We start from the raw sequence: 53,650 nt of genomic DNA on the forward strand, positions 1-53,650 counted from the left end.
AGGTCGACCACCACCATGTGCGGCTTCAGCAGGCGGTCACGTTCGAGCAGCTCCTCGAGCTTGTAGGCGGCGCGCGAGCGCATGCCCTCGGCCTGCGCCTTCTTCACGAAGGGGTCGGAGAAGTGTTCCTTGAGCCAGCGCTGGCTGCTTTTGCTGCGGGTAGCCATTGAAAATAGGGGCTGATGGGGTCCTCATGATACCCTGATCGTCCCATTCAACCGTGTTTTCCTGCATGTCCATCGCCCTGACCGCCTCCCAGACCCGTTTCCTGCGCGGCCAAGCCCACGACCTGAAGGCCCTGCTGCAGACCGGCGGCAAGGGTGTGACCCCAGCCTTCATCGCGGAGCTGAACGAAGTGCTGGAGCGCCACGAACTGGTCAAGGTGAAGGTCGCCGCAGAGGATCGCGACGCCCGTGATGTGATGATCGGCGAGATCGTCGAAGCCACCGAAAGCGCGCTGGTGCAGCGCATCGGCCACGTCGCCGTGCTGTACCGCCCGAGCAAGGAACAGCGCCAGATCGTGCTGCCGCGCGGCTGATCGCCCTACCGTCATGCAGCTGAACCACGAACCGCCGGATTACGCCTACAGCCTGCGTGCCGCAGATGGCCGCTCGGCCAAGGTGAATGACCAGGTGCTGGGCGGCAGTTTCTTCCTCACCCCGGACCAACTGGTCACGCACTGGCCGGTGGCAAGTGCCGCCGCGCTGCAGTTGGCGGACCTGGAGCCGATCCTGGCGCTGAATCCGGCGCTGATCGTGCTCGGCACGGGAGACCGTCAGGTATTCCCGCCCGCGGTGGTGATGGCCGCCTGTCTGTCGCGTGGCATCGGCCTGGAAGTGATGAACAATCCGGCCGCCGCGCGCACCTTCAACATTCTGGCCGGCGAAGGCCGCAAGGTCGCGGCCGCCTTCATCCTGGAAGGCTGAGTTCGAGCCGCCGGGTGCGCCCGGGCACTAGCTGCCCGAAGGTGTGCAGCGGAACGCGGAGAACGCCTGCAGCCGACCGATCAGGTTGCCACCCTGCCCCCAGCGGATATCCATGACCTTCCAGTCCGGGCCCTGCCGCTGCAGCAGGACCCGGTCGGTCCAGCGATAGTCGCCCACGGCCATGTCGACATGGACCCAGGTGGCGTCACCGCTCGATCCTGGCGCTCCCACCGTTATCGTCTCCGGCCGGTCCGGCGCCAACAGATACGGGCTCTGGTCGAGCATGTGCGGCTTCTCGTCGGGCGCGGCCAGTGCGGTGCAGGCCTGTTCATATGCACGCTGCGCATCGATGGCTGAGCGGAGGGCATCACCCAGCAGCGGAGCAATCGCCGTTTCGTTCGACTGCGGCGCCTGGATGGCGTCGTAGAGGCGGGTGACCACGTCACGTGGATCGCTGGCGGCGGTCGCCAACGGCGCGACGATGAGCAGCGCGAAAAGGGCTGTTGGGCGAGACATGCGGCACCGGATCGGGAGGCTGGTTCCGTTGAAGCATGCCGCTTCCCTGGCTTGTCGGGAAGCTTGAGATGTGCCACTCAAGGTCGCAAACGGCCACCCACGGCGGCCAGCGTACAGTGAGTCGAGCACGGCTCGACGCTACAGGTCGGGAACGCCGAGCATTGCCCGGCGCCACCCGATCCCACTGCCTCAACGCGCCGGCAGGTACTGCTGCGGGTCGACCGGCTTGCCGTTGTAGCGGGTGAGCCGGCGGTGTTTGCGGCCCATGGGCCGCACCGTCGGCGAACGCCCGGCGCGCTGCGCCGGGCCGGGGATCCGCCCGGATTATGAATCGACGATCAGCGCGCCGGCAGGTACTGCTGCGGGTCGACCGGCTTGCCGTTGTAGCGGATCTCGAAGTGGACCATGTCGCGGTTCGCACCGGTGCGGCCCATCTCGGCGATCTGCTCACCGGCCTTCACGCTCTGCCCTTCATTCACCAGGCGCTTGCGGTTGTGGCCATAGGCCGACAGCCACTGGTCGCTGTGCTTGATGATGATCAGCTCGCCGTAGCCGACCAGGCCGGCGCCGGAGTACACCACCACACCGTTGGCGGTGGCCTTGACCGGCTGGCCGCTGGTACCGGCGATGTCCACGCCCTGCTTGGTCGCATCGCCGGCAACGTAGCGGCCGACGATCGCGCCATCGGCCGGCCAGCGCCAGGCGATGTTGCTCTTCACCGGACCGGCCGGCGCCGGAGTTGGCGCCGTGCTGCCGGCGCTGCTGCCACCCGAGCGCGGCGCGGTGACCACCGTGGTCGGCGCGCGGCCGCCGCTGGCACCGGCCGGATACAGCCGGATCACCTGCCCCGGATGGATGGTCGAGGGGTTGTCCAGGCTGTTCCAGGCAATCAGGTCGGCCGGGGTGATGTCATGGATGCGGGCCAGCGCATAGATGGTGTCGCCCTTGCGCACCACCACGGTCTGCCCGGGCTTGGGCACCGAGGTCTTCGGCGTGGTCACGCCACCACCGGTGCTGCCAACACCAGGACGAACCACAGTGGCGGTGCCGCAGGCGGCCAGGGTGGAAACCAGCAACGCCAGCGCGCCGATGCGCACTCCCTTGCTCAGACGATCAGGACTCATGCGAACTTCGACCTCCATACAAGCCAGGCGATCAGCACCACCACCAACGCGGTGGCGATCCAGCCCAGCGGTTCAATCCAGCGACGCAGTGCCGCTTCAGCACGCGCACCACCGATACGGATGACCGCAGCCAGCACGAACACGCGCTTGCCGCGACCGATCAGCATGCTCAACAGGTACTGCGGCATCGGTACGCCGACGATACCCGATGCCCACGTGAAGACCTTCATCGGGATGGGCATGAAGCCGCCCAGCACCAGGAAGGTGAACACCGCCCACGGCGATTCGGCCATCTTCGCCTGCACGGTGGTGATGCCCTGCTCGATCGCCGGCAGCATGCCCAGCACTTCAAACAGCGGCTTGATCGCCTCGAAAGCGTAGTGACCCAGCGCGTAGCCGACCAGCGCACCGACCATCGAGCCGGCCAGGCTGAGGGTGGCAAACCACCAGCCGCGCTTGGGCTGGGCCACGCACATCGGCGCCAGCATCACCTCCGGCATCACCGGGAAGATGATCGCCTCGAAGAAGCTCAACACCGTCAGATAGGTCGGCGCGCGTTCGTGCGCCGCCCACTTCATCGCCCGCTCGTACAGCGGCCCGAAAATCTTCATGCAACCCTGCTCCGTGGATTAGTCGAGCATGCCAGACAGCAGCGGCACGAACGTGACCGGCGCCAGCACGTGTTGTTCGATGCTGCCGTCGGCCTTGCGGTCCAGCTGTACCAGCGACTGCGCCCCAGGGCCACCGACCGGCGCCACCAGGCGGCCGCCTTCGGCCAGCTGCTCGATCAGGGCGTCGACCAGTGCCGGCGCCGCCGCAGTGACCACGATGGCATCGAACGGGCCGTGCTCGGCCCAGCCGACGCGGCCGTCGTCGTGCTTGGTGCGGATGTTCATGCCCAGCGCACGGAAGCGCTTGCGGGCCTGGCGCAGCAGATCACCAATGCGCTCCACGGTGTAGACCTCCAGGCCCAACGCGCCAAGGATGGCGGCCTGGTAACCGGAACCGGTACCGACTTCCAGCACCCGCTTCGGCGCGACCTGGAGCACTGCCTCGGTCATCCGCGCAACCACCCAGGGCTGCGAGATGGTCTGGCCATGGCCGATCGGCAGCGCGGTGTCTTCATAGGCACGCGAGGCCAGGGCTTCATCGATGAACAGATGGCGCGGCACCACCCGGATCGCGTTCAAGGTCGGCTCGTCGACGATGCCGGCTTCGCGCAGGCGGTCGACCAGGCGGTCACGCACGCGCTGCGAGGTCATGCCGATACCGACGGCTTCCGGCTGCAATCGCAGGCGTGGGCTCATGCCGGCTGGTCCAGCGCGGCGCTGAGGCCGCCGACCCAGCTGGCGACCTTCTCCAGCGCCTGGTAGCGGGTGAGGTCGACCTGGATCGGGGTGATCGAGATGTGGCCGGTGCGCACCGCGTGGAAATCGGTACCGGGACCGGAATCCTGCTCACGGCCGGCAGGGCCGATCCAGTACACCTCGTTGCCGCGCGGATCCTTCTGCGCGATGCAGCCTTCGGCACGATGGCGGTTGCCGAGGCGGGTGACCTCGAAGCCCTTGACCTCGCTCCACGGCAGGTCCGGCACGTTGACGTTGAGGATGGTGTCGGCCGGCAGCGGATCGGCCTTGAGCCGGGCGACAATCTCCACCGCAGCACGCGCGGCGGTCTCGAAGTGCTTCGGATCGTGGTTGCGGCTGACCAGCGAGACCGCCACCGCCGGCAGGCCGAGGAAGCGACCTTCCATCGCCGCCGAGACGGTGCCGGAATAGATCACGTCGTCGCCGAGATTGGCGGCGTTGTTGATGCCGGACACGACAATGTCAGGCTCGAATTCAAGCAGGCCGGTCAGCGCCAGGTGCACGCAGTCGGTGGGTGTACCGGCCACCGAAACGGTGTAATGGTCGATGCGCTTGAGCCGGATCGGCAGGTCCAGGGTCAGCGAGTTGCTGGCGCCGGAGCGATCGCGGTCGGGCGCAACCACCGTGACTTCGTGACCGGCCTCGCGCAGGACCGCGGCAAGCATCCGGATGCCTGCGGCGTCGACACCATCGTCATTGCTGACCAGGATTCGCATCTTCGATTTAACCGCTTGATTTTCCAAGAATTCGATTCCATCACCGTGCAGTGTGGGCGGGACCGTCGCGCTCCCCTGCGGAAGCGGTCGACCCTGCAAGGGCATCGTCTATTGTGCCGCATGCGGGCCGCCGGTCCTACCCTGTCAGCGGTCACGGCCGACATCGAACCGTCATAGGCAGACCTGCGCCGGCGGTTTACCCTGTGCGCATGTCGCACCCTGATGACGAAGATCCGGCCGCCTTGTTCCGTGCGGCCATCGGCGAAGTGAAGCCGCTGCGCAAGGATGCCGAGCCGGCACCTGCCGCGCCCCGGCCGAAACCGCGTGCGCGCATGGCCGAACGTGACGAGGCCGAAGCGGCCGGCGAGTTCGCCCGGCTGCTGCGCGACAGTGCGCCACTGGAAGCCGGCGACGTGGCCAGCTATCGCCGCGACAACCTGCCACCACGCCTGTTCCAGCGCCTCAAGCGCGGCCAGTACTCGGTGCAGGACGAACTGGATCTGCACGGCGCCACCGCCGCACAGGCCGAAGCCCTGCTGCGCCAGTTCCTGCTGGAAGCGCATGCACACGAGTACGGCTGCGTGCGCATCATCCACGGCAAGGGACTGCAGTCCGATGGCGGCGCACCGGTGCTGAAGAACCTGGTCGATCGCCTGCTGCGGCTGCGCAACGACGTGCTGGCATTCCATTCGGCACCGACCGGACAAGGCGGCACCGGCGCGGTACTGGTGCTGCTGGCGCGGCGTTGAAAAGGGGACGGAGGGAATTAAGTCGTTTGTGCCACAAACGACTTAATTCCCTCCGTCCCCTTTTTTTTATGTCAGGCCTGCGAGGCGTCTTCGACGGGGCCGAGTTCGTGCAGCACGGCGGTGGCGTAGCAGCCTGGCGGCAACGCGAACGACAGTTCCAGCACGTCGTCGGCCAGCCACTGGTGCTGCAGCAGCGCCGGACGCAGGCGCAACGCGCGGCGCTCCTGCTTCAGGCGCGCGTCTTCCAGGCCGGCCCGCAGTGCCTTCGACTCGTCGTCGTCCAGCGCGGCCAGCTCCAGCTCACGTGCCGCGTCGGCACTGCGCAGCTCGCCTTCGCCCCACAACGGCGCGCTGGGATGGATGTCGAAACGCGCCAGCCGCTCGGCCAGCACATCCGTGTACGGCTCGGGGCCGAACACGCTGCGACTGCCATCGAGCATCCAGACTTCGCCATCGAGCGGCTGGTCCCAGCTGCCCTGCTCCACGCGCGCGGCCAGCACGCGGTTGAACAGCGCCGAACGGGCTGCAGAGAGCAGCAGCGAACGCTGGTCCTTGCGCATGCGGCGGCCACCGAACATCGCCAGTGCAGCCGGCACGTTGCCACCGTCGCGGCCGAAACGCTGTTCACCAAACCAGTTCGGCAGGCCGCGCGCGGCAATCTGCTGCAGGCGCTCGCTGATCGCGGCGGGATCGCCCTGCACCTCGCGCAGCACCAGCTTGAAGCGGTTGCCGGCCAGTGCGCCGCGCTGCAGCTTGCGGTTGTGCCAGGTTGCCTCGATGACTTCGATTTCGTCACTGGCCAACTCGGCCAGGTCCGGCGCAATGCGCTTGGGCAGGTGCACGCTGAAACGCTGGGTGGTGACCGCGTGGCGGTCTTTCATCCCGGCGTAGCTCACCGCCATTTCCGGCAGGCCCGCCCATTTTGCCAGCACCTTGGCCACATGCACGGTGTTGGCGCCGCGCTTGCGGATGTGCAGCAGCAGATGCTCGCCTTCACCGCTCGCCTCGAACGCCGGCAGTTCATCCACCTGGAAATCGTCCGGCGTGGTGCGGATGCGCGCCGTCAACAACGGCGCACCAAACGCCAACGGCAGCGGGATCATGCCGCCACCAGCAACACGACCGCCTGCGCGGCGATGCCTTCACCACGGCCGGTGAAGCCCAGCTTCTCCGAGGTGGTGGCCTTGACGCTGACCGCGTCCAGCGGCAGCTGCAGCAACCCACCGATGCGCTCACGCATCGCAAGCGCATGCGGGCCGACCTTCGGCCGCTCGCAGATCACGGTGATGTCGGTGTTGCCGACGCGCCAGCCGCGCTCACGCAGCAGGCTGTCGCAGTGGCGCACGAACTCGCTGCTGTCGGCCCCCTTCCAGCGGTCGTCACTGGGCGGGAAATGCTGGCCGATGTCGCCCAGCGCCAGCGCGCCGAGCATGGCATCGCACAGGGCATGCAGGATCACGTCGCCGTCGCTGTGTGCGAGCACGCCGCAGCTGTGCGGCACGTTCACTCCGCCAAGCATGATGTGGTCGCCTTCACCGAAGGCATGGACGTCGTAGCCCTGGCCGATGCGGACGGGCGGGAACGGTGCGGTGCTCATGGATGCAACCCTTGCTGCAGGGCCGCGCGGACGGTCAGCCGGCGCGGCGGGAAAGTACGAATTCAAACCGGTCCAGATCGGCCGGGGTGGTGACCTTGAAGTTGTCCTCGCTGCCTTCCACCAGCAGCGGGCGCTGGCCCTGGCGCTCCATGGCCATGGCCTCATCGGTGACTTCAACACCGGCGGCGGCGGCTTCGGACAGCGCGCGGCTGAGCTGGTGGCGGCGGAACAGTTGTGGTGTCAGTGCGCGCCACAGCCGCTCGCGCGGCTCGGTGCCATCGATGCCACCGTCGTCGCCCGCACGCTTGAGGGTGTCACGCACCGGTGCGGCCAGGATCGCCCCGACCGGATCGGCACGACCGACTTCAAGCAGGCGGCCAAGGTCGGCCAGCGACAGGTTCGGCCGCGCGGCATCGTGGACCAGCACGAATTCATCAGCGCGCACCGTCTCCGGCAGCGCCTGCAGGCCAGCCAGCACCGAAGCGGCACGGGTCGCGCCACCGATGCAGGTCAGCACCGGCTTGCCCGCCCACTCGTTCCAGCCGGGCCAGTCGGCGTCGTCCGGGCCGATCACTACCATTGCCCCGGCTACGGCCGGATGCGCCAGCAGGGCGTCCAGGGTATGGGCGAGCAGGATCTGCCCGCCCGCCTGCAGGTACTGCTTGGGCAACGGCGCGCCAAAGCGGGTGCCACGGCCAGCAGCCGGAACCACGACCCAGATCGCCGCACTCATGGCACGTCCGCCGGGTGGTCGCCAACCTGCGCACTGACACCTGCCGCAGGCTGCGCCGGGTGGACCGGCGCATCCTCGACCACGCGATAGAACTTCTCGCCGGGCTTGATCATGCCCAGCTCGCTGCGCGCGCGTTCCTCGATGGCGGACTGGCCTTCCTTGAGGTCCTTCACTTCCGCAGCGAGCGCATCATTGCGCTGCTGCAGGCCCTCATTGTCCCGCTCCTGGTTGGCGACCTGGGCTTCGAGCATCATCACTTCACCCGAATTGCCCGGACCAAACCAGAAGCGGTACTGCAGCCAGCCCAGCAACAGGGCCAGCACCAGCAGCATCCAGCGCCAGTCGCGCATCGGCTCAGCGCTTCAGCGAAACGAACGCGTCACGACCGGCGTAACGCGCGCCGGCGCCGAGGGCTTCCTCGATGCGCAGCAGCTGGTTGTACTTGGCCACGCGATCGCTGCGGCACAGCGAACCGGTCTTGATCTGGGTGGCGGTGGTGGCCACTGCGATGTCGGCGATGGTGGTGTCTTCGGTTTCGCCCGAACGGTGCGAGACCACGGCGGCGTAGCCGGCACGATCGGCCATGGCGATCGCTTCCAGGGTTTCGCTGAGGGTGCCGATCTGGTTGACCTTGATCAGGATCGCGTTGGCGGTGCCCGAGTCGATGCCTTCCTGGAAGATCTTCGGGTTGGTCACGAACAGGTCGTCGCCGACCAGCTGCACCTTCTTGCCGATGCGGTCGGTCAGCAGCTTCCAGCCGGCCCAGTCATTCTCGGCCAGGCCATCTTCAATCGTGATGATCGGGTACTGCGCGGCCCAGTCGGCGAGGAAGTCGACGAACTGCTCGGAGGTCAGGCGCTTGTTCTCGCCGACCAGGTTGTACTTGCCGTTCTCGAAGAACTCGCTGGAGGCCACGTCCAGGCCCAGCAGCACGTCTTCACCGGCGGTGTAGCCCGCCTTGCCGATCGCTTCGAGAATGGTGTCCAGCGCCTCGACGTTGCTGCGGAAGTCCGGCGCGAAGCCACCTTCGTCGCCGACCGCGGTGCTCAGGCCATGGCCCTTCAGCACCGACTTCAGCGAATGGAAGATTTCGGTACCGGCACGCAGCGCTTCGGAGAACGAGGTGAAGCCGACCGGCAGCACCATGAACTCCTGGAAGTCGACGTTGTTGTCGGCATGCGCGCCGCCATTGATGATGTTCATCATCGGCACCGGCAGCGCCGGGGTCACGCCGGCCCTGGCGGCCAGGTACTGCCACAGTGCCTGCTTGTTCGATGCAGCGGCGGCATGCGCGGCGGCCATTGAAACACCCAGCAGCGCGTTGGCACCCAGGCGGCCCTTGTTCTCGGTGCCGTCCAGATCGATCAGGCGACGGTCGAGGCCGGCCTGGTCGGTAGCCTCAAAGCCCTTCAGCGCGGCGGCAATCGTGGTGTTGACGTTGTCGACGGCCTTGCGCACGCCCTTGCCCAGGTAACGGGTCTTGTCACCGTCACGCAGCTCGACCGCTTCCTTGGTGCCGGTCGAGGCGCCGGAGGGAACCGCGGCACGACCGAACGAACCGTCCTCCAGGATGACTTCGGCTTCCAGCGTGGGGTTGCCACGGCTGTCAAGGATTTCACGGGCGTGGATGCTGCGGATCGTACTCATGGTCGGGCCGGTTACCTGTCTGGAGAGGGGGCGACAAAACGAATGCCGCGTGATTATCCCCGGCTGCCCGCCACTTGCCAAATGGCCTGGGCGGCATCAGCCCCAGCTGGACCCGATCACGATCAGGGCCAGCGACACCAGCATCACCAGCAACGCACCGGCCACCGCTGCCGCGACGGGTCCACGACGGCGTCGCCAGGCGAGCACCATCGCCACCAGGCTGCCGACGAAAGACACACCCAGAGCGACCAGCGCGGCCACGATCCAGTACTGCATGGCCTGGATGCCATGGTTTCCGTCACCCGGCGAGCCGAAGCTGGCCGCAAAGGCCATTACTCCCAGCAGCAGGGACGCCCAGGCGAGCACGGACAGCCCCAGCGCGACCAGGCCCCAGGGCCAGCCGCGCGCCGACGTGCTCGTATTCATCAAAGCAATCCGTAGAACAGGGCGCCGAGCCACAGCGAAAGCAGGATGATCGCAAAGCCAGCCGCCACCTTGCCGCGATTCAGCCGCCAGGCCAGCACCGCGGCCGCGAGGCAGCCCGCGGCACCGAGCAGCTCCGCGACCAGCAGCGCAATGAAATACGCACGCAGATCAAGCGCGCTGCTGCCATCACCCGGGGGGCGCACCGACGCCGCACCGATCAGCACCAGGCCAAACATGCCCACGGTGAACAGCACGGCCAGGCCCAGTGCGATCAGGCCCCAGGGCCACTGTTTCCAGTGCCGGCGATGACGCTGGGCTTCCAGCGCCACCCTCGGGTCACGACTCACGCGAAGCGCGAGAAGCCGTGCTTCTTGGTCACCGCGTCGAGCTCCATCAGGGTCTCGAGCAGCGCTTCCATCTGGTCCAGCGGCCACGCGTTGGGGCCATCGGACAGGGCCTTGGACGGATCCGGATGGGTCTCGGCGAACAGGCCGGAGATGCCCACCGCGACGGCAGCACGGGCCAGCACCGGCACGTGCTCACGCTGGCCACCGGAACTGGTGCCCTGCCCGCCCGGCAACTGCACCGAGTGGGTGGCATCGAACACCACCGGGCAACCGGTATCGCGCATCACCGCCAGCGAGCGCATGTCGCTGACCAGGTTGTTGTAGCCGAAGCTGGCACCGCGCTCGCAGACCATGATCTGCTCGTTGCCGGTGGCCTTGGCCTTCTCCACGACCGGCTTCATGTCCCAGGGCGCCAGGAACTGGCCCTTCTTGATGTTGACCGGCTTGCCGGCCGAGCACACCTTGCGGATGAAGTCGGTCTGGCGGACCAGGAACGCCGGGGTCTGCAGCACATCCACCACCGAGGCCACTTCGTCCATCGGGGTGTACTCATGGACGTCGGTCAGCACCGGCACGCCGATCTGCTTCCTGACCTCGGCCAGGACCTTCAGGCCCTCTTCCATGCCCGGGCCGCGGAACGCGGTGCCCGAGGTGCGGTTGGCCTTGTCGAAGCTGGACTTGAAGATGAAGTTGACGCCGAGCTTGTCGGTGACTTCCTTCAGCTTGCCGGCGGTATCGAGCTGCAGCTGCATCGACTCGATCACGCAGGGGCCGGCGATCAGGAACAGGGGCTGGTCCAGCCCGACCTCGAATCCACACAGTTTCATGGCGTTTCCTTGTTGTCCGCAGCACCGGCCGGGCCGGTGCGCTGGGGGTTGAAGCATGCAGGATGGGGGCCGAAGCCCCCATTCACAAGTCAGGCGCGCGCTTCGGAAAGCAGCTTGCCGCCGGCCTTGCGCTCGCGCGCGGCACGGATGAAACCGATGAACAGCGGGTGGCCGTCACGCGGCGTGGACAGGAATTCCGGGTGCGCCTGGCAGGCCAGGAACCACGGATGCGCGTCGCGCGGCAGTTCGACCACTTCCACCAGGGTGTCGTCCATCGACTTGCCGGCGATCACCAGGCCGGCATCTTCCAGCTGGGTGCGGTAACGGTTGTTGAACTCGTAGCGGTGGCGGTGGCGCTCGGCGACGACGTCCTTGCCGTACAGCTCACGGGCCAGCGTGCCCGGCTTCAGGCGCTGTTCCTGCAGGCCCAGGCGCATGGTGCCGCCGAGGTCGCTCTTGTCGTCACGCTTCTCGACATCGCCGGTGGCGGTGCGCCATTCGGTGATCAGGCCGATCACCGGGTTCGGCGACTGGCGGTCGTTCTCGGTGCTGTTGGCGCCTTCCAGGCCGACCACGTTGCGCGCGTAATCGACGACGGCCGCCTGCATGCCGTAGCAGATGCCGAAGTACGGCACGTGCTGCTCGCGGGCGAACTTCGAGGTCAGCACCTTGCCTTCGAAACCACGGTCACCGAAGCCACCCGGCACCAGGATGCCGTCGACATCGGCCAGTGCGGCCATGTCGGTGCCTTCCAGATCCTGTGCTTCCAGCCACTTCAGGTTGACCTTGGTGCGCTGGCGCAGGCCGCCGTGCTTCAGTGCTTCGCCGACCGACTTGTAGGCATCCTGGTGATCCACGTACTTGCCGACCACGGCGATGGTCACTTCATCCAGCGGATGCAGGGTCGCATCGACTGCGTCCTCCCACATCGACAGATCGACCGGACCGGCCTTGTCGGCCAGCTTCAGCTGGTTGACCACGATCTCGTCCAGGCCCTGCGCGTGCAGGCCCGACGGAATGCGATACAGCACGTCCACGTCCGGCACGCTGATCACTGCGCGCTCGGAGACGTTGGTGAACTGGGCGATCTTGCGGCGCTCCGAATCCGGCACGGCCTGCTCGGAGCGGCACAGCAGCACGTCCGGCTGGATGCCGATCGAACGCAGCTCCTTCACCGAATGCTGGGTCGGCTTGGTCTTCAGCTCACCCGCGGCGCCGATGTACGGCACCAGGGTGAGGTGCATGAACAGCGCCTTCTCCGGGCCACGCTCGGTGCGCACCTGGCGGATCGCTTCCAGGAACGGCAGCGACTCGATGTCGCCGACGGTTCCACCGATCTCGACCAGCGCCACGTCGTAGCCTTCGGTGGCTTCGTCGATGCAGCGGCGGATCTCGTCGGTGATGTGCGGAATGACCTGCACGGTCGCGCCCAGGTAGTCGCCGCGGCGCTCCTTGCGGATCACGTTCTCGTAGATGCGGCCGGTGGTGACCGAGTTCTTGCGGCTCAGGCGGGTGCGCACGAAGCGCTCGTAGTGGCCCAGGTCGAGGTCGGTCTCGGCGCCGTCATCGGTGACATACACCTCACCGTGCTGGAACGGGCTCATGGTGCCCGGGTCGACGTTGATGTACGGGTCGAGCTTCATCATCGTGACCTTCAGGCCCCGGGCTTCGAGAATGGCGGCCAGCGACGCGGCGGCAATGCCTTTGCCGAGCGAGGACACCACGCCGCCGGTTACGAAAATCAAGGGAGTCATGGCTGCAAGCATCCTGTCTGGAAATGGAAAACGGCAACACCACGCGCACCCGGAGGGCGGGCATGGTGCTCGGAGGGGGTTTTCCGGTTCGCTGGGACAGCGAGGGAGGTGCGGATCCGTGCGGCGGCAGGCGCCGGACGGGGACCATCGTGCGAGGTCGGGGCGGCCGTGCCGGCCAAATCGACCGTCACCTGCGACCCGCCATGCTGGAAGCCACGCTTGGCCGCTCCAGCCCATTCGCAAAGGGTGGACACGCACTTACTCCCGGAAAGCCATAGTTTACAGATTGATGGCCGCCAACCCAAGGGGCAGACGCCACGTTCCTAAAAAGAAACGCCCCGCTGAGCGGGGCGTTCCGTTGCGCACCCCTTGTCGCAAGGGCGCTTGGCAGGTTGCGGGATCAGCGCTTCTTGCGCGCTTCTTCCTCTTCTTCCTTCTGCGGGGCCGGCTGGCCCTGCGCCTTCATTTCGGCATTGGCCTGGGCACGACGCTTGGCCTTGGCATCGGCCTCGGCCTGCGCCTTGTCGGCCTGGTCACCCTGCTGCGGGGCCGGCTGGCCCGCGTTCTGCGCCACCACCAGCGGCACTGCAACGGCGGCAGCGGCCAGGATTGCAACGGTCAGCAACTTCTTCATGAGGTCCTCCTCGCGGTATGGCTTGGACGTTTCGACCCGATGGGGCCGCCGGCGTTCAGATTCCAGCGGCTGCCATTTTACCCCCTCCCCGGCGCCGAGGCTGAACCGCAGGCGTGCAAAATCGCCGTCCAGACCGCACACTTGCGCGTCGCTCCGCGCTTTAGAAGATAGATGAACGCCCGCTATAACGCCGCCGATATTGAAGTCCTGTCCGGCCTTGACCCGGTCAAGCGCCGTCCCGGCATGTATACCGACACCGCGCGCCCGAACCACCTGGCGCAGGAAGTGATCGACAACTCGGTGGACGAGGCCCTCGCCGGCCATGCCCGCTCGATCGAGATCACCCTGTACAAGGACGGCAGCGTGGAGGTCAGCGATGACGGCCGCGGCATGCCGGTGGACATCCATCCGGAAGAGAAGATCCCGGGCGTCGAACTGATCCTCACCCGCCTGCATGCAGGCGGCAAGTTCAGCAACAACAACTACACCTTCTCCGGCGGCCTGCATGGCGTCGGCGTCAGCGTGGTCAACGCGCTGTCGACCCTGGTGGAGGTGCACATCAAGCGCGAAGGTGCCGAACACCGCATCACCTTCCGCAATGGCGACCGCGCCACGCCGCTGGAGGTGGTCGGCACCGTCGGCAAGAAGAACACCGGTACCCGCGTGCGCTTCTGGCCGGACCCGAAGTACTTCGACACGCCCAAGTTCGCGGTGCGCGCGTTGAAGCACCTGCTGCGCGCCAAGGCCGTGCTGTGCCCGGGCCTGACCGTCAAGCTGACCGACGAAGCCACCGGTGAAGTCGATACCTGGTACTACGAAGACGGCCTGCGCGACTACCTGAAGCTGGAACTGGGCGAGCGCGAATCGCTGCCGGCCGACCTGTTCGTCGGCAACCTCAAGAAGGACACCGAGGTGGTGGACTGGGCCGTGGCCTGGCTGCCGGAAGGTGAGCTGGTCCAGGAAAGCTATGTCAACCTGATTCCGACCGCCCAGCATGGCACCCATGTCAACGGCCTGCGTACCGGCCTGACCGAGGCGCTGCGCGAGTTCTGCGACTTCCGCAACCTGCTGCCACGCGGCGTCAAGCTGGCCCCGGAAGACGTGTGGGACCGGGTGTCGTTCGTGCTGTCGCTGAAGATGACCGACCCGCAGTTCAGCGGCCAGACCAAGGAACGCCTGTCCTCGCGCCAGGCCGCCGGCTTTGTAGAGGGCGCCGCGCACGATGCGTTCAGCCTGTTGCTGAACCAGAACGTGGAGCTGGGCGAGAAGATCGCGCAGATCGCCATCGAGCGCGCCAGTGCGCGCCTGAAGACCGAGAAGCTGGTCGTCCGCAAGAAGGTCACGCAGGGCCCGGCCCTGCCCGGCAAGCTGGCCGACTGCATCAGCCAGGACCTGTCGCGCACCGAGCTGTTCCTGGTGGAAGGTGACTCGGCAGGCGGCAGCGCCAAGCAGGCGCGCGACAAGGATTTCCAGGCGATCCTGCCGCTGCGCGGCAAGATCCTCAACACCTGGGAAGTGTCGTCCAACAGCGTGCTGGCTTCGGAGGAAGTGCACAACCTGGCCGTGGCCATCGGCTGCGACCCCGGCAAGGACGACATCACCGGCCTGCGCTACGGCAAGGTGGTGATCCTGGCCGACGCGGACTCCGACGGCCTGCATATCGCCACCCTGCTGACCGCGCTGTTCCTCAGGCATTTCCCGGCGCTGGTCGATGCCGGCCACGTGTTCGTGGCAATGCCGCCGCTGTTCCGCATCGACGTGGGCAAGCAGGTGTTCTACGCCCTGGATGAGGAAGAGAAGCGTTCGATGCTGGACAAGATCGAGCGCGAGAAGATCAAGGGCGCAGTCAACGTCACCCGCTTCAAGGGCCTGGGCGAGATGAACCCGAACCAGCTGCGCGAGTCGACCATCCATCCGGATACGCGCCGCCTGGTGCAGCTGACCGTGGACGATGGCGAGCAGACCCGTTCGCTGATGGACATGCTGCTGGCCAAGAAGCGCGCGTCCGACCGCAAGGGCTGGCTGGAGTCGAAGGGCGATCTGGCCTCGCTGGAGGTCTGATCCGGAGCGGGGTCGGATCCCTTTCCGCAGGAAAGGGCTCTGACCCGGTTGGCGGCAGTGGGGTCAGAGCCGTTTCCTGTCAGGAAACGGATCCGACCCCATGCGCTCCGACCCCATCCGCCCCCATCGGCAAACCCGGCAGCGCCATAATGCGCGTCCACCCGTGTGGACCATCGTATTGGCCAGCCACTCGCTGCTGTTCCCCGGCCTGCCGCTGCACAGTGCACGGCTGGTCCTGAGCCCGATCCGTCGTGACGACGCCGCCGCGCTGTTCACGCTGCAGTCCAACCCGGATGTCATGCGATGGTGGAACCATCCAGCCTGGACGCGACTGGCCGAAGCGCGCGAGCAGATCGACGATGACCTCGCCGCCCATGCCATCGGCACCCAGCTGAAGCTGGCCGTGCGCGAGTCGCTGGAAGGTCCGCTGCTGGGCATCTGCGTGGTATTCGCGGTGGACCGCGATGCGGCGCGCGCCGAGATCGGCTACCTGCTGGCACCCGATCGCCAGGGCCAGGGCTATATGCACGAGGCCCTGCAACAGGTACTGGCCTACCTGTTCCGCACCCTGCACCTGCATCGGGTGGAAGCCGAGATCGACCCGCGCAATGCGCCGTCCGCGCACGTGTTGGAACGCCTGGGCTTCCACCGCGAGGGGGTGCTGCGCCAGCGCTGGCGCATCCAGGGGCAGCTGGCCGACTCGGCCGTCTACGGCCTGCTGGCCGATGACGACGCCGCAGCCACCCTCCCCGCTTGACCCAATCTGGCCAGTAGCGGGCTCAACGCACGGCCATGCCTTTGGACACATACGGCATGGCCCGCCACCGGCCTAGCATCGGAACCCCCTTCCGCTGCCGAACCGGTGCCATGAAGTCCCTGCTGCACACTGCCGCGCTCTGCGTCGGCCTGCTCATCGCCCCTGCCAGCGTGCTGGCCGCGTCCGACGCCGAGGGCAAGCCCGACCCGAAAGACGACAAGACCGAAGCGCCTGCGCTGCCCGCCGACGCCTCGGCCCGCCAGAGCATGCGCCTGGCCGGCCGCACCCTGGACTACACCGCCACCGTCGGCACCCTGCCGGTACGCGATGCCAAGGGCAAGGTGATCGCCGATGTGGTGTTCACCGCCTACACGATGCCGGGCAAGGACCGGCCGGTGACCTTCGCGCTCAATGGCGGCCCCGGTGCGTCGTCGGTGTACCTCAACATGGGCGCGATCGGGCCCAAGGTGGTGACCTTCGGCTCCGAGGGTGACAGCGCATCGGCGCCGGCCACCCTGCACGACAACCCGGGCACCTGGCTGGACTTCACCGATCTGGTGTTCATCGATCCGGTCGGTACCGGCTTCAGCCGCGCGCGGATCGGCGACGATGAAGCCAAGAAAGCGCTCTACAACCCCAGTGCCGACGTCGAATACCTGTCGCGCTCGATCTACGACTGGCTGCTGCGCAACCAGCGCATGGCCTCGCGCAAGTACCTGACCGGCGAGAGCTACGGTGGCTACCGCGGCCCGCGCATCACCCACTTCCTGCAGACCCGGCTGGGCGTGGCAATGAACGGACTGGTGCTGGTCTCGCCCTACCTGAGCCCGACCCTGGAAGACAACGCCGATGTCTCGCCGATGGCGTGGATGCAGACGCTGCCGTCGATCGCCGCGGCGCACCTGGAGCGCCAGGGCAAGCTGACCGATGCGGCGATGCGCGAGGTGGTGGAGTACACCCGTGGCGATTACGCCACCGCGTTGATGAAGGGCCGCAGCGATCCGCAGGCTACGGAAGCCATGCTGCGCCGGGTCACCGCGCTGACCGGACTGGACCCGCAGTTCGTGCGCCGCGCTGGCGGGCGCCTGGAGACCCAGGCCTACCTGCGTGAAGTGTTCCGCGACAAGGGCACGCTGGGCAGCCGCTACGACTCCAACGTGACCGCGTTCGATCCGTTCCCGAATGATCCGGAGCAGCGCGCCAACGACCCACTGCTGGACAGCATCATCGCGCCGACCACCACGGCGATGGTCGACTTCGTGACGCGCGTGGTCGGCTGGAAAGTAGATGCGCGCTACCAGGCGCTGAACTACGACGTGAACCGGCTGTGGGACCGCAATGGCGAACTGCGCCAGGGTGCGGTGACCCAGCTGCGCCAGGCGGTGGCGATCGACCCGCATCTGCAGGTGCTGATCGTGCATGGCTGGAACGACCTGTCGTGCCCGTTCATGGGCTCGATCCTGACCGTGGACCAGATGCCGACGATGGGCAGCAATCCGGACCGGGTGCAGGTGCGCAGTTATCCGGGCGGGCACATGTTCTACAGCCGGGCGGACAGCCAGGCGGCGTTCCGCAAGGATGTACAGGCGTTGTTCCAGCGTAATTGAAGGGGTTTGGCCGGGCCTGCGGCCCGGCACCCGCTGACAGCCACGGCAACGGCAACTGCAAAAGCTGGCTTCCTGAGGGCTGTTGGTGGGTGCCGACCGTTGGTCGGCACGGGGCGGATCCCGTTGCTTGGCAACGGGCCCTGACCCTGGTTCTGCTCTGGTAGGTGTCGACCTTGGTCGACACGGTGGGTGCGGAAAAATTCTTGCCCATGAAAAAGCCCGCCTGATATGGCGGGCTTTTTCGTTTGCAACCTTGGCGTGGCGATCAGGTCCAGCCGAACAGCTCGAACAGCTTCAGGATCAGGTACGCGCAGCCGCCTGCCGCCGGGATGGTCAGGATCCAGGCCCAGACGATGCGCTCGATCACGCCGAACTTCAGCGAGCGCGGGTTCTTGGCGAAGCCGACGCCCATGATCGCGGTGGAGATGCTGTGCGTGGTCGAGACCGGCATGCCGAAGTGGGCCGCCAGGGTCAGGATGGTGGCCGAGCTGGTCTCCGCGGCGAAGCCGTGGATCGGGTGCAGCTTGACCATCTTGTGGCCCAGGGTCTTGATGATCTTCCAGCCGCCCGAAGCGGTACCGGCCGCCATCACCACCGCGCAGGTCAGCACGATCCACATCGCGATGCCGTCACCGGCATGCGCGTCCGGGTGCATGAAGGCCAGCCAGGACGGCAGGTCGTTCAATGCGCCGGTGGCTTCGGCACCGATCAGGGTCATGGCGATGATGCCCATGGTCTTCTGCGCGTCGTTGTGGCCGTGGGCGAAGCCCATGTAGGCCGCCGAGGCGATCTGCGCCTTGCCGAAGAAGGCGTTGACGATGCGCGGACGCGCCAGGCGGCCGATGGCACCACCGATCTTGGCCAGGCCGGCGATCAGCGCCCACAGCAGCACCATCACCACGATGCCGAGCAGGAAACCGGCAATCGGCGAGGTGATCATCGGCACGAACACCTTCCACAGCAGGCCCTTGTTCTGCGCCCAGCTGCCCAGGCGCTCGGACCAGATCAGCGCGTCCCAGTTGTTGTGGGCGGCAGCCAGGCCAGCGCCGCAGAGGCCACCGATCAGGGCGTGCGAGGACGAGGACGGCAGGCCCTTCCACCAGGTGATCAGGTTCCAGATGATGCCGCCCAGCAGGGCGCACAGGATCACCTGCGGGGTGACCTCGACCACGTTGGTGTTGAGCAGGCCCGAGGCGATGGTCAGCGCCACCGCGGTACCGGTCAGTGCACCGATGAGGTTCATGAAGGCGGCCAGCATCACCGCCCAGCCGGGCGAGAGCACCTTGGTCGCCACCACGGTGGCAATGGAGTTGGCAGTGTCGTGGAAGCCGTTGATGAACTCGAAGACGAGCGCGGCCAGGATCACCACCAGGACAAGGGTCAACATGCGGCGGCGTCCGTCAGCTGTTCTTCAACACGATCTGGTACGCCACCACGCCAGCCTCGCGGCAGCGGTCGATGGCCTTTTCCAGGATCTCGAAGAATTCCTTCAGCAGGAACATCTGCAGGTTGTCCAGGCGGCCCGAATAGATGTCGCGGTACAGCTCGAGCATCAGGCGGTCGGCCTCGTTCTCCAGCGAGCGCAGCTTCTCGTTGAGCGCGGTCATCCGGTCCAGGTTCATGTGGCGCAGGTCGGCCACCATCTCCACCACCACGCCGGCGGCCTGTTCGAGCATCGCCGCGCGCGGCGCGAAGTCGATGTGCTCCAGGTGCGTCGTGGCCAGCGAATAGCGGTCGGCGAACTTCTCGATCTGCTTGGGAATCTTGTACAGCGCCGAGCCCAGCGCTTCGATGTCTTCGCGCTCGATCGGGGTCATGAAGCTGTCTACCAGCGCCTGGCTGATCTTGTCCGAGGCCGCGCGTTCGCGCAGGCGGGCCAGCTTGAAGGCGTCCAGCGCGGGCTGGCGGTCGGCCTCGCGCAGCATGGAATGCAGCGCCTTGGCGGCGTCGGAAGCCGCGACGGCAGCCTCATCGAGCAGGGTGTAGAACTGTTTGCCGGAACCGAAAATGGTCTGCAGAGAGAACATTGAGAAACCTGTCAGCCGTCGCGGGAAGGACGGCACCAGATGGAATTATGACGGCTAGATGACCATCACGGGTATCCCCGCCCCCTTTCGAGGCCTTGGAACCCCCAACCTGAACAGGCGGTTGCCACCCTGCCATGCCCCTTTGCTAAGATGCCAGCGCGCCTTCGGGCGCACCTTATGGACGACGACCCTTATCCCCCTGCGCCGCGCCGGATCCCGTTCCTGAGCGCCTGCCGCCATCGCCAGCACCCGCCCTCCCTGCCACCAACCGGGGACGACGCCCGTGTTTGAAATGATCCTGATTGTCTTCGCGCTTGTTCTGCTGAACGGCTTCTTCGCCATGTCCGAGATGTCGGTCATGACCTCGCGCAAGAGCCGCCTGAAGCAGATGGCTGCCACCTCCAAGCGCGCGGCCAAGGCGCTGGAGCTGTCCGAGAAGCCGGAGAGCTTCCTGTCCACCGTGCAGATCGGCATCACCGTGATCGGCGTGCTGACCGGCTACCTCGGCGGTGAGGCGCTGGGCGAGGCCTTCGCCGGCTGGATCCAGGGGCTGATGCCGGGGTTTGCGTACGCGGGCAACATCGGTACCGCACTGGCCGTCAGCCTGATCACCTTCATCACGCTGATCTTCGGCGAACTGGTGCCCAAGCGCCTGGCGCTGACCCGCTCGGAGGCCATTGCCGGCCTGGTCGCGATGCCGATGAGCTGGCTGGCCAAGCTGGCCCTGCCCTTCGTCTGGCTGCTGTCCAAGACCACCCAGCTGGTGCTGCGCCTGTTCGGCCTGGGCAAGGACGAAGTCGCCTCGGTGACTGAAGAAGAGATCCGCATGCTGGTGGCCGAGAGCCACGAAGCCGGTGTGATCGACGCCCACGAGCGTGACATGATGAACCGCGTCATGCGCCTGGGCGACCGCACCGCCGACAGCCTGATGACCCCGCGCAACCGCATTGCCTGGCTGGACACCCAGGCCGGGCTGGAGCGCAACCTGGAAATCATGGCCGAGCACGAGTTCTCGCGGTACCCGGTGTACCGCGACAACGACATGGACGTGGTCGGCGTACTTGAACTGAAATCGCTGGCCACGCGCATGGCGCGCGGCGACAACGCGCTGTTCCAGACCCTGCGCGAACCGCTCTACGTGTCCGAATCGACCCACGCGATGAAGCTGCTGGAGATCTTCCGCGAGGAACAGCAGTCGATGGCGCTGGTGGTGGACGAGTACGGCGAGATCCAGGGCCTGGTGACCATCAGCGACTTGATGGGCGCCGTGGTCGGCCGCCTGCAGGCGGTGGAGAATGCCGATGAAGACGCGCTGGTGGTGACCCGCGAGGACGGTTCGCTGCTGGTGGACGGCTCGCTGCCGATCGAAGACCTGCGCGAACTGATCGGCAGCAACGAGCTGCCCGATGCCGAGGACGGCGATTACTACACCCTGGCCGGCATGTGCATCCACTACTTCGGCCGCATCCCGCACGCAGGCGAGTACTTCGACTGGGCCGGCTGGCGCTTCGAAGTGGTCGACCTGGACGGTGCGCGGGTGGACAAGCTGCTGCTGCGCACGCTGTCCGACGAGCAGGCCGATGAGCTCACCGCCTGAGGCCGGCCAGGGTCCAGGCGCCGAGCGCCCGGCCTACCGCAACGAGGGCATCCGCACCCTGCTGGAGATGTTCGCTTCCGGCGACCCGGCCGAGCACATGCCGCTCGGCCAGATCCTGAGCAACCTGCAGCAGAGCGCGTTCGGCGTGTTCCTGTTCGTGGCGATCCTGCCCTCGTTCATCCCGATCCCGGGCATGGGTGGCGCGGTCAGCGGCCCGCTGGTGATCCTGATCGGCCTGCAGATGCTGTTCTGCCTGCGCCGGCCGTGGCTGCCCGGCTTCATTGCCCGCCGCGGACCCAAGCGCGGCACCATGCACCGTTTCCTGGACCGCATCGACCGCCCACTGCGGCGCCTGGACAGGATGCTGAGGCCACGCCTGCCGCAGCTGTTGACACCCCTCCCCGCCCACGCCTTCAGCGGCCTGCTGCTGGTGCTGCTGGGCCTGCTGCTGTCGTTGCCGATTCCCTTCACCAATTTCCTGTTCGGCTTCCAGCTGCTGCTGTTCTCGCTGGCGCTGCTGGAACGCGATGGCGCGCTGATGCTGTTCAACTGGATCGCCGCGTTGGCGGCGATCGCGTTCTTCGGCTTCAGTTCGGGGCAGCTGGTGGGTTACACGGTGGACCTGTTCCAGCGCTGGTTCTGAGCCGGAACCCGGTAGAGCCGGCCGCTGGCCGGCTGCCACGTTTCCAGGTCTGCCGGCCAGCGCCCGGCACTACCAATACCGGACATCGATCCTCACCGAAGATCGATGAAGCCATTGTCGGCCAACTGCGCCGGCTCGTCCTGCACCGCCGACAGCACGAAATTCAACGCCTTGCCCAGCAGCGTGCCCGGACCATCCCAATACTCGGCCGAGTCGGCCCGCACGTGGATCAGGCGCAGGTTCGGGTCGTCCTTGCCGCCCGGGAAAAACAGTTTCATCGCCGGCGACCACAGTTCCTCGATCTTCGCGCGGTCATCAACGATGCGCGCGCGCCCTGCCACCGATACGTAGGTGTTCTTCGACGGCGAGGCATAGGCCACGTTGACGTGCGGATCAAGCGCGATCTCGGCAACCTTCGGGCTGTCGGCGGTGATGACGAACCACAGGTCACCGTCGAAGGTGACCTGCTGGGTGGCCAGCGGCCGGCTGTAGAGTCGTCCGTCGACGCCGGTGGTGGTGAACATCGCCACCTCCACGTCCTTGATCAGTTCGGCCAGCTGGGCGATGTGTTCGGCGCGGGTATCCGCCATGGGAGGCTCCAATGGGAAGAGCCCCCATCAGACCCGTCGCGGCTGCAACGGGCCGTGACGCCATTGTTCAGCCCGCGTGGCGGGCATGCCAGGCCTGCATCGCCAGTTCGAACGAACGCAGGCGCGCACGGTGGTCATGCAGGTTGGCGGTGAGCATCAGCTCGTCCGGCGAGTGACGCTCAACGAACGCGGCGATGCCATCGGCCACCTGCTGCGGATCACCGAGCACGGTGCAGGCCAGGGCCCGCTCCACGCCGAGCTTTTCGTGCGGCTCCCAGAAGGCTTCGATGTCCTCGATCGGCGCCGGAATCTTGCCCGGCCGGCCGCGGCGCAGGTTGACGAAACTCTGCTGCTGGCTGGTGAACAGGCGGCGCGATTCGGCCTCGCTGTCACTGGCGACGACATTCAGGGCCAGCATCGCGTGCGGCTGCTTCAACGTGGCCGAGGGGCGGAACTCTCGGCGGTACACCGCCAGCGCCTCGTCCATGGCATCGGGCGCAAAGTGCGAGGCAAACGCATAGGGCAGGCCCATCGCGGCGGCCATGCGCGCGCCGAACAGGCTGGACCCCAGGATCCAGGTCGGCACCCGCAGGCCACCGCCCGGAACCGCCTGCACCGCCTGCCCGGGCTGTACCGGCTCGAAGTAGTGCAGCAGTTCGCGCACGTCCTGCGGGAACTGGTCGGCGCTGTCGAAGTAGCGGCGCAGTGCACGCGCGGTGGGCTGATCGGTGCCCGGCGCACGGCCGAGGCCGAGATCGATGCGGTCCGGATACAGCGAAGCCAGCGTGCCGAACTGCTCGGCCACCTGCAGCGGCGCATGGTTGGGCAGCATGATGCCGCCGGCACCGACGCGGATACGCCGGGTGCCGCCCGCGACGTGGCCGATCAGCACGGCCGTGGCCGCGCTGGCGATGCCGGGCATGTTGTGGTGTTCGGCCAGCCAGTAACGGCGATAGCCCAGCGCATCGGCGTGCTGGGCCAGTTCCAGCATGTTGGCGAAGGCGGCGGTGGTGTCACTGCCCTCGCAGACCGGGGCCAGGTCAAGGATCGACAACGGGATCATCAGCGGTTTTCCGTCTCAGGATCTCCCCTGCATGGGGTCGGCCAGGCGCAGCGGCCAGTGACGGTGGCGGGATGCTGATTCCCGCGGAGCCGGTTCAGGGCCTGCCGGACCGTGTACAGCCGAGCCCATGCTCGGCTGCTGTTGATCAACAAAAGGCAGCCGAGCATGGGCTCGGCTCTACAGAAGCGTGTCAGAACGCGCTGGGGCGCGGCTCCGGCAGCGGCTGGTCGACCATCGGCTTCAGTTCGGCATCCAGCGCCACGCGCTCGTCGAACACGAAACAGCGGCCTTCATAACCTTCGCCGCCGACCTCCTCGAAGTAGCCGAGGATGCCGCCATCGAGCTGCAGCACGTTGTCCATGCCATCGTTGGCCATCCACAGTGCGGCCTTCTCGCAGCGGATGCCGCCGGTGCAGAAACTGACCACGGTGCTGTCCTTCAGCGCCTCGCGATGCGGCGCCAGCGCCTCGGGCAGGTCGGTGAACTTGTGGATGGGCAGTACCAGCGCATCCTTGAACGTGCCGTACTCCACTTCCTGCAGGTTGCGGGTATCGAGCATCACCACCGGCTTGCCGGCGTCATCGTGGCCCTGCCGCAGCCAGCGCTGCACGGTGGCCGGATCGACCGCCGGTGCACGCGGATAGTCCAGCGGCTGGCCGTCATCGCGGCGGAAGCTGATGATCTCGTCCTTCACCTTGGCCTTCAGCCGCGCGAACGGCTGGTGCTCGCTCAGGCTGGTCTTGACCCGCATCCCGGCGAAACGCGCATCGGCATGCAGCGCGGCGTAGAAATCCTCGACCGCCTCCGGCGCGCCGGCCAGGAACAGGTTCAGTCCCTCGCCCGCCACCAGGATCGTGCCCCGCAACCCGGCCGCCTGGGCACGCGACAGCAGCTGGTCGCACAGGGCCTGGGGGGCGTCGATGACGGCGAAATGGTAGGCAGCGGTGTTGGCGATCATCCTGCCATTTTAGCGCCTCCAGCCCGCACAGACAGATTCAGGGGGGGCAGAGCCCTCTGCGCAGCAGAGGGATCCGACCCCAAGCCCGGCAGACACCCGGAATCTGTCAGAGGCGGGGCGGTGTGGGCAGGCGGGACCGTTGGCGCCATGGATGGCGCCATCGAGCCCCCAAGGATGGGTTTACGGCGTGTCCCGCCTGCCGACACCGCCCTGCCCGCCACGGATTGCCTGCCGTTGCTGTTGCTGTTGCTGTTGCCGGCCAGCGGCCGGCACTACCGCGGGTGCCGGGTGCAACCCGGCCGCGCCCCCTACCCCCGCAACAGCATGAACGGCAGCAGCACCAGCGCCGCCGCAGCGGCCATGCCCAGCAGCACCAGCACCACGAACACCGGCCGCCGCCGGAACAGGCTGCCAAAGGTCTCCGCCGTGCCATCCCGCAACGCCTGCTCACGCTCGGCCCGCACGCGCACACCGCGCGCCGCCTGGTACCCGGCCATCAGCGCCTTCGCGCGCGGATGATCGGCGTCCTCGCGCAGCCACAGGCCACCGTTGGAAATGCCCCAAGGGCTGGGTTCGGTGCGGTACCAGGCGATGCCGTGCTGGTCGAGCAGCGTGCAGACATCGGCATATTCGTCGTCGCCGACATTGCGCAGATTGAGCAGGAGTTTTGCCATGCCGCCATGATACCCGGCGCCGATGCGCTACCCTTGCCGCCCTCGCCCTGCGCCCTTCTGGAGACGCCCGATGCGCCGCCTGCTGCTTCCCCTGCTGCTGTCCCTCGCCGCCGCTGGCTGCTCGAGCGAGCCCTCCGGTCCGCCGCCGGGCGGCACCCTGACCACCTTCGAGCGCATCGATACCGTCGCTGGCACCGGCACCAAAGCCGTTCCCGGCAGCAAGGTCACCGTGCACTACACCGGCTGGATCTACGACAACCGCACCGAAACCAAGCACGGCAAGACCTTCGACAGCTCCTTCAAGCACGGCCAGCCGTTCACCTTCGCGCTCGGCGCCGGCCAGGTCATCCGCGGCTGGGATGAGGGCGTGGCCGGCATGAAGGTCGGCGGCAAGCGCACGCTGATGATCCCGCCGGATTACGGCTACGGCGACCGCCGGGTCGGCCCGATTCCGGCCGGTTCGTCGCTGGTGTTCGATGTCGAGCTGCTCGATGTCAAGCCGTAATACCGCATTGCCCCATCGGGTCGCCGTCATCGGCGGTGGCCCGGCCGGCCTGTTCGCCGCCGAGCGCCTGCGCGCCGCGGGGCTGGACGTGGACCTGTACGAGGCCAAGGGCTCACCCGGCCGCAAGTTCCTGATCGCCGGCAAGGGCGGTCTCAACCTCACCCATTCCGATCCGCGGCCGCTGTTCGACAGCCGCTACCGCGAGCAGTCCACGACCGTGGGCCGCTGGCTGGATGGCTTCGATGCGCAGGCATTGCGCGACTGGGCTGCCGGCTTTGGCGTGGAGACCTATGTGGGCAGCTCCGGCCGCGTGTTTCCGGTCGACCGCAAGGCTGCGCCGCTGCTGCGCGGCTGGGTGCGCCGACTGAAGGAACAGGGCGTGCGCCTGCATGCCAACCACCGCTGGATCGGCTGGGGCAACGACGGCGCGCTGCGCTTCGCCACCGAAGCCGGCGAGATCGATGTCCACGCCGATGCCAGCGTGTTGGCGATGGGTGGCGGCAGCTGGCCGCAGCTGGGCAGTGATGGCGCCTGGGTCGCCCCCTTGCAGGCACGAGGCGTGGACATTGCGCCGCTGCAATCGGCCAACTGCGGCTTCGACATCGACTGGACGCCGTTCTTCGCCCAGCGCAATGCAGGCGCACCGTTGAAGCCGGTGGTCGCGCACTGGCTCGACCTGGCCGGACAACCGCAGTCGCTGCAGGGCGAATGCGTAGCCAGCGAGTACGGCATCGAAGGCAGCCTGATCTACGCGCTGGCCGCAGACCTGCGCGAGACCATCAACCGTGATGGCCATGCCATGCTGTGGCTGGACCTGGTGCCGGGACGCGATGAAGCACGCCTGCTGGCCGATCTTTCGCGGCCGCGCAAGGGTCGCAGTTTTGGTGAGCATCTGCGCCGCCAGGCCGGCCTGGATGCGGTGAAGGCCACCCTGGTGTTCGAGATCCTTGGCAAGGATGCGGGCCACGACCTGCCTGCCGTGGCTACCACGCTCAAGCGCCTGCCGTTGCGCCTTCTGCGTCCACGGCCGATGGCCGAGGTGATCAGCACTGCCGGCGGCGTGCGCCTGGATGCGCTGGATGATGGCCTGATGCTGCGGGCAGCACCCGGCGTATTCTGTGCCGGCGAGATGCTGGACTGGGAGGCCCCCACGGGGGGCTACCTGCTGACGGCGTGCTATGCCAGTGGCCTGCGCGCCGCCGAGGGCGTGATCGGGTGGCTGGCTGGGCGGTGACGCCCGCATTGTGGAGTCGAGCCATGCTCGACGGCCTTTGATTCAGGCGATGAAGCAGTCGAGCATGGCTCGACTCTGCAATCCCCGGCGCTCACCACGGCCTGCGCATGCTCACCGAAGCCAGCGCCACGCCGCTGGGATGCGGGTAGGCTTCCTCCCGCACGGCAATGAATCCCTGCCGTTGGTAGAACGGCACCGCATTGAGCGAGGCTGACAGCACCACCTCGCGCTCACGATCGGCCATCGCCAGCAGACGCTGCATCAGCGCCTGGCCGATGCCCGTGCCGCCACGATCCGGATCGACGAACAGCGCATCGACTTCATTGGCGTCGGTATCAAACACGCCGAACCCGAGCAGGACACCCTGCCCGTCCTCGGCCACCACGCAGCCTCCCTGCCCCAGCAGCCGTGCGTACTGCGACGGCGGCGGCGAAGCAGACCACGGATCGATCACCTCCGCCGGGTAGTGGCTGCTGCACGTCTCGCGAACGCAACGCGTGCGCAGTGCCCACAGCATGGCGACATCGTCGATGGTGCCGGTCCTGAACCGCATGACATCTCCCTGTAGAGCCGAGCCCATGCTCGGCTCGGCTGTTCTTCGTTCCAACATCGCGATGAGAGAAGCAGCCGAGCATGGGCTCGGCTCTACAGCAACACATTATCGCGACTTGCTGGCGCGCAGCGCCTGGATCTTCGGCGGCGGCTGGAACGAATCGCTGCGTGCATCGGCCCAGAATGCATGGAACACCGCATGATCCGGCACCTTGTGCAGCAGCTCGCCCGGTTCCAGGTAGCGGTACAGCGACGCCAGCGAGCGGATCTCGACAGGCGAAACACGACGCAGGATGTGCTCCGGCCCCAGTTCGGCCGGATCGTTCAGGCCGGCCGCACACAACAGCTCCTTCAGGGCGTGCAGCGTGTGCTCGTGGTAGCTGTACACGCGGGTGGCCTTGTCCGGTGCATCCAGGTGCTTCCAGCGCGCCGGGTCCTGGGTGGCGATGCCGGTCGGGCACTTGTCGGTATGGCAGCTCAACGACTGGATGCAGCCCAGCGCGAACATGAAGCCACGGCCGGCATTGCACCAGTCGGCACCCAGCGCGATGGTGCGCGCGATGTCGAAGGCGCTGGTGATCTTGCCCGCCGCGCCGATGCGGATCCGCTCGCGAAGGTCCAGGCCGACCAGCGTGTTGTGCACCAGCAGCAGTGCTTCGTGCATCGGCACGCCGACATGGTCGACGAACTCCGCCGGTGCTGCGCCAGTACCGCCTTCGGCACCGTCGACCACGATGAAGTCCGGCAGCAGGCCGGTTTCCTGCATCGCCTTGGCAATGCCGAACCACTCCCACGGGTGGCCGATGGCCAGCTTGAAACCGACCGGCTTGCCACCGGACAGTTCGCGCAGACGGGCGACGAACTGCAGCAGTTCGACCGGCGTCGAGAATGCCGAGTGACGCGACGGCGATACGCAGTCCACGCCCATCGGCACGCCACGGGTGACCGAGATCTCGGCGGTCACCTTTGGCGCCGGCAGCACGCCGCCATGACCGGGCTTGGCGCCCTGCGACAGCTTGATCTCGATCATCCTGACCTGATCATGGGTGGCGTTGGCGACGAAGCGCTCTTCACTGAAACCGCCCTTTTCGTCACGGCAACCGAAGTAGCCCGAGCCGATCTCCCACACCAGATCGCCGCCCATCTCGCGGTGGTATGGCGAAATCGAACCTTCACCGGTGTCGTGGTAGAAGCCACCACGTCGCGCGCCTTCGTTCAGTGCGCGGATCGCGTTGGCCGACAGCGAGCCAAAGCTCATCGCCGAAATATTGAACACGCTCGCCGAATACGGCTTTGTGCAATTGGCGCCGATCAGCACGCGGAAATCGTGCTTGGCGATGGCGGTCGGCGCCAGCGAGTGGTTGATCCACTCGTAATCCACCGCGTAGGTGCTGCGCAGGGTGCCGAACGGCACCGTGTCCATCTCGTTCTTGGCCCGCTGGTAGATCAGTGCACGCTGCTGGCGCGAGAACGGCACGTCCTCCAGGTCGCTCTGCACGAAGTACTGGCGGATTTCCGGACCGATCGATTCCAGGCCGTAGCGGAAGTGCGCCATCACCGGATAGTTGCGGCGCAGCGTGCTGCGCTTCTGCAGCAGGTCCCAGGTCCCCAGTGCCACCATCGCGGCGGTCAGGCCGACGCCCCAGTACCAGGCCGGCCAGATCGTGGCCAACCACAGGCAGATGGGGAACATCAGGATGGCGAGCAGGTAGACGATATACCGGTGCATGGCGTTCCTTGGTTGCAACTGCCTGCGAGTCTACCGTGCTGCCCGCCGCCCGGGTTTACAGGCGATCGTCAACCACGTTGCGTGGCCAGGCCGATTTGACGTCGTAGACCAGGCCGCCCGGCGCCAGCAGCGACCGGATACCGGCCTCGTCCATCGCCTTGAAGCGGGCATGGGCAACCGCCAGCACCACCGCGTCATAGGCCCCTGCCACGGGTTCGGCCAGCCACTGCACGCCCTCATCGGCCAATGCCGCCGGGCCGACCCAGGGATCACTGACCTCGACCTGAGCGCCGGCATCACGCAGGCGCTGCGCCAGCTCCAGCGCGCGGCTGTTGCGCAGGTCCGGGCAATCCTCCTTGAAGGTCACACCGAGCACCAGGATGCGCGACTGCACTGGTTCGCGGCCGCGTTCGGCCAGCATCGCCAGCACCCGCGACGCCACATGCTCACCGACGCGGTTGTTGACCTGCCGCGCGGTGTGGATCAGGTCCGGGTGGTAGCCCACGCTCTCGGACTTGTGCAGCAGGTAATACGGGTCCACGCCGATGCAATGGCCGCCGACCAGGCCCGGCCGGAATGGAAGGAAGTTCCACTTGCTGCCGGCGGCATCGAGCACATCCTGGGTATCGATGCCCAGCCTGTCGAAGATCAGCGCCAACTCATTGACCAGCGCGATGTTCACATCGCGCTGGATGTTCTCGACCACCTTGGCCGCCTCGGCCACGCGCATCGATGGCGCGGGGAACGTGCCGGCGGCAATGATGCGCTGGTACAGGCCATCGATCACCGCAGCCACTTCCGCTGTCGACCCCGAGGTGATCTTGCGGATGTCAGCCAGGCGCCGCTGGCGGTCACCGGGACTGACCCGCTCCGGGCTGTAGCCGCAGTAGAAGTCTTCGTTGAAGCGCAGGCCCGAGCCTTCTTCCAGCAGCGGCACGCAGACTTCTTCAGTGGTGCCGGGGTACACCGTGGATTCGTAGATCACCAGGTCACCCGCGCGCAGATGGCTGGCGATCAGCCGCGTCGCCGAACGCAACGGCTCCAGATCGGGCTGCTCATAGGCATCGATCGGCGTCGGCACGGTGACGATGTAGACGTTGCATGCATCAAGCAAGGCCGGATCGCTGCCGTACTGCAGCTGCCGAGCACTGGCCAGCTCGTCGGCCTCCACCTCCAGCGTATGGTCCTGGCCACCGCGCAGCTCGGCGATGCGATCGGCATCGATGTCGAAGCCCAGCGTCGGCCAGTGACGACCGAAGGCCACCGCCAACGGCAGGCCGACGTAGCCCAGGCCGATCACCGCAAAACGCGGGGTCTCCGCTGCCGCAAGGGACGCGCTCACTGGCATGTCCCGCGCAACGGCATGCATGCCGCCATGGATTCGGCCGACCTGCTCATTCGCTGCACCACTCCGTGTAATTCCACGCCAGAAAGGCGACAGCGTAACGGCCCAGGCGCCTGCCCGCCAAGACGGGATCAGGAGCCCAGTGCGACTGCGGCCGGTTCCAGTTCGCCATCGGCGCCGGTCCAGGCCTGCCGCAGGCGCTCGAAGCCACCGCTGCCAAGCAGGAAGCCCGGCCACGCCGATTCAACGATCTGTGCCAGCAGCTCCGCATCAATGCGCCGGGTTCCCATCGACCAGCGCGGAAACGCCCGCTGCGCCACCGGCGCGCGGCACAGCACCTTCAGCTGGCCGTGGCTGCGCGCATTGACGATGCGCTGGTACACCGAATCGATACCGTCCTCCGGGCCTTCCAGGTACTGCAGGAAACGGCTGCCATCGAACATCAGCACACCGGTGACACCGGCTACACGGTTGAATGCCGTGGCATCGGCCAGCAGGCGGTCAAGATCGGTTGTCTGCAGATCGGCGCGGGCCTCACTGGCATAGGCAATCGCGTGCAGCGACATCGTGCGGCTCCCCCCCTGGGAACGATGGTTGGGACTATGACATGAATGGGAGCGACAGTTAAACACGCTGCCGCTCCACGGCAATCCAGCTGCGATTCTGCAGCTGGGCTACAATCGGCGCCGCGCTGCAGGCCCGGATGGCGAAACTGGTAGACGCATCGGACTTAAAATCCGCCGGGGGCAACCCCATGCCGGTTCGATTCCGGCTCCGGGCACCAACCGCGCTGCGCGAGTACACCTTAGATTGCACGCGAGTAACGCGGCTGTTCATGCGCCGCGCGCAGGTAGGGGTCGAAACACATTGCCAGCAGCCGCAGCAGCGGCCGACCCGGCTCGCTGGCGCGCACTACACCGTCGCGGTATTCGGCCAGGCCGTCTTCCTGCAACCGCTGCACCGAACGCAGGTCCTCGGCGAAGTACTGCTCGAAATCGACGCCATGGCGCTGGCCCAGCACGGCACCGTCCACCTCGCCCTGGCACATCAGCTGCTGGATGAGTTCAGCGCGCAGCTGGTCGTCGGCGCTCAGTGCCACGCCGCGCCAGACCGGCAGCTGGCCCTGGTCCACCGCGTCCTCCCACGACGGCAGGTCACGCGGATTCTGGCTGTAGGTGGCACCGATATGACTGATCGCACTCACGCCCAGGCCGAGCAGGTCGGTATCGGCGTGGGTGGTATAGCCCATGAAGTTGCGATGCAGCTGGCCGGCACGCTGCGCGCGCGACAGGTCCTCTTCCGGCAGCGCGAAGTGATCCATGCCGATGTACTGGTAACCCGCAGCAGAAAGCTTCTCCACCGCCAGGCCCAGCAGCGCCAGCTTGTCTTCCGGTGAAGGCAACCGGCGCTCGTCGATCTGCTTCTGCGCGCGGAACAGGTGTGGCAGGTGTGCGTAGCCATACACCGCCAGGCGATCCGGTCGCAATGCCAGCACTCGTTCCAGGGTGCGGCCGAATCCCTGCAGGCTCTGTCCAGGCAGCCCATAGATCAGGTCGACGTTGACAGAGCGCATGCCGCTGTCGCGGCAGGCATGCAGGATGTCCAGCGTCTGCTGCACGCCCTGTATGCGGTTGATCGATTCCTGCACATGCGGATCGAAATCCTGCACGCCCAGGCTGGCCCGGTTGAAGCCCAGCCGCGCCAGCATGGCGACATCGCGGGTATCGATGAAGCGCGGATCGAGTTCGATCGAGAAATCGCGCTGCGGCGAATCGCTGAAATCGAAGCGCCGGCGCAGCCCCTCCACCAGCGTGGTCATCGCCTCGGCCTCGAGGAAGTTCGGCGTACCACCGCCCAGATGCAGCTGGATGACCTCACGGCCGTCCTCGAACTGCGGCGCCAGCAGGTCGGCCTCGGCCAGCACGCGCGCGACGTAGCTGTGGCCCCGACCGCGGTCGCGGGTGATCACCCGGTTGCAGCCGCAGTAGAAGCAGGGGCTGGAGCAGAACGGCACATGCACGTACAGCGACAGCGCGCGCGCCAGCTGGTTGCTGTCGGCGATCGCCTGGCGCAGCGCCGGCGCGTCGAAGCCATCGTGGAAGTGCGGCGCGGTCGGATACGAGGTGTAGCGCGGCCCCGGCCGGTCATGCCGGCGCAGCAGGTCGGGGTCGAAGGTCCAGGCCAGGCCACCGGCGGCGGGAGAGAACGTGTCCATGCCGCCAGCATCGCGCCGGACGGCCATGACCGCCTTGACCCAGATCAATCGCGGGTGGGGATTCCCAGCACCGGCAGGCCCACCTGCGGCCAGCGCAGCATCTGGTAGCGCTTCCAGAAGGTGTCACCGATGCGCGCGGCGACGTCGTTGGCCAGCTCCTGCATCGGCGGGTTGCCGCACTCGGCGGTGGTGATCCGGAACAGCACCAGCCAGCGATCGAACAAGTCCTTGTCCAGCTCGATGGCCATGTGCTTGGACATCGGCGAGCCCTTGAAGCGGCGCGTGCCGCGCAGCATCGCCGACCAGAAATCGACCAGCTGCGCCAGATGTTCCGGCCAGTCCTGGACATGCGCCTGGAACACCGGCCCCAACCGCTCTTCCTCGCGCACGCGCGCATAGAAGTCGTGGACCAGGCGGGTCACTTCCTGCTCGGTGCACAGCCCGGGCGAGGCGACGGGCAGGACAGGTGGCGGTATTGCGTTCATCGGGGTACCCAAAGCGTGCCGGCAGTGTGCCGCAGCCGGCCGGCACCGCCGTTGATCCAGATCAATGTCGGCGCAGTCCGCTGCACCTAGGCTGCCACGATTGCAGGAAGCATGCCCTGCGGATGCTGCGCCGGCCTCGGCGGAGTATACGCGCCGCCCTCATTCCGATCCGGGACAGCATGAACAGACCCTCTCCCAGCCGCCGCCAGCAGCTGATCCAGCACTGGGGCGCCATCCTCTGGCCCAGCTTCATCGCTGCCGGCCTGGCCAGCGTGGTGTTCTTCGCCTTCGTCGACCCGCTGCGGTTGCAGGCGATCAGCTTCCCGGGCAAGGCGATCAGCCGTGAACTGGGCTATACGGCAGGATTCTTCATGTTCTGGTCGGTGACCGCACTTTCCAGCGCAGTCACCTGGTACCTGCAGCGGCCCCTGCCGAGCGATGACGACGACGAGCTGCCGCTGGGATGAGTACGCCCTGTACCGGAACCGGAACCCCACGCCCCTGGCGTTGGCGCGGCGCGCTCAGCGCGCTCTTGCTGATTCTGTTCTATGCCCTGCCATGGCTGCGCTGGAATGGACACCAGGCCCTGCTGCTGGACATCAACGCACGGCGCTTCGACCTGTTCGGCTGGACGTTGTGGCCCGGCGATGTCGGCGTGCTGATCGGGTTGCTGGCGGTGCTGGCGGTGGGCCTTGCGCTGCTCACCCACCTCGCCGGCCGCATCTGGTGCGGTCATGCCTGCCCGCAGACGCTGTGGCGTCGTGCCTTCGACTGGATCGCGCACGGCATGGCCAAGGTCTTGCCAGTGCCAGCCGTGCGCCCGGCCACCCAGGTCGCCTGGGGGTTGCTGTCGCTGTGGACTGGCATCACCTTCGTCGGCCTGTTCAGCCCGATCGCCGGACTGCTGACCGCCGCTCCGCATGCCGGCTGGAGCGGCTGGGAAACATTCTGGGTGCTGTTCTATGCCGCCGCCACCTGGGGCAATGCCGGCTTCCTGCGCGAGCAGGTGTGCCGTTCGCTGTGCCCGTTCGCGCGCATGCAACCACTGCTGATCGATCCACATACACCACGCATGCTGTACGACGCGCGCCGCGGCGAACCGCGCGGCATGCGCCCTCCGGGCATGGGGGGCGTGCTCGGACGCGGACGCGGCCTGCTCGACCCGACCACCGCACAGGACTACGTGTTCCGCGCCGCACATCCGCTGCTGGCCGGACCGATGCCCACCTTCAGCGCCGATCGCTTGGGCGACTGCACCGACTGCGCCGCGTGTGTCAGCGCCTGCCCGATGCAGCTGGACATCCGCCAGGGACCGCAGGCCGATTGCCTGGCCTGCGGCGCCTGCCTGGACGCCTGCTCGCGGCAGCAGCACCAGGCCGGTTTCGGCCCGGGGCTGGTGCGCTACTGCAGCCCGCAGGCCATGGCCGGGCAACCGCGGCAATGGTGGCGACCGCGGACCCTGGCACTGCTGTCAATGCTGCTGGCGCTGTTGGCCTGTGGCGCCTGGCGCCTGCTTTGAATCAACGGGTCAACGCGGCCCGTTGGCGTGCGGCGGCACCAGCTGTGCACGTCGGACGATGCCGAGCTGTTCGATGATCAGCGCCATTTCATTGGTGACTTCGGTACGCTCGGTCCCTTGCGGGACCAGGCGGTCCAGCACCTGCTGGTAGGTATCCCAGAACGCCGGACCGCATCCGTGTTTGTGATAACTGGCTTCCAGTTCGCGGCGTACCCGTTCAGCCAAGCCATGCATGCCGTATTCCATACGACCTCCGTTGGACTTGTTCTGCATCGTTGACGGTCTACCGACTCACTTGCGAGCTACTGAAAGACTCCCGGGCTTCACGCCCGGTTGATGCCAATTAGTCATAGATTTCACGACAGGTCAATTACATGCAGCGACTTTCGTGATCGAAATTATTAATCGTTCACGAAACCACATACGGGATGACAGGCTTCCCGGATGGGCCGGAGCCGACAACCTACCCGATTCCTCCAGCCTCTGCCCTGGTAGGCCTCATCGATAGCCCGACCCCGTTCCATCGAAGTTTCCTATGTTGCTAAGCATACTTAGCAAATGGCACTTAGAGTGCTATATGCGACAAAAGGCGGCGCAGTTGAGGCTTATTCGCCCTGCGTGGCTTCAGTTGCCGGGAACAGGTTGGGATAGCGCTGATGCAGGATGTATTGGCGTAACGCAGGAATCGGGAAATCCTTGGGCCATTGCGACACTGCAGATCGGCTTATGCCAAAGAAGCGCGCCAGTTCGGCATCGGTGCGGAAACCCAGCCGGGTGCGCACCTGCCCCTTGCTCCAGAATTCGGTCACGGTCGGCCCTTCTGTTAACCAGACTTATTCTTGGAACAAGGGATCTTTGCGATCCACGCGTTAAGCTGGCTTGCATAGATGAATACTCTCGGCCAACGACTCGCCATTGCCATGAAGAAAGCCGGGCACCCTCGCCCGGCCGATCTGGCCCGCGCCGCCGATTCGACGACGGCAACCATCAGCAACTGGCTCAACGACCACGTCAGCCCCGCCCATGTGAAGGCCGAACAGCTGTTCCGCATCGCCGATGCGGCCAAGCTGGACGCGCGTGAACTGCTGTATGGCGTGAGCGGGCTTGGCGTCGGTGAGCGGGGCAATACCTATATCCCCAGCCAGGCCCACCTGGATGTCTGGCAGGACGCCTACGAACTGGTCAGCCATCTGGTGGAAGAGAAGGGCCTGGAGATCGACCACCGCCGCCACGCGGCCCTGGACCTGCTGGCCTTCGAACTGCTGATGGACGGCTTCAGCCGCAGCAAGGTCATCCGGGTGCTGACGACCTCGATGACGTGAATGCACTACCGCTGGTAGCATGGTCGCCGATGGGGATGGGGCTCCCCCGATAACCGCCTGAAAGGGCTGATGGCTCCTGCCAGGACGAACCGGCGTTCGTCGATGGCAGGCCGTGCCTGCCCTCGGCGTTCGCCATCGAATCAGCGAACCCGTACCCGAGGCACGTGATGCACGCATTGAACAACTACTTGCTGGTCTTCATCGGCGGCGGGCTCGGCGCCTGCCTTCGCCATGCCTGCAACCTGATCGGTACGCGGGTGGCAGTCGGCAGCCCGTGGCCATGGTCGACCTTCCTGATCAACATCAGCGGCGCGCTGCTGATGGGCGTGCTGGTCGAAGCCTTCGCCCTGCGCAATGGCGCCTCGCCGCAGCTGCGCCTGCTGCTGGCCACCGGCGTTCTCGGCGGCTACACCACGTTCTCCACCTATGCGCTGGAAATCGGCGTGCTGCTGCAGCGCGGCCAGCACGGCCTGGCAGCGTTGTACGCCGGCGGTTCGGTGGCACTGGGCCTGGTCGGCCTGTTCGGTGGCATGAAACTGGCCCGGCTGGTGCTGGGCTGAGACTCAGGCCGCGCCGGCGCGGGCCTGCCCGCGCCACTCGCGCGGCGACTGCCCGGTGTGCGCCTTGAATGCGCGCGACAGCGCGGCTTCGCTGCCGTACCCCACATCGTCGGCAATCCGCTTGAGCGGTCTGCCCTGGCGCAGTGCCTGCTGCGCCAGGCCCACCCGCCAGCCCTGCAGGTATTGACCGGGCGTGGTGCCCATCGCCTCACGGAAACTGGCAGCAAACACGCTGCGTGACATGCCGGCGACCTCGGCCAGGTCTTCCAGGGTCCAGGACTGTGCGGGCGCCTCATGCATCGCCACCAGCGCCAGCCGCAGCCGCGGATGACCCAGCCCGGCAAACAGGCCACCACGCATTTCGCCACCTTCCATCAGCTGGCGCAGCACCTGGATCATCACCACCTCGAACAGCCGGTTGACCATCGCCGCACGCCCGCAGCGCTGCTCGAAGGCTTCCTCGAACAGCAGTTCCAGCGCTGCGTTGCCGCCGTACAGATCAGCCAGCGGCAGGCAGATGAAATCGGGCAATGCGGCGCTGATCGGGTTGAGCCGTCCACCCTCGAAATGCAGGTTGGCGCAGGCCATGTCGGCGCCGTGCTGCGGATCGGTACTGAACCGATGCGGCATCGGCCGCGGGTACAGCAGGAGGCTCGGCACCTCGACCTGCACGGTCTGCTGGCCGTGGCTGACCTGCAGCGGGCCACGTCGCACCAGGTGCAACTGCCCGGCTTCATCCTCGCCCTCCAGCGTGTTGATGCCGCACAGCGCGCCGGCATGGAACACCGAGGCGGTGACCGAAAAACGTTCCAGCAGAATGGCGAGACGGTCGACCATGACGGGACTCCGGGTCAAGCGAGACTAACTCAATGTGACAGATCGTATCGGAATCGGCGGTTGAGGGGGGCACTGGCTGAGTGATCCGTCTCGAATTCATGCAGCTGCGCCAGCATGACGACGGCCGCCTGGTGCTGCGCTACGCCGGGCCTGCCTCGGTATAGCGCATCACCACGAAGCGCTCTTCCGCGGCCGGTGCAACGAAGTGGCGGGTGATACGTTCGAACTCCTCGTCGCTGGCCTGGAACGGATGTTCGCCGAGAGCATTGCGCGCGCGCATCCGCGCCTTACAGACCTCGTCGGCAACATCCAGGAAATGCAGCTGGTGCGCGGTTCCCTCCGGTTCGAACAGCTCGCGCGCCCATGCCCGCGCGGCCGGCGTGTTGAAAGGGAAATCGAGCACCACCGAAACACCGGCCTGCAGCAATGCGCGCAGATGATCGGCCAGCACATTGCGCAACGTGGCTGCACGCTGCAGATAGTCGGCAATGGAATGGATTTCGCCCGGATACAGCGCCGCCAGCCACGTGTCTTCGCTGATCAATACGTGGCGCGGCTTCAACGCCAACTGCTGCGACAGGGTGGATTTGCCGGCACCGATCTTGCCGCACACCAGGTGCAGGGTCGGCGCAGCGTCGTTCGATGAAAGGTCGTGCATCTGCATTCTCCTTGGTGGATTCATTACCCGGGAGAGCGCTGCATGCAACCCGCCTTCCCGGGCAGGTTGCTTGGCCGTGATGACCGCGCGCTACCCCGCCTTCCCGTGGGGAATGCGGATAATCGACGCGATGCTGTGCAGGGCCATGGCGCCAGCGTAGAGCGCGGCACCGCCGACCGGCAATGCCCTGCGGCAGTGCAGCGCGCGCAAGGTGGTGCAGGGATCTATGCTCGGCGCCATTCCCGCATGGAATGACCCCGATGCGACCCTTGCTTCGATGCGCACTTGCCCTCTGCCTGCTGCCCTGGATGACATCGCTGGCTGCACCGCCGCCAGCAGCGCGTACGCTCAGCGGCGAGCGGCAGGGCGCACCGTGGCGGCTGGATGTGCCTGCCGACTGGAACGGCGACCTGGTAATGCTGGCCCATGGCTATGAACCGGTCGGCGTGCCGCGCACCGCCCCCATGGCGGCCAATGACAGCACCGCACCACTGCTGGCAGCAGGTTACGCCGTCGCGCAGAGCGCCTATGCCAGCCAGGGCTGGGCGGTGGCCGATGCGATCACCGACATGGAACGCCTGCGCCAGCAGGCAGTGGGTGAACTCAAGCATGTCCGCCACACCTGGATGCTGGGATTCTCCATGGGCGGTGCCGTGACCATCGGAAGCCTCGAACGCTTCCCGCAGCACTACACCGGCGGTGTATCGCTGTGCGGTGCCAATCTCGGTGGCGAACAGATCGCGACCGATCTGCTGACCACGCTGGTCGCATTCGATTACTTCTTCCGCAAGGCCGATGGGCTGCCGGCCGCCGGCCTGGTATCGCGCGAAGCCGCCGCGCTGCCACAGGGCGAGTTGTACCAGGGCATCGCCAATGCCCTGCAACGTGATCCGTCGCACGCCGCAGTGCTGGCGCGGCAGCTGCAGGTGTCCCCTGATGCACTGGCCGGCGCCATCAGCCTGCACGCACTGGTGCTGCACGAACTGGCCACGCGCAGCGGCGGCATGCCGGTCGGCAACCTGGGGGTGGTGTACAGCGGATTCGGTGACGACGCCGCATTCAATGCCGGCGTTCAGCGCATCGATCCCGTGCCTGCGGCACAGGCGCATGTCCGCGACACGCTGGCAATGACCGGCGCACTGAAGCGACCGCTGGTGATCCAGTTCAACCACAACGACCCGACCATCGTGCCGCACATGCAGACGGTGTATCCGCAATTGGCCGTACGGGCTGGCGCACGCCCGCTGCCACGCGTGTTGCCGCCGGTGGGCGAAGGACACTGTGGTTTTTCTGGGGCACAGGTGGTCGACGCCTTGAAAGCAGTGCAACGCTGAGTCCATCGCGTGCCGCAACGCATCACCACCGTGCCGGAAGGGGCTGCTCGGGTGGCGTGTCTTGTTCAGCCGCCAAGGCCTCGGCCTGACCAGCATGGTGCTGCACGATGCACGCCGCCCGATCGGCATGCAGGGCCAGGCGCTGACCGTGCGAGCGCAACCATGACGGGCCCAGTCAGCCGCCCAGCGTGCCCATCGTGAAGGTGTAGCCCGAGCTCATCAGGAATTCGCGCATGCGCATTTCCGCGCGCCGCGGTGAGGCCAGGCTGGCCGGCGCATACAGCGCATACACCAGGCCCGATCCCTCGATATGCTCGCGGCGGACCTCGCAGCGGGCGGTTTCCGAGGCAATCACCCATCCGTCCTTCAGCCGCTCCGGCCCGATGGATTGCCCGTTCTTCAACCGAAAGGTCAGCCAACGCACATCTGCCATGACTTTGCTCATTTCCGTTTCGCTCCGTGGCTGAAGCGACGCGTGATGTCCTTGCTCGACATTGCGGCTCCCTGAGACGTGGAACCCGACCATAGCGCCTTTCCATGTCGTGGCCGGCTGAGACTGGCGGCCGCGGCATGCGAGCTGCCGCACGGGTTCCCTCGCGGCGTCGGAAATGGCGACGGCAGGGAGCGTCCTGCCGGCGCAGTTCACAGGCAGGGAACCCGACTCACGCAGCGCGGTCGCTGCCCTGGTTCAAGGCGTGCAGCGCATCGGCCAGCGCCTGGATTTCGGCACGCAGGGCCAGCCGCTGCAACCACCGCCCGGGGATTCCGCGCGCACCATGGAATGCGCCCGCCAGCTGCCCCGCGATGGCGGCCGTGGTGTCGGCGTCCTCGCCAAGATTGGCCGCCTCGAGTACGACGGCTTCAAAGGTGTCGTGGCGAGCAAAGCACCAGAGTGCAGCTTCGACACTGTCGACAACATAGCCATTGCCACGGATCTGCTCACGCGCGGCACCGCGGTAGCCACCCGCCGCGATCTGCTGCAGCCGCGCGCTCTCGACGGGGACATTGCTGAGATCCAGCACCGCGTCACGGGTGCCACCTGCCAACGCCCGCTCCAGCGCGACCGCCAGCAAGCGGCACGCCTCCAGGCACTCCTGCGCAGCGTGCGTCGTTCGCGAACTCAGCTCGGCCATTGCCTGCAGGTCGGGGGTCCCGGCGTAGCGCAATGCTATCGGCGCCAAACGCATGATCGAGCCATTGCCAGCGCTGCGTGGGTCGTCACTACCCGCCAGCGGATGGCCATCCTGCAGGAACCGGTCGATCGCAGCCCGCGTTGCCATACCGATATCGAAGCACTCGCCGGTCGCACTCCAGTACCCATGCCGGTACCAGTTGGCGTAGCGGTTCATCTGATCGTGCACATCGAAGGTGTCACAACGCACCAGGCTCTCGGCCAGGCACATCGCCATGGAGGTATCGTCGGTCCATTGCCCCGGCTGCAGCTGGAACGGCCCACCACCCACCATGTCGGTGATCGGGGTGAAGCTGCCACGAGGCTTGAACTCCAGCGTGGTACCGACGGCATCGCCGCACGCGAGGCCGAGCAAGGCGCCGCGGAAGTGATCAATCTGGTTCATCAGACCAGTGTAGCGCCACCGGATCCGCCATGACTGGCCGCCAGGCCGCACAACGATCGCGCAAGCGGGAAAGCAATCGTAGCCAACAAAAAAGCCCTGACCGGAGTCAGGGCTTTTCAATTGGAGGCCTCAAGCGGAATCGAACCGCTGTAAACGGATTTGCAATCCGGTGCATAGCCACTCTGCCATGAGGCCAACGTACTGCGCGCCAGGAACGGAACCCTGACAAGACAAAACCCCATGATGGGGCCTGTCGGAACATGGAGCGGGAAACGAGACTCGAACTCGCGACCTCAACCTTGGCAAGGTTGCGCTCTACCAACTGAGCTATTCCCGCGTAAGCCGACATGCTACCGGAAATCCGGAAAACACACCAGCGATTTCACCTTTCTGACTGCGCGCAAAGCCTTGCGGCTCAACGTGCCCCGCCTTGCCGTGGCGGGAGAAAAACAAGGCCCCTGCCGGGGCCCTGTAGAATCTGGAGCGGGAAACGAGACTCGAACTCGCGACCTCAACCTTGGCAAGGTTGCGCTCTACCAACTGAGCTATTCCCGCAGATTCCGTTCGACCTGCGTCGAAGGAGCGCTATTGTGTCCAAATTCCTTCACGCCGTCAACAGTCTTCACATCATGCGGTCACGGGCGTCCGCACTGGGGTACGCTGCCCCGCCCAGCCCCATGCGCCCATGTTCCTTCGCGGCAAACCCTTGTTGATCGCCCTGCTGCTGCATCTGCTGGTGGCGCTGCTGTACTGGGCATTGATTCCGCTGGGAATGAACTGGTATCGCGACCATTTTGGCTTCACCTCCCATCGCGACATCGGCCTGGGCATCGCCCAGTTCCATCTGTTCTGGATGTTCATTGGCGCCCAACTGCTGATCGCAGTGTTGCGGCCATTGTTCGCCAAGCTGCTGGTGCTGGCGGCGCCGCTGGCGTTCGCCAGCTGGACGCTGATGCACGACCATCCGCTGCGCCTGGTGTACTTCACCGTTGGACCTGGCCTGCTGGCACTGGCCGCAATCGCCGCAAGCCTGCGCTATTCGTCGCGGGCAACCTCCCGCTACACCACGGACACCACCGATGCCTAGACGTTACATCCGCCTGTTCTGGCTGCTGGTCGCGCTGACCTGGCTGGCGCTGATCGCCGCACTGGTCAATGCCGGCTTCACTCCGGACTACTGGCTGCTGCACCACCTGGAAGGCGCCGAACTGCCCTACCCGACCAGCACCGTCATCGTCTTCGCGTTGCTGGGCACCGTCGAACTGGTGGTAGCCGCCTTGATCGTGCGGCCGTGGAGACTGAAACGCCTGTGGCTGCGCCTGCTGATCGCCTTCGCCCTTCTGCTGCTGTGGTCGGTGCCGTGGATGCTGTCGGCGATGCATCAGCCGCCGGTACAAGGCATGCATCTGCTGTGGCTGCTGCTGTTGGACGTGGGCCTGCTGCTGGCGCTGTGCATGGTGTCGGCGGTGAGCGCGTGGCGGGCGTTCAGGCGTCGAGGGCGCGCGGATGCGCCCCCGTTGCAGCACTAGGCCTACTTCCGGAACTCCACCCGCACATGCTGGCCGAAGCGCGCCTTGGCCTCGCCATCGAACTCCAGCACGCACTCCACCACCTTGGCCACGCCACGCCCCGCGTCTTCAGGCAGGCGAGCCTGCGCGAACACCGGGCTGATGCGTACCACGCGTGCGGGCGGCAGCGTGCTGGCGTTCTCGGCACCATCGCTGTCTGGCACCACGGTGGCCCTCATGCCCACCTGCACGGCATCGGCGTAGGCCGCGCTGAGTTCGGCACGTACCTGCAGCGGGCGCGCCGGCAGCAGTGATATCGCCGGCTTGCCGGCCTGCACGAAGGCGCCGAGGCCCGGCACCTGGCCGACCACGGTGCCGGCTTCCGGCGCGCTCAGCGACATCTGCTGCAGTTTCAGCCTGGCGTGTTCCAGCTTGTGCTGGGCCATGTCGACCTGCGCACCGGCCACGTCGACATCGGCGCGTACGCCAGCCAGCTGCTGCTTGGCCGCATCGGCCTGCTGGTTGGACGACACGCCTTCGCTCGCACCCGTGGACAGGCGGGTGGCATTGCGCTCCAGTTCGCGCAGCTGCGCCTGGCTGCCCTTCAGGCGGTCATTGGCCAGTGCGAGATCAGCGGTGGCCATCGCCACTTCCTGCTGCAGCAGCGCACCGTCCAGCGACAGCAGAAGCTGCCCCTTCTTCACCGTGGCGCCCTCCTTCACCAGCGCGGCGGTGATCGAACCATCCACCGGCGGCGCCAGCGCGATCAGGCCACCCTCGACATCGATGATGCCGCGCGCCACCGCAACCTTGCCGGCGGTGGCAGTGCTGGCTTTACCTGCAGGTGCCTGGGCGGGCGCGTCCCTGGAACAGGCGCAAAGCAGCAGTGCCGCGGACAGTACCAGGCTGAGGGGAAGCAGGTGCGACGTCTTGGTCATGGGGCGGACTCTACGGTTTCGTTCTGGCGGCGGTCATCACGGACCATGCCGTCTTCCATGGCGATCACCCGATCGGCATGCCGGATCAGGCGCGGATCGTGGCTCACGCACAGCACGGTGGCGCCATGCGCACGTGCGTAGCGATGCAGGATGTCGATCACGCGCTGGCCATTCTCGGCGTCCAGCGCGCTGGTGGGTTCGTCGGCGAAGATCAGTGTCGGCGACTTGGCGAAGGCACGGGCCACCGCCACGCGCTGCTTCTCACCGCCGGACAACTGCGCCGGGCGCATGTGGCTGCGGTGGCTGAGGCCCACTTCTTCCAGCGCCTTGCGCGCCAGCGGCTCGCTTTCGCGATTGCGCATGCCGCGGTAGCCCAGCGGCAGCTGCACCTGCTCCAGCGCAGTCAGTGCCGGGAACAGGTTGAAGCCCTGGAACACGAAGCCGACATGGTGCAGGCGGAAGCGCTCCACCTCGCCGCGGGTCATGTGGCCCACGTCCTGGCCCAGCGCGTGCACGCGACCGCCATCCGGCGCGGACAGGCCGGACAGCAGCGACAGCAGCGTGCTCTTGCCGCACCCCGAAGGGCCCGAGACCAGGGTCAACTCGCCCGGATAGATGTCCAGCGACAGGCCGCGCAGCACCGGCACCTGCATATCGCCGGACATGAAGCCTTTTTCCAGTGCGTCGGCCTGCAACGTTGGGGCGACGGCATGTTTGGAGGTCATCGGCCGGTCCTCAACGCAGCAGCAACGATGGATCGGAGCGGACCACACTGCGTACCGCCATGATGCTCGACAGCATGGCCATCACCGCGACCAGCGCCACGCAGCCGATGATGACCATCGGCGTCAGCTGCACCGGCACGCGCTGGGACTGTGCGATCAACAGCACGACGGTACTGAACGCCGCCGCCAGCAACATGCCCACGCCACCGATCAGCAATGCCTGCTCGAATACCACCCGTGCCAGCGCGTAGCGACCTGCGCCGAGCGCGTTGAGCGTGGCGTACTCGCGCACCGAACCAGCCACCACCGAGGCGAACGACTGGTTGGTGATCACCGCGCCGACGAAGCAGACGATGACGGCCATGAACAGCACCGCGATGCCGGCGCCGGTGTCGAACAACCAGTACTGCTGCGAACGGCTGGCGAACGCCGGCGCGGTCCAGAACTCGACCGGCGTGGCCTGGCCCATCGACGCAGCGAGGCGGTCGCGCACGCGGTCGGCCAGGTCCGGCGAGCGCAGGCCCGCCACGAAATAGGTACTACCCTCGTGCGGATCGGTACCGGCGATGGCACGCGCGGTATCCAGCGAGGCCAGCACGTTGACGCCACCGAGGCCACGCAGGCCGGGTTGCGCGGCGACCACGCGCACCGCCTTGCCATTGATCCATGCACGGTTGCTCTGCAGGTCCACGCCCAGCGTATCCAGGTCGGCGCTGTCGACGATCACCGCCCCCGGCTCGCGCAGCTGCGCGCGCAGGTCGGCAGGCAGGATGCGCGCGAACATCATTGCGTCATCGCCGGTGGAGATGCCGGACAGGTACACCGACACGTTGCCGGTACCCTGCGCGCCCGAGCGCCATTCGCCATCGACCCACTCGTAGGATTCGACGCGGGTGACATCCGGGTCCATGCGCAGGTGGCTTTCGACGTCGGCGCTGATCGCATGGCCGTAGTTGACGCTCTGGGTGCCGGGGAAGCCGGCCCAGATGTCGGCCGAGGACGCTTTCACGTAGATCGCAGCGGTACCGAAGATGCCCAGCACCAGTGCCGCCTGCACGATCAACAGCACACCGGCGAAGCACATCGCCAGCACCACCGGCAGGAACCGGCGCCACTCATAGGCCAGGGTCTTGCGGGCCAGCGCGATCATTGCGATTCGCCCTCACCCTCGACAGGCAACGGAGCACCACCGAGGGCGCGGTAGAGCGACGCAAAGGCCAGCACGCGCGCACCCTGTGCACCGATCAGGTCGGCCTGCGCGGCGAGTGCCGCACGCTGCCCGTCAAGCCCGTCGAATTCGCTGGACAGCCCCAGCTGCACCTGCCGCGCCTGCCGCTTGACCTGTTGCCCGGCGGCATCATCGGCCGCGCGCAGCGACTGGATGCTGCTGTCCTGGCGCGCCAGGCTGCCGAGCGCGCCTTCCACTTCGCTCACGCCTTCCAGCACCGCCTTGCGGTAACCCAGCAAGGCGGCATCCAGCTGCTTTTCATCGGCATGGAAGCGTGCGCGGCGCTGGCCCCAGTCCCACAGCGGAATATCGATGTACGGGCCGATCGACGGGCTCGAATCGGAATTGGAGCGGGCGTTCTGGGTGAGGTTGTAGGCGTACAGGATGGAGCCACCGAGGCTGACACGCGGATACATCGCGGCGCGTGCCGAACCCTTGCTGGCAGCAGCCTGCATCACCTCCGATTCGGCCAGCAGGATCTGCGGCCGATGGCGCAGCAGATCGGCCGGGACCTGCTGCAGCGAGAAGGCACCCAGCGTCGGCGGCGTGCGATAGGCACGCCAGGCCAGGTCCGGGCCATCGCGTCCCAGCAGCAAAGCCAACGCACGGGCAGCGTTGTCCGCGTTTTCCCGTGCCTGCGCCGTGGCCGCGCGGGTGGCGGCCTGGCGTGCACGCAGGCGATCAAGTTCGCCGGGCTCATCAAGGCGCAGGCGCTGGCGTACCAGGGCCAACTGTTCGCCGCGATCGTCCACCGCCTGCTGGCGGGCCAACAGGTCCTGCTGGGCCTGCGCCACGGTCAGATCCAGATAGCTGCGCACCACGTCGGCGATCACCGCGACCTGCGCGGCACCACGCAGCGCCTCGGCGTTGCCGGCCGACGCCTGTGCACTCAACTGCGCGCTCTCGGCGGCGCCGAACAGGCCCAGGTCCCAGATCGCTTCGATACCCGCGTGGAAGTAGGTGTCGACCGCAGCGGCATCCTGCACCTGCTTGGCGCTGGCCGTGATTTCCGGCAGGAAGCGCGAATCGGACGTGCCGGCGACAATCCGCACGGCCTGCAGGCGCAGCGTGGCCTGCTGCAGGTCGAGGTTGCCGGCGATGGCCTGATCGACCAGTCCATCCAGCGCTGGGTCGGACAACACTTTCCACCACTGTTTGGCGTCCACCGCCACGCCTTGGCCCTGCGGCACCTGGGTCCAGGTGCTGGGCGTGCGATCAGGCAGATCCGGAACCGGCACCGACATGCAGCCCGCCAATGCGAGACTTGCGAGCAGCGCGCCGGGTCGCAGCACTGCCTGCAGGGAGAGTCCGCGCCCCGTCCTGGGCACTGCCACTGAAGTGATACGCCTGACCACCAGCCCGCCAACGTGTAGAAGGAGCATGAAGGCTACCGTGCGATTGTGGAGCGAACATGGAGAAATGGTCCGAAAAAGGTCACAGCACGCATGCGGTTCAGGCAACGATGGCGTTGGCCTTTCGCCAGCCTTTCAGTGCCTGCAGCAGGCGGAACACTGGTGCGGATTCCAGGTCATTGCGTCTGTTGCAGCCCCTCGTGCCAGGTGCTTCCGATCGTCCCCACGATCGCTGCGCCCCCGTCATGCCGATTGCGACACCAATGTCGGAATCGCACCCAGCTGCAGACTTACCACGCCCACCATGAAAATGTCGTGGCCCGCCTGTAGCGACCCGCCTGGCCAACGTCATGACAAACGAAAAACGCCCCCTTGCGGGAGCGTTTTTCTTGAATCTGGAGCGGGAAACGAGACTCGAACTCGCGACCTCAACCTTGGCAAGGTTGCGCTCTACCAACTGAGCTATTCCCGCAGATTCCGTTCGACCTGCGTCGAAGGAGCGCTATTGTGTCGATATTGCTGCACGGCGTCAACAGGAATTTTCACGTGAACCGAAGGACGGCGTTCAGGCGCCCCCTGCCTGCTCGCTTTACGTGCGCAGGCCACGTCGGTGGAAATAGACCTGCTCGGCGATGCGACGCGTGGCGGCCGTGTGCAGCAGTGCATTGAGCGGCCAATCGGCCTGCAGGTGATCCATCGCCCAGCGCAGCAGGCGCTTGCCACCGAAGGCCGGGGCCGCCTGCCGCGCCACCCGCTCGGCGTCCGGCCCCTGGCCGCGCAGATGCCGCGCGATCGCCTCGCCGACCGTCCAACCGTGCCGCCACGAGGAATGGATGCCGCCGGCCGAGAGCGGCGAGACGATGCCCGCCGCGTCACCGGTCAGGATCAGGCGGGGCCCGCTGATCGGGCCGTCCGGCCGGCCGCAGGGCACCAGACCGGCGCGGGTGGCCGAAGGACGCGCCGAGGCCGGAATGCCGACCACATCGCGCACATGCTCAAGGAAACCATCGATATCTGGCGGCCGCACCCGGTCCGGATCATGGCGCACTGCCAACCCGACCTGCAGCCCGGTCGGATTCTGCGCGACCCAGCCGATGTAGCCCGGTGCGTGGCGCTTGCTGACGAAGCAATGCAGTGCATCGCCCTGCGACACCTGCAGGCCGGCGAACTCACGCTCGACGCCGTAGAGGTTGTCACGCACCTGGCCAAGCCCGGTGCGTTGTGCCACGCGTGAGCGTGCGCCGTCAGCGCCAACCAGATAGGCGCATCGCCCTGCCCCATCCACCTGCCAGCTGTCACCACTGCGATGGGCGTCGGTGAAGGACTGCTGCAGGCGCAGGTCGACGCCGTTCGCATGCAGCTCGCTGGCCAGCCAGCGCATCAGGTTCGGCGTATCGGTGGTGAGGAAGTAATAGCCCGGTGCGGCCAGCAACACGCTGCGAAGGTTCGGCGCATACAGGCGCACGTTTGCGACCCGGTCCACCAGATGTTCGGGCATGCGCCCCAGCCAGGTCTCCTCCATCGCTTCTTTCACCACGATACCGGTGGTGTGCAGGCGCTCGCCGGGGTCGACCTTGCGTTCCAGCACGCAGACGCGCAGACCGTACTGCGCGGCGGCCAAGGCGCAGGCGGCACCGGCGAAACTGGCGCCGACGATGACCACATCGTGGTCGTAAGCAGAGGATTGATGAGGCATCGCGGCATCGCCGGGCTGGAACGGAGATACAGCTTCGCGAGCACGCGTGGTGAGGCGATGGGGTGGCGGTGAAGCAGGGATGAAGTGCCCTGCACACAAACGAAAAAACGCTCCCTTCCGGGAGCGTTCTTCTTGAATCTGGAGCGGGAAACGAGACTCGAACTCGCGACCTCAACCTTGGCAAGGTTGCGCTCTACCAACTGAGCTATTCCCGCTTGGGAGGCGAAATTCTACCTGTTCCAAGGATGGCGTCAAGCGGTTTTTCCGGGGCCTGCGAGGCGCCTTGCACCGCGTATCCATGCATGGCGTGGATCTACCACAGCGTCTCCGCAAACTGATGGATCCGCACCATCCGTGGACGCAGCATTTCCAGTAGGTCCACGCCATGCGGGGATAGGCGCATCGATGGGGTCAGAGCCCTTTCCTTCGGAAAGGGATCCGACCCCGGGGCTCAGACCCCGGGCTCAGTTGCCCAGCTTCTTCTGCCGCGCACGCTCGCGCGCAGCGCGCTCATCGTCGCGCAGGCTCGGCCAGGCGGCGTGCAGGTACTGCAGGCCCGACCACAGGGTCAGCACGGCGGCAATGGCCAGGGTCCAGTCGCCGATATGGAACACCGGCCAGCCCATCCAGATGTCTTCCACCGGCACGTTCGGGGCCACCGAATACAGCAGGCACAACAGCGCGACCATCTGCGCGGTGGTCTTGACCTTGCCGATCATCGCCACGCGCACCTTCGCGCGCTGGCCCAGCTCGGCCATCCATTCGCGCAGCGCCGACACCGCGATCTCGCGGCCGACGATGACCGCCGCCCAGAACGCCATCCACGGCGTCGGATGACCCTGCACGATCAGGAACAGCGCCACCGCCACCATCAGCTTGTCCGCGACCGGGTCGAGGAAGGCGCCAAAGGCCGACTCCAGCTGGTAACGGCGTGCGATCCAGCCATCGAGCCAGTCGGTGATCGCGGCCAGGCCGAAGATCGCCGCCGAAGCGAAGTTGGTCCAGGTGTAGGGCAGGTAGAACACCAGCACCAGCACCGGGATCATCACGATCCGCAACAACGTCAGCCAGGTGGGCAGGGTCAACTTCATGCTTGCGTGCTTCTCTCTCTACTCGGCCGCATCAGGCGTGGCCAACCCGTGCAGGTTAGCGTAGATACGTGCCGCGAGGGCGTCATTGATGCCTTCCACCTTGGCGATCTCGGCTTCGCCAGCGGCTTTCAGGCCCACCAGGCCGCCGAAATGCTTGAGCAGGCTGGCGCGGCGGCGCGGCCCGATGCCGGGGATATCCTCCAGCTTGCTGGTCATCCGCGCCTTCTGGCGGCGCCCCCTGTGGCCGGTGATGGCGAAGCGATGCGCCTCGTCGCGCACCTGCTGGATGAACTGCAGCGCCGGGCTGGCCGCGCCCGGGCGCAGCTCGCGGCCATCGGGCATCACCAGCGCTTCGTGGCCGGCACGGCGCTCCACGCCCTTGGCCACGCCCACCAGCAGCACGCCTTCCACGCCCAGATCGGCCAGTGCGGCCTGGGCCTGCGACAGCTGGCCGGCGCCACCGTCGATCAGCAGCACGTCCGGCAGCACGCCCTGCTCTTCCACTGCGCGGCGGAAACGGCGGTCGATGGCCTGGCGCATGGCGGCGTAGTCGTCGCCCGGCTCGATGCCGCTGATGTTGAAACGGCGGTACTGCGCGCGCACCGGGCCGGCGGCGTCGAACACCACGCACGAGGCTACGGTGGCCTCGCCCAGGGTGTGGCTGATATCAAAACACTCGACACGCTTGACCGGCTCGGCCAGGCCCAGCATCTCGCGCAGCGCATCGCTGCGCGCGTGCTGCGCATTGCGGCTGTTGAGTTCGGTGGCCAGGGTCAGCTGCGCGTTGCGGCTGGCCAATTCCACATAGCCGGCGCGCTCGCCGCGCACGTTCCACTTCAGCTGCACCTTGCGCTCGGCCGAGGCCGACAGCGCGGCGACCAGCAGGTCGGCGTCGGGAATCTCGCGGTCCAGCAGGATCTCGCGCGGCGGCTCGAATTCGATGTAGTACTGCGAGACGAAGGCGGCAAGCACCTCTTCCGGGCTTTCCTCGCCATTGGTGCGCGGGAAGAACGGGCGGGTACCGAGGTTGCGGCCATCACGGAAGGCCAGCAGCAGCACGCAGGCCTGCGAGCCCTGCATGGCCACGGCCAGCACATCGAGGTCCGCGGCGCGGCCATCCACGTACTGGCGGGTCTGCATGCTGCGCAGCGAGGAGATCAGGTCGCGCAGGCGCGCGGCCTGCTCGAACTCCAGCGCCTCGCTGGCGGCCTGCATCTGCTCGCCCAGTTCGCGGGTCAGCTCGTCACTCTTGCCTTCCAGGAACAGGGCGGCGCGGCGCACCGACTCGGCGTACTCCGGCGCCGGGACCAGCTCCACGCACGGCGCGCTGCAACGCCCGATCTGGTATTGCAGGCACGGCCGCGAGCGGTTGCGGAACACGCTGTCCTCGCAGCTGCGCAGCTTGAACAGCTTGTGCATCAGGTTCAGCGTCTCGCGCACGGCGGTGACGCCGGGATACGGCCCGAAGTAGCGCCCGGGAATGGCACGCGGACCACGATGCAGCGCGATGCGTGGCCAGTCCTCGCGGGTCAGCAGCACATGCGGATAGGTCTTGTCATCGCGCAGTGAGACGTTGTAGCGCGGCGACAGCGATTTGATCAGCTGGTTTTCCAGCAGCAACGCCTCGGCTTCCGAGCGCGTCACGGTCACGTCCATGCGCGTGATCTGCGAGATCATCGACATGATCCGCGCGTTCTTCGGGCTGCCGTTGAAATAGCTGCCGACACGGTTGCGCAGCGCGCGCGCCTTGCCCACGTACAGCAGGGTGTCGTCGGCGGCGTACATGCGGTACACGCCAGGGGCGGTGCTGAGCTGGGCCGCGAAGGCCTTGCCGTCGAAGGCCGGGGCGGGAACGTCGGTCATTCGCTGATCGGGACTTCGCTGAGCACGCCGCTGTCGGGGTCGAATCGCAGCACGGCGTGGGCGTCGGTCTCCGCGATCCACACCGCCCCGGCGCCCACCGCCAGCCCGGCCGGGCCATGCAGGCGGCGCGGCAGCGGCTGGGTGGTCAACTCACCGCCGCCCAGGCGCAGCGTGCGCAGGCGGCCATTGCCGCTATCGGCAATCCACAGCAGCGGCGCCTCCGGGCTCAGCGCAATGGCCTGCGGGAACTGCAGGCTGGCCTGCGCGCGCGGGCCGTCTTCGCTGCCGAAGCGCCAGGGCCCCTGTCCGACCAGCGTCTGCACCAGGTCGCCGCGCAGTTGCAGTGCACGGATCGAGGATCCCAAGGCGTCGGCGACGTACAACACCTGCTGCACCACGGCCAGCGCAGTCGGTTGGGCAAAGGCAGCCAGGTGGCCGCTGCCGTCGCGCTCGTCGATGGAACCACTGCCGGCGCGCCATTGCAGGCTGCGCTGGCCCAGGTGGTAGCTCCAGATGCGGTTGTCGCCGGCCATCGCGATGTGCAGCTGGTTGTCGGCGATGGCCAGGCCGACAGGATGGTCCAGCGAGACCTGCCGCGCCTGCGCCACCGGACCTTCCATCGGCGCACCGGGACGTCCGTTGCCACACAGCGTGTCGACGATGCCGGTCAGCAGGTTGATGCGGCGCACCGCATGGTTGCCGGTGTCGGCGACGTACAGCGAATCGCGCTCCAGCACCAGCGCCTGCGGGCGGTGGAACGCCGCTTCGGCCAGGTTGCCGTCCATGAAATCGGCGGTACCGAGGCCGAACTGGCGCAGGATGCGGCCGCCATGGCTGCATTCGAGAATGCGGTGGTGGCCACTGTCGGCGATGTACAGGCGTTCGGTGCTGACCGCCAGGCCCAGCGGGAACCGCAGCGCCTGGCGTGGTTCCGGATGCAGTTCGCTGCCGCCGCGCGGCGGCGCCGAAGGCGCGCCCTGGCACAGCGTGTTCAGGGCGCGCTCCAGTTCACCGGGTGCTCCCTGCCCGACCAGCCGCTGCTGCTCGCGACCCTGCGCGTCCAGCAGCACCACGGTCGGCCAGGCGGTAACGCCGAAGCGGCGCCAGCCATCCCAATCGGCATCGAGCAGTACGGGCATGGCCAGACCCTGGCGGCGCAGCAGCTTCAGTGCGGCACTGGCGTCGCGCTCGAAATCGAAGCGCGGCACCTGCAGCACCAGCGGCTGCAGCTTGCCGGGGTGGCGCGACAGCCATTGGCCGAACTCGGCCAGGCGTTGCGCACTCCAGGCCGAGGCCGCATTGACGAACAGCAGCGCGACCGGCCGGCCGCGCAGTTCGGTCAGGGTGCAAGGGGTGGCATTGAGCCAGGTGGCGAACTCGGGCAGGTCCGGGACGGGCTGGACGTTCATGACCCGATTATGCCGGAGTCGGCGTCATGCAACAGTCGTGCCACCGCACGTTTTGCCGCATCGTCGACCAGCGACCAGACCTGTTCGAAATGATCGCTGCCGCCGGTGTAGGGGTCGGGGATGGCTACCTGCCCCTGAACGCCCGACCAGGGCAGGTACAACGCCAGCCGTTCACGCTGGGCCGCCGATGCCAGGCGCCCGGCATCACGCAGGTTGGCCTCGTCGGCACACAGGATCCAGTCGAAACGGTCGAAATCCACGTCCTGCAGCTGGCGTGCGCGCAGGCCGCCGATGTCCACGCCGTGCCCGGCCGCGCAGGCGATCGCGCGGCGGTCCGGCGGCTCGCCCACGTGCCAGTCGCCGGTGCCAGCCGAATCGACCTGCACCCGCCCGGCCAGCGGCGAGGCGTCCAGGCGTGCGCGCAGCGCCCCTTCGGCCATCGGCGAACGGCAGATGTTGCCCAGGCAGACGAGCAGCAGCCTCATCGCGCGGTCGTCGCCTGCAGCAACGCCTCGGCCCGTTCCAGGTCCTCGGGCGTGTCGATGCCCGGCGGGAACGGTTCGGGCGAGATCGCCACGCTGATCGGGTAGCCTGCCTCCAGCACGCGCAGCTGCTCCAGCGATTCGAC

61 protein-coding genes, 6 tRNA genes and 1 riboswitch (2 of these 68 cut by a window edge) are annotated in these 53,650 nt (G+C 66.8%); of the genes, 18 read left to right on the forward strand and 49 right to left on the reverse strand.

The features are described 5' to 3' along the window. Window positions 1-167 carry the 5' end (the start) of a 23S rRNA (uridine(2552)-2'-O)-methyltransferase RlmE gene (rlmE, locus tag AC5P53_RS09690; RefSeq protein WP_005409014.1) on the reverse strand. Its footprint begins 466 nt before the window's first position, so 167 of the gene's 633 nt are visible here — the first part of the coding sequence; the start codon lies at window positions 165-167; its stop codon lies off the left edge, out of view. Window positions 168-232: 65 nt separating this feature from the next. On the opposite strand from rlmE, the gene yhbY reads away from it, so the two are divergent. Both yhbY and AC5P53_RS09700 read left to right on the forward strand, forming a co-directional pair. Then, window positions 233-538, forward strand: coding sequence for a ribosome assembly RNA-binding protein YhbY (gene yhbY, locus AC5P53_RS09695; RefSeq protein ID WP_004152868.1), 306 nt, complete (start codon window positions 233-235; stop codon window positions 536-538). Window positions 539-551: 13 nt separating this feature from the next. Beyond that, window positions 552-926 (forward strand): Mth938-like domain-containing protein, encoded by a 375-nt coding sequence (locus tag AC5P53_RS09700; protein WP_014646710.1) that lies wholly within the window; start codon window positions 552-554, stop codon window positions 924-926. A 27-nt stretch (window positions 927-953) separates the two neighbouring features. On the opposite strand, the gene AC5P53_RS09705 is transcribed toward AC5P53_RS09700, so the two are convergent. The 5 genes from AC5P53_RS09705 to surE all read right to left on the reverse strand — a co-directional run bounded on the left by AC5P53_RS09705 (window position 954) and on the right by surE (window position 4,649). Further along, the gene (locus tag AC5P53_RS09705; RefSeq protein ID WP_046429909.1) at window positions 954-1,442 is read right to left on the reverse strand and encodes a YqhG/Tai3 family protein; all 489 of its coding nucleotides are present in this window, start codon (window positions 1,440-1,442) and stop codon (window positions 954-956) included. Window positions 1,443-1,780: 338 nt separating this feature from the next. Continuing rightward, window positions 1,781-2,566 carry a peptidoglycan DD-metalloendopeptidase family protein gene (locus AC5P53_RS09710; RefSeq protein WP_241886671.1) on the reverse strand — a complete coding sequence of 262 codons (786 nt, stop codon included), beginning with the start codon at window positions 2,564-2,566 and terminating at the stop codon, window positions 1,781-1,783. Next, on the reverse strand, window positions 2,563-3,177 hold the full coding sequence (locus AC5P53_RS09715) for a YqaA family protein (RefSeq protein ID WP_014646707.1): 615 nt from the start codon (window positions 3,175-3,177) through the stop codon (window positions 2,563-2,565). The genes AC5P53_RS09710 and AC5P53_RS09715 overlap by 4 nt, the downstream gene beginning before the upstream one ends. Window positions 3,178-3,195: 18 nt before the next feature. Further along, window positions 3,196-3,873 (reverse strand): protein-L-isoaspartate(D-aspartate) O-methyltransferase, encoded by a 678-nt coding sequence (locus AC5P53_RS09720; protein WP_010485977.1) that lies wholly within the window; start codon window positions 3,871-3,873, stop codon window positions 3,196-3,198. Further along, a complete protein-coding gene (gene surE / locus AC5P53_RS09725) occupies window positions 3,870-4,649 on the reverse strand; it encodes a 5'/3'-nucleotidase SurE (protein ID WP_032959183.1) in 780 nt (259 codons plus the stop codon). Before surE ends, AC5P53_RS09720 begins: the two co-directional genes overlap by 4 nt. A 209-nt stretch (window positions 4,650-4,858) precedes the next feature. Here surE and AC5P53_RS09730 point away from each other — a divergent pair, with 209 nt between their 5' ends. Next, window positions 4,859-5,398 (forward strand): Smr/MutS family protein, encoded by a 540-nt coding sequence (locus tag AC5P53_RS09730; RefSeq protein WP_032959185.1) that lies wholly within the window; start codon window positions 4,859-4,861, stop codon window positions 5,396-5,398. Between the two features lie 71 nt (window positions 5,399-5,469). On the opposite strand, the gene truD is transcribed toward AC5P53_RS09730, so the two are convergent. From truD to AC5P53_RS09780, 10 genes are all read right to left on the reverse strand, one after another. Next, window positions 5,470-6,501: a tRNA pseudouridine(13) synthase TruD gene (truD, locus tag AC5P53_RS09735; protein WP_014646703.1), complete on the reverse strand. Its 1,032-nt coding sequence runs from the start codon at window positions 6,499-6,501 to the stop codon at window positions 5,470-5,472. Beyond that, window positions 6,498-6,995, reverse strand: coding sequence for a 2-C-methyl-D-erythritol 2,4-cyclodiphosphate synthase (gene ispF / locus AC5P53_RS09740; protein ID WP_014646702.1), 498 nt, complete (start codon window positions 6,993-6,995; stop codon window positions 6,498-6,500). Before ispF ends, truD begins: the two co-directional genes overlap by 4 nt. 34 nt (window positions 6,996-7,029) lie before the next feature. Further along, window positions 7,030-7,728, reverse strand: coding sequence for a 2-C-methyl-D-erythritol 4-phosphate cytidylyltransferase (gene ispD, locus AC5P53_RS09745; protein ID WP_111205682.1), 699 nt, complete (start codon window positions 7,726-7,728; stop codon window positions 7,030-7,032). Next, window positions 7,725-8,078, reverse strand: a complete 354-nt coding sequence (gene ftsB, locus AC5P53_RS09750) for a cell division protein FtsB (protein ID WP_005412924.1) — start codon at window positions 8,076-8,078, stop codon at window positions 7,725-7,727. The genes ispD and ftsB overlap by 4 nt, the downstream gene beginning before the upstream one ends. 4 nt (window positions 8,079-8,082) lie before the next feature. Further along, the gene (gene eno / locus AC5P53_RS09755) at window positions 8,083-9,375 is read right to left on the reverse strand and encodes a phosphopyruvate hydratase (RefSeq protein WP_241886670.1); all 1,293 of its coding nucleotides are present in this window, start codon (window positions 9,373-9,375) and stop codon (window positions 8,083-8,085) included. 96 nt (window positions 9,376-9,471) lie between these two features. Continuing rightward, entirely contained in the window at window positions 9,472-9,801 is a 330-nt protein-coding gene (locus AC5P53_RS09760; RefSeq protein WP_049442298.1) for a hypothetical protein, read from the reverse strand. Beyond that, window positions 9,801-10,148, reverse strand: coding sequence for a hypothetical protein (locus AC5P53_RS09765; RefSeq protein ID WP_032959194.1), 348 nt, complete (start codon window positions 10,146-10,148; stop codon window positions 9,801-9,803). The genes AC5P53_RS09760 and AC5P53_RS09765 overlap by 1 nt, the downstream gene beginning before the upstream one ends. Beyond that, window positions 10,145-10,975 (reverse strand): 3-deoxy-8-phosphooctulonate synthase, encoded by an 831-nt coding sequence (gene kdsA / locus AC5P53_RS09770; RefSeq protein ID WP_005408999.1) that lies wholly within the window; start codon window positions 10,973-10,975, stop codon window positions 10,145-10,147. The genes AC5P53_RS09765 and kdsA overlap by 4 nt, the downstream gene beginning before the upstream one ends. An 89-nt stretch (window positions 10,976-11,064) precedes the next feature. Then, entirely contained in the window at window positions 11,065-12,729 is a 1,665-nt protein-coding gene (gene pyrG / locus AC5P53_RS09775) for a CTP synthase (protein WP_014646697.1), read from the reverse strand. A 400-nt stretch (window positions 12,730-13,129) separates the two neighbouring features. Then, the gene (locus AC5P53_RS09780) at window positions 13,130-13,363 is read right to left on the reverse strand and encodes a hypothetical protein (RefSeq protein WP_014646695.1); all 234 of its coding nucleotides are present in this window, start codon (window positions 13,361-13,363) and stop codon (window positions 13,130-13,132) included. 171 nt (window positions 13,364-13,534) lie between these two features. Here AC5P53_RS09780 and parE point away from each other — a divergent pair, with 171 nt between their 5' ends. The 3 genes from parE (at window position 13,535) to AC5P53_RS09795 (ending at window position 17,788) form a co-directional block, all read left to right on the forward strand. Beyond that, the gene (gene parE / locus AC5P53_RS09785) at window positions 13,535-15,424 is read left to right on the forward strand and encodes a DNA topoisomerase IV subunit B (protein ID WP_032959196.1); all 1,890 of its coding nucleotides are present in this window, start codon (window positions 13,535-13,537) and stop codon (window positions 15,422-15,424) included. 178 nt (window positions 15,425-15,602) lie between these two features. Beyond that, entirely contained in the window at window positions 15,603-16,181 is a 579-nt protein-coding gene (locus AC5P53_RS09790; RefSeq protein ID WP_041864133.1) for a GNAT family N-acetyltransferase, read from the forward strand. Between the two features lie 110 nt (window positions 16,182-16,291). After that, entirely contained in the window at window positions 16,292-17,788 is a 1,497-nt protein-coding gene (locus tag AC5P53_RS09795) for a S10 family peptidase (protein ID WP_046429900.1), read from the forward strand. Between the two features lie 265 nt (window positions 17,789-18,053). On the opposite strand, the gene AC5P53_RS09800 is transcribed toward AC5P53_RS09795, so the two are convergent. Beyond that, window positions 18,054-19,175, reverse strand: a complete 1,122-nt coding sequence (locus tag AC5P53_RS09800; RefSeq protein ID WP_014646691.1) for an inorganic phosphate transporter — start codon at window positions 19,173-19,175, stop codon at window positions 18,054-18,056. Between the two features lie 13 nt (window positions 19,176-19,188). Next, window positions 19,189-19,815 (reverse strand): DUF47 domain-containing protein, encoded by a 627-nt coding sequence (locus AC5P53_RS09805; RefSeq protein WP_004152833.1) that lies wholly within the window; start codon window positions 19,813-19,815, stop codon window positions 19,189-19,191. A gap of 292 nt (window positions 19,816-20,107) precedes the next feature. Here AC5P53_RS09805 and AC5P53_RS09810 point away from each other — a divergent pair, with 292 nt between their 5' ends. Then, complete coding sequence (locus AC5P53_RS09810; RefSeq protein WP_032959200.1) at window positions 20,108-21,412, forward strand: hemolysin family protein; 1,305 nt, start codon at window positions 20,108-20,110, stop codon at window positions 21,410-21,412. Next, window positions 21,396-22,055 (forward strand): exopolysaccharide biosynthesis protein, encoded by a 660-nt coding sequence (locus tag AC5P53_RS09815; RefSeq protein ID WP_014646689.1) that lies wholly within the window; start codon window positions 21,396-21,398, stop codon window positions 22,053-22,055. Before AC5P53_RS09810 ends, AC5P53_RS09815 begins: the two co-directional genes overlap by 17 nt. A gap of 92 nt (window positions 22,056-22,147) precedes the next feature. Here AC5P53_RS09815 and AC5P53_RS09820 read toward each other — a convergent pair whose 3' ends face one another. The 4 genes from AC5P53_RS09820 to AC5P53_RS09835 form a co-directional block, all read right to left on the reverse strand. Beyond that, complete coding sequence (locus tag AC5P53_RS09820) at window positions 22,148-22,645, reverse strand: pyridoxamine 5'-phosphate oxidase family protein (RefSeq protein WP_014646688.1); 498 nt, start codon at window positions 22,643-22,645, stop codon at window positions 22,148-22,150. Between the two features lie 67 nt (window positions 22,646-22,712). Further along, the gene (locus AC5P53_RS09825) at window positions 22,713-23,708 is read right to left on the reverse strand and encodes an LLM class flavin-dependent oxidoreductase (RefSeq protein WP_126411910.1); all 996 of its coding nucleotides are present in this window, start codon (window positions 23,706-23,708) and stop codon (window positions 22,713-22,715) included. Between the two features lie 190 nt (window positions 23,709-23,898). Next, window positions 23,899-24,666: a sulfurtransferase gene (locus tag AC5P53_RS09830; protein WP_134808711.1), complete on the reverse strand. Its 768-nt coding sequence runs from the start codon at window positions 24,664-24,666 to the stop codon at window positions 23,899-23,901. Window positions 24,667-24,974: 308 nt separating this feature from the next. Beyond that, a complete protein-coding gene (locus AC5P53_RS09835) occupies window positions 24,975-25,340 on the reverse strand; it encodes a DUF6164 family protein (RefSeq protein ID WP_032959288.1) in 366 nt (121 codons plus the stop codon). Between the two features lie 70 nt (window positions 25,341-25,410). On the opposite strand from AC5P53_RS09835, the gene AC5P53_RS09840 reads away from it, so the two are divergent. After that, the gene (locus tag AC5P53_RS09840; RefSeq protein ID WP_241886669.1) at window positions 25,411-25,845 is read left to right on the forward strand and encodes an FKBP-type peptidyl-prolyl cis-trans isomerase; all 435 of its coding nucleotides are present in this window, start codon (window positions 25,411-25,413) and stop codon (window positions 25,843-25,845) included. Then, the gene (locus AC5P53_RS09845; protein WP_241886668.1) at window positions 25,832-27,079 is read left to right on the forward strand and encodes a TIGR03862 family flavoprotein; all 1,248 of its coding nucleotides are present in this window, start codon (window positions 25,832-25,834) and stop codon (window positions 27,077-27,079) included. The genes AC5P53_RS09840 and AC5P53_RS09845 overlap by 14 nt, the downstream gene beginning before the upstream one ends. Before the next feature lie 91 nt (window positions 27,080-27,170). On the opposite strand, the gene AC5P53_RS09850 is transcribed toward AC5P53_RS09845, so the two are convergent. The 4 genes from AC5P53_RS09850 to AC5P53_RS09865 form a co-directional block, all read right to left on the reverse strand. Continuing rightward, window positions 27,171-27,632, reverse strand: coding sequence for a GNAT family N-acetyltransferase (locus tag AC5P53_RS09850; protein ID WP_032959291.1), 462 nt, complete (start codon window positions 27,630-27,632; stop codon window positions 27,171-27,173). Between the two features lie 105 nt (window positions 27,633-27,737). Next, window positions 27,738-29,360, reverse strand: a complete 1,623-nt coding sequence (locus AC5P53_RS09855) for an FMN-binding glutamate synthase family protein (RefSeq protein WP_134808709.1) — start codon at window positions 29,358-29,360, stop codon at window positions 27,738-27,740. A 55-nt stretch (window positions 29,361-29,415) separates the two neighbouring features. Next, entirely contained in the window at window positions 29,416-30,702 is a 1,287-nt protein-coding gene (locus AC5P53_RS09860; RefSeq protein ID WP_134808708.1) for a nucleotide sugar dehydrogenase, read from the reverse strand. Window positions 30,703-30,836: 134 nt separating this feature from the next. After that, window positions 30,837-31,271, reverse strand: coding sequence for a BLUF domain-containing protein (locus AC5P53_RS09865; protein ID WP_014646679.1), 435 nt, complete (start codon window positions 31,269-31,271; stop codon window positions 30,837-30,839). A gap of 131 nt (window positions 31,272-31,402) precedes the next feature. Here AC5P53_RS09865 and AC5P53_RS09870 point away from each other — a divergent pair. Continuing rightward, window positions 31,403-31,489: transfer RNA gene (locus AC5P53_RS09870), tRNA-Leu, on the forward strand. 21 nt (window positions 31,490-31,510) lie between these two features. On the opposite strand, the gene hemN is transcribed toward AC5P53_RS09870, so the two are convergent. Beyond that, entirely contained in the window at window positions 31,511-32,920 is a 1,410-nt protein-coding gene (hemN, locus tag AC5P53_RS09875; RefSeq protein ID WP_041864131.1) for an oxygen-independent coproporphyrinogen III oxidase, read from the reverse strand. Between the two features lie 44 nt (window positions 32,921-32,964). Then, a complete protein-coding gene (locus AC5P53_RS09880) occupies window positions 32,965-33,405 on the reverse strand; it encodes a group III truncated hemoglobin (RefSeq protein WP_134808707.1) in 441 nt (146 codons plus the stop codon). Window positions 33,406-33,584: 179 nt separating this feature from the next. Here AC5P53_RS09880 and AC5P53_RS09885 point away from each other — a divergent pair, with 179 nt between their 5' ends. Beyond that, window positions 33,585-33,872 carry a hypothetical protein gene (locus tag AC5P53_RS09885; protein WP_134808706.1) on the forward strand — a complete coding sequence of 96 codons (288 nt, stop codon included), beginning with the start codon at window positions 33,585-33,587 and terminating at the stop codon, window positions 33,870-33,872. After that, window positions 33,869-34,924, forward strand: coding sequence for a 4Fe-4S dicluster domain-containing protein (locus AC5P53_RS09890; RefSeq protein ID WP_241886667.1), 1,056 nt, complete (start codon window positions 33,869-33,871; stop codon window positions 34,922-34,924). Before AC5P53_RS09885 ends, AC5P53_RS09890 begins: the two co-directional genes overlap by 4 nt. A gap of 9 nt (window positions 34,925-34,933) precedes the next feature. On the opposite strand, the gene AC5P53_RS09895 is transcribed toward AC5P53_RS09890, so the two are convergent. Both AC5P53_RS09895 and AC5P53_RS09900 read right to left on the reverse strand, forming a co-directional pair. After that, window positions 34,934-35,170 (reverse strand): hypothetical protein, encoded by a 237-nt coding sequence (locus AC5P53_RS09895; RefSeq protein WP_005416001.1) that lies wholly within the window; start codon window positions 35,168-35,170, stop codon window positions 34,934-34,936. Between the two features lie 359 nt (window positions 35,171-35,529). Next, window positions 35,530-35,733 (reverse strand): helix-turn-helix domain-containing protein, encoded by a 204-nt coding sequence (locus tag AC5P53_RS09900; RefSeq protein WP_014646673.1) that lies wholly within the window; start codon window positions 35,731-35,733, stop codon window positions 35,530-35,532. A 111-nt stretch (window positions 35,734-35,844) separates the two neighbouring features. Here AC5P53_RS09900 and AC5P53_RS09905 point away from each other — a divergent pair, with 111 nt between their 5' ends. Next, window positions 35,845-36,246, forward strand: a complete 402-nt coding sequence (locus AC5P53_RS09905) for a helix-turn-helix domain-containing protein (RefSeq protein ID WP_005415999.1) — start codon at window positions 35,845-35,847, stop codon at window positions 36,244-36,246. A gap of 22 nt (window positions 36,247-36,268) precedes the next feature. After that, window positions 36,269-36,332, forward strand: a riboswitch (Fluoride riboswitch). Window positions 36,333-36,413: 81 nt separating this feature from the next. Beyond that, window positions 36,414-36,806: a fluoride efflux transporter CrcB gene (gene crcB, locus AC5P53_RS09910; RefSeq protein ID WP_014646672.1), complete on the forward strand. Its 393-nt coding sequence runs from the start codon at window positions 36,414-36,416 to the stop codon at window positions 36,804-36,806. Window positions 36,807-36,809: 3 nt separating this feature from the next. On the opposite strand, the gene AC5P53_RS09915 is transcribed toward crcB, so the two are convergent. After that, the gene (locus AC5P53_RS09915; RefSeq protein WP_014646671.1) at window positions 36,810-37,643 is read right to left on the reverse strand and encodes an AraC family transcriptional regulator; all 834 of its coding nucleotides are present in this window, start codon (window positions 37,641-37,643) and stop codon (window positions 36,810-36,812) included. A gap of 139 nt (window positions 37,644-37,782) precedes the next feature. After that, complete coding sequence (locus AC5P53_RS09920) at window positions 37,783-38,301, reverse strand: ATP-binding protein (protein WP_241886666.1); 519 nt, start codon at window positions 38,299-38,301, stop codon at window positions 37,783-37,785. A gap of 260 nt (window positions 38,302-38,561) precedes the next feature. Here AC5P53_RS09920 and AC5P53_RS09925 point away from each other — a divergent pair, with 260 nt between their 5' ends. Beyond that, entirely contained in the window at window positions 38,562-39,635 is a 1,074-nt protein-coding gene (locus AC5P53_RS09925) for a hypothetical protein (RefSeq protein ID WP_241886665.1), read from the forward strand. A gap of 175 nt (window positions 39,636-39,810) precedes the next feature. Here AC5P53_RS09925 and AC5P53_RS09930 read toward each other — a convergent pair whose 3' ends face one another. The 5 genes from AC5P53_RS09930 to AC5P53_RS09950 form a co-directional block, all read right to left on the reverse strand. Further along, complete coding sequence (locus AC5P53_RS09930; RefSeq protein WP_032959304.1) at window positions 39,811-40,080, reverse strand: hypothetical protein; 270 nt, start codon at window positions 40,078-40,080, stop codon at window positions 39,811-39,813. 217 nt (window positions 40,081-40,297) lie between these two features. Next, window positions 40,298-41,212, reverse strand: a complete 915-nt coding sequence (locus AC5P53_RS09935) for an ADP-ribosylglycohydrolase family protein (protein ID WP_241887014.1) — start codon at window positions 41,210-41,212, stop codon at window positions 40,298-40,300. A 121-nt stretch (window positions 41,213-41,333) separates the two neighbouring features. Continuing rightward, a tRNA-Cys gene (locus AC5P53_RS09940) sits at window positions 41,334-41,407 on the reverse strand. Between the two features lie 66 nt (window positions 41,408-41,473). Next, window positions 41,474-41,549, reverse strand: a tRNA-Gly gene (locus tag AC5P53_RS09945). A 142-nt stretch (window positions 41,550-41,691) separates the two neighbouring features. Beyond that, window positions 41,692-41,767 (reverse strand) — tRNA-Gly (locus AC5P53_RS09950). 130 nt (window positions 41,768-41,897) lie between these two features. On the opposite strand from AC5P53_RS09950, the gene AC5P53_RS09955 reads away from it, so the two are divergent. Beyond that, window positions 41,898-42,299: a hypothetical protein gene (locus tag AC5P53_RS09955; RefSeq protein ID WP_197605811.1), complete on the forward strand. Its 402-nt coding sequence runs from the start codon at window positions 41,898-41,900 to the stop codon at window positions 42,297-42,299. Continuing rightward, window positions 42,292-42,741, forward strand: coding sequence for a hypothetical protein (locus tag AC5P53_RS09960; protein ID WP_014646638.1), 450 nt, complete (start codon window positions 42,292-42,294; stop codon window positions 42,739-42,741). Before AC5P53_RS09955 ends, AC5P53_RS09960 begins: the two co-directional genes overlap by 8 nt. A gap of 2 nt (window positions 42,742-42,743) precedes the next feature. Here AC5P53_RS09960 and AC5P53_RS09965 read toward each other — a convergent pair whose 3' ends face one another. From AC5P53_RS09965 to kdsB, 12 genes are all read right to left on the reverse strand, one after another. Next, on the reverse strand, window positions 42,744-43,658 hold the full coding sequence (locus AC5P53_RS09965) for an HlyD family secretion protein (RefSeq protein ID WP_014646637.1): 915 nt from the start codon (window positions 43,656-43,658) through the stop codon (window positions 42,744-42,746). Further along, window positions 43,655-44,383, reverse strand: coding sequence for an ABC transporter ATP-binding protein (locus AC5P53_RS09970; RefSeq protein WP_049404602.1), 729 nt, complete (start codon window positions 44,381-44,383; stop codon window positions 43,655-43,657). The genes AC5P53_RS09965 and AC5P53_RS09970 overlap by 4 nt, the downstream gene beginning before the upstream one ends. A gap of 10 nt (window positions 44,384-44,393) precedes the next feature. Beyond that, window positions 44,394-45,533 carry an ABC transporter permease gene (locus tag AC5P53_RS09975; protein WP_111205961.1) on the reverse strand — a complete coding sequence of 380 codons (1,140 nt, stop codon included), beginning with the start codon at window positions 45,531-45,533 and terminating at the stop codon, window positions 44,394-44,396. Further along, window positions 45,530-46,993 (reverse strand): efflux transporter outer membrane subunit, encoded by a 1,464-nt coding sequence (locus AC5P53_RS09980; protein ID WP_049442258.1) that lies wholly within the window; start codon window positions 46,991-46,993, stop codon window positions 45,530-45,532. The genes AC5P53_RS09975 and AC5P53_RS09980 overlap by 4 nt, the downstream gene beginning before the upstream one ends. Window positions 46,994-47,359: 366 nt before the next feature. Beyond that, window positions 47,360-47,435 (reverse strand) — tRNA-Gly (locus tag AC5P53_RS09985). 117 nt (window positions 47,436-47,552) lie between these two features. After that, window positions 47,553-48,659: an NAD(P)/FAD-dependent oxidoreductase gene (locus tag AC5P53_RS09990; RefSeq protein WP_241886664.1), complete on the reverse strand. Its 1,107-nt coding sequence runs from the start codon at window positions 48,657-48,659 to the stop codon at window positions 47,553-47,555. Window positions 48,660-48,798: 139 nt separating this feature from the next. Beyond that, window positions 48,799-48,874 (reverse strand) — tRNA-Gly (locus tag AC5P53_RS09995). Window positions 48,875-49,123: 249 nt separating this feature from the next. Then, window positions 49,124-49,750, reverse strand: coding sequence for a CDP-diacylglycerol--glycerol-3-phosphate 3-phosphatidyltransferase (gene pgsA / locus AC5P53_RS10000; RefSeq protein WP_012510614.1), 627 nt, complete (start codon window positions 49,748-49,750; stop codon window positions 49,124-49,126). A gap of 18 nt (window positions 49,751-49,768) precedes the next feature. Continuing rightward, entirely contained in the window at window positions 49,769-51,613 is a 1,845-nt protein-coding gene (gene uvrC, locus AC5P53_RS10005) for an excinuclease ABC subunit UvrC (protein WP_014646611.1), read from the reverse strand. Next, the gene (locus AC5P53_RS10010) at window positions 51,610-53,022 is read right to left on the reverse strand and encodes a hypothetical protein (RefSeq protein WP_241886663.1); all 1,413 of its coding nucleotides are present in this window, start codon (window positions 53,020-53,022) and stop codon (window positions 51,610-51,612) included. Before AC5P53_RS10010 ends, uvrC begins: the two co-directional genes overlap by 4 nt. Further along, entirely contained in the window at window positions 53,019-53,507 is a 489-nt protein-coding gene (locus AC5P53_RS10015) for a low molecular weight protein-tyrosine-phosphatase (RefSeq protein WP_241886662.1), read from the reverse strand. Before AC5P53_RS10015 ends, AC5P53_RS10010 begins: the two co-directional genes overlap by 4 nt. After that, window positions 53,504-53,650, reverse strand: the 3' end of a protein-coding gene (gene kdsB, locus AC5P53_RS10020; RefSeq protein WP_241886661.1) for a 3-deoxy-manno-octulosonate cytidylyltransferase. It continues 627 nt past the right edge of the window; only the last 147 of its 774 coding nucleotides appear in the window; its start codon lies beyond the right edge, outside the window; the stop codon is at window positions 53,504-53,506. The genes AC5P53_RS10015 and kdsB overlap by 4 nt, the downstream gene beginning before the upstream one ends.

This window comes from Stenotrophomonas sp. YJH_SMC_82, from assembly GCF_059368875.1.

Coding starts and splice junctions, on each gene's coding strand:
- yhbY (WP_004152868.1), top strand. CDS start 233: ATGTCCATCGCCCTGACCGCCTCCCAGACCCGTTTCCTGCGCGGCCAA.
- AC5P53_RS09700 (WP_014646710.1), top strand. CDS start 552: ATGCAGCTGAACCACGAACCGCCGGATTACGCCTACAGCCTGCGTGCC.
- AC5P53_RS09705 (WP_046429909.1), bottom strand. CDS start 1,442: ATGTCTCGCCCAACAGCCCTTTTCGCGCTGCTCATCGTCGCGCCGTTG.
- AC5P53_RS09710 (WP_241886671.1), bottom strand. CDS start 2,566: ATGAGTCCTGATCGTCTGAGCAAGGGAGTGCGCATCGGCGCGCTGGCG.
- AC5P53_RS09715 (WP_014646707.1), bottom strand. CDS start 3,177: ATGAAGATTTTCGGGCCGCTGTACGAGCGGGCGATGAAGTGGGCGGCG.
- AC5P53_RS09720 (WP_010485977.1), bottom strand. CDS start 3,873: ATGAGCCCACGCCTGCGATTGCAGCCGGAAGCCGTCGGTATCGGCATG.
- surE (WP_032959183.1), bottom strand. CDS start 4,649: ATGCGAATCCTGGTCAGCAATGACGATGGTGTCGACGCCGCAGGCATC.
- AC5P53_RS09730 (WP_032959185.1), top strand. CDS start 4,859: ATGTCGCACCCTGATGACGAAGATCCGGCCGCCTTGTTCCGTGCGGCC.
- truD (WP_014646703.1), bottom strand. CDS start 6,501: ATGATCCCGCTGCCGTTGGCGTTTGGTGCGCCGTTGTTGACGGCGCGC.
- ispF (WP_014646702.1), bottom strand. CDS start 6,995: ATGAGCACCGCACCGTTCCCGCCCGTCCGCATCGGCCAGGGCTACGAC.
- ispD (WP_111205682.1), bottom strand. CDS start 7,728: ATGAGTGCGGCGATCTGGGTCGTGGTTCCGGCTGCTGGCCGTGGCACC.
- ftsB (WP_005412924.1), bottom strand. CDS start 8,078: ATGCGCGACTGGCGCTGGATGCTGCTGGTGCTGGCCCTGTTGCTGGGC.
- eno (WP_241886670.1), bottom strand. CDS start 9,375: ATGAGTACGATCCGCAGCATCCACGCCCGTGAAATCCTTGACAGCCGT.
- AC5P53_RS09760 (WP_049442298.1), bottom strand. CDS start 9,801: ATGAATACGAGCACGTCGGCGCGCGGCTGGCCCTGGGGCCTGGTCGCG.
- kdsA (WP_005408999.1), bottom strand. CDS start 10,975: ATGAAACTGTGTGGATTCGAGGTCGGGCTGGACCAGCCCCTGTTCCTG.
- pyrG (WP_014646697.1), bottom strand. CDS start 12,729: ATGACTCCCTTGATTTTCGTAACCGGCGGCGTGGTGTCCTCGCTCGGC.
- AC5P53_RS09780 (WP_014646695.1), bottom strand. CDS start 13,363: ATGAAGAAGTTGCTGACCGTTGCAATCCTGGCCGCTGCCGCCGTTGCA.
- parE (WP_032959196.1), top strand. CDS start 13,535: ATGAACGCCCGCTATAACGCCGCCGATATTGAAGTCCTGTCCGGCCTT.
- AC5P53_RS09795 (WP_046429900.1), top strand. CDS start 16,292: ATGAAGTCCCTGCTGCACACTGCCGCGCTCTGCGTCGGCCTGCTCATC.
- AC5P53_RS09800 (WP_014646691.1), bottom strand. CDS start 19,175: ATGTTGACCCTTGTCCTGGTGGTGATCCTGGCCGCGCTCGTCTTCGAG.
- AC5P53_RS09805 (WP_004152833.1), bottom strand. CDS start 19,815: ATGTTCTCTCTGCAGACCATTTTCGGTTCCGGCAAACAGTTCTACACC.
- AC5P53_RS09810 (WP_032959200.1), top strand. CDS start 20,108: ATGATCCTGATTGTCTTCGCGCTTGTTCTGCTGAACGGCTTCTTCGCC.
- AC5P53_RS09815 (WP_014646689.1), top strand. CDS start 21,396: ATGAGCTCACCGCCTGAGGCCGGCCAGGGTCCAGGCGCCGAGCGCCCG.
- AC5P53_RS09820 (WP_014646688.1), bottom strand. CDS start 22,645: ATGGCGGATACCCGCGCCGAACACATCGCCCAGCTGGCCGAACTGATC.
- AC5P53_RS09825 (WP_126411910.1), bottom strand. CDS start 23,708: ATGATCCCGTTGTCGATCCTTGACCTGGCCCCGGTCTGCGAGGGCAGT.
- AC5P53_RS09830 (WP_134808711.1), bottom strand. CDS start 24,666: ATGATCGCCAACACCGCTGCCTACCATTTCGCCGTCATCGACGCCCCC.
- AC5P53_RS09835 (WP_032959288.1), bottom strand. CDS start 25,340: ATGGCAAAACTCCTGCTCAATCTGCGCAATGTCGGCGACGACGAATAT.
- AC5P53_RS09840 (WP_241886669.1), top strand. CDS start 25,411: ATGCGCCGCCTGCTGCTTCCCCTGCTGCTGTCCCTCGCCGCCGCTGGC.
- AC5P53_RS09845 (WP_241886668.1), top strand. CDS start 25,832: ATGTCAAGCCGTAATACCGCATTGCCCCATCGGGTCGCCGTCATCGGC.
- AC5P53_RS09850 (WP_032959291.1), bottom strand. CDS start 27,632: ATGCGGTTCAGGACCGGCACCATCGACGATGTCGCCATGCTGTGGGCA.
- AC5P53_RS09855 (WP_134808709.1), bottom strand. CDS start 29,360: ATGCACCGGTATATCGTCTACCTGCTCGCCATCCTGATGTTCCCCATC.
- AC5P53_RS09865 (WP_014646679.1), bottom strand. CDS start 31,271: ATGTCGCTGCACGCGATTGCCTATGCCAGTGAGGCCCGCGCCGATCTG.
- hemN (WP_041864131.1), bottom strand. CDS start 32,920: ATGGACACGTTCTCTCCCGCCGCCGGTGGCCTGGCCTGGACCTTCGAC.
- AC5P53_RS09880 (WP_134808707.1), bottom strand. CDS start 33,405: ATGAACGCAATACCGCCACCTGTCCTGCCCGTCGCCTCGCCCGGGCTG.
- AC5P53_RS09885 (WP_134808706.1), top strand. CDS start 33,585: ATGAACAGACCCTCTCCCAGCCGCCGCCAGCAGCTGATCCAGCACTGG.
- AC5P53_RS09890 (WP_241886667.1), top strand. CDS start 33,869: ATGAGTACGCCCTGTACCGGAACCGGAACCCCACGCCCCTGGCGTTGG.
- AC5P53_RS09895 (WP_005416001.1), bottom strand. CDS start 35,170: ATGGAATACGGCATGCATGGCTTGGCTGAACGGGTACGCCGCGAACTG.
- AC5P53_RS09905 (WP_005415999.1), top strand. CDS start 35,845: ATGAAGAAAGCCGGGCACCCTCGCCCGGCCGATCTGGCCCGCGCCGCC.
- crcB (WP_014646672.1), top strand. CDS start 36,414: ATGCACGCATTGAACAACTACTTGCTGGTCTTCATCGGCGGCGGGCTC.
- AC5P53_RS09915 (WP_014646671.1), bottom strand. CDS start 37,643: ATGGTCGACCGTCTCGCCATTCTGCTGGAACGTTTTTCGGTCACCGCC.
- AC5P53_RS09920 (WP_241886666.1), bottom strand. CDS start 38,301: ATGCACGACCTTTCATCGAACGACGCTGCGCCGACCCTGCACCTGGTG.
- AC5P53_RS09925 (WP_241886665.1), top strand. CDS start 38,562: ATGCGACCCTTGCTTCGATGCGCACTTGCCCTCTGCCTGCTGCCCTGG.
- AC5P53_RS09930 (WP_032959304.1), bottom strand. CDS start 40,080: ATGAGCAAAGTCATGGCAGATGTGCGTTGGCTGACCTTTCGGTTGAAG.
- AC5P53_RS09935 (WP_241887014.1), bottom strand. CDS start 41,212: ATGAACCAGATTGATCACTTCCGCGGCGCCTTGCTCGGCCTCGCGTGC.
- AC5P53_RS09955 (WP_197605811.1), top strand. CDS start 41,898: ATGTTCCTTCGCGGCAAACCCTTGTTGATCGCCCTGCTGCTGCATCTG.
- AC5P53_RS09960 (WP_014646638.1), top strand. CDS start 42,292: ATGCCTAGACGTTACATCCGCCTGTTCTGGCTGCTGGTCGCGCTGACC.
- AC5P53_RS09965 (WP_014646637.1), bottom strand. CDS start 43,658: ATGACCAAGACGTCGCACCTGCTTCCCCTCAGCCTGGTACTGTCCGCG.
- AC5P53_RS09970 (WP_049404602.1), bottom strand. CDS start 44,383: ATGACCTCCAAACATGCCGTCGCCCCAACGTTGCAGGCCGACGCACTG.
- AC5P53_RS09975 (WP_111205961.1), bottom strand. CDS start 45,533: ATGATCGCGCTGGCCCGCAAGACCCTGGCCTATGAGTGGCGCCGGTTC.
- AC5P53_RS09980 (WP_049442258.1), bottom strand. CDS start 46,993: ATGCTCCTTCTACACGTTGGCGGGCTGGTGGTCAGGCGTATCACTTCA.
- AC5P53_RS09990 (WP_241886664.1), bottom strand. CDS start 48,659: ATGCCTCATCAATCCTCTGCTTACGACCACGATGTGGTCATCGTCGGC.
- pgsA (WP_012510614.1), bottom strand. CDS start 49,750: ATGAAGTTGACCCTGCCCACCTGGCTGACGTTGTTGCGGATCGTGATG.
- uvrC (WP_014646611.1), bottom strand. CDS start 51,613: ATGACCGACGTTCCCGCCCCGGCCTTCGACGGCAAGGCCTTCGCGGCC.
- AC5P53_RS10010 (WP_241886663.1), bottom strand. CDS start 53,022: ATGAACGTCCAGCCCGTCCCGGACCTGCCCGAGTTCGCCACCTGGCTC.
- AC5P53_RS10015 (WP_241886662.1), bottom strand. CDS start 53,507: ATGAGGCTGCTGCTCGTCTGCCTGGGCAACATCTGCCGTTCGCCGATG.